We start from the raw sequence: 55807 nt of genomic DNA, 5'->3' as shown, positions 1-55807 counted from the left end.
TCGACTTGAAGTTCGTGAAGTCTTCGGACTTGACACGTCTCGTCGAACGCCCAGCGGTGCTTTTCGCACGCGATTCGGGGCAGCTCGAATCGATCCTCGAAGCGGCAGCCATCGAGTGGCCCAACGCGCCGCCCGAGTGGTTCGAGCAAAGAGCGTGGATCTGGCTGCACTACGGAGCGGCAAAGCTGGCGCGCGGCGAAGTGTTCGAGGCGCTGGGAATGCTGGCGTTTTTTCGGGATCAGGTGCTTGGACCGATGCTGCATCGTCGGGCAGGGCGCCCGCAACGTGGCGTTCGCAGGATCGAGATGCTCGGCGGGTCCGCCATGGGGCGGCTCGCAGGAACCATCGCAACCTTCGATGCAGAATCCGTGCGTGCTGCATTTCTCAAAGCAATCGACATGTACCTTGATCTGCGCGCGGATGAGCCACCGCCTCAGCCGGTTGCGACCATGCCTGCAGCCATTCGGAACTACCTAGCGAAAACGTGATCGTTTCTGCTACGAAAGGCTGGGCCACTTGAGGTGGCCCAGCTTCTTCGGTCTCACTTCTTAGCGGACATGTCGTGAGGTGGGCGCTATAGCGCGGGGTATTCGTGTGCTTCAGATCGAGGCGTAGGCACGCCGATCAACCGGCGAATCACCGCTGCTGGTCGATAGCGGACATTCATAGGCGGAGCGCCGACAGACCAGCGCAAGAATCCAGCCAGACGCCGCGGAGATCGCGCTATGCGTGTGCCTTGGCGCGGGGCTTCAGTCGGAAGCTGATCCCCAAGCGGTTGATCGCATTCATCGCCGCAACAGTCAGCGTCAGATCCACGAAGTCCTTTTCGGAGAACGCCGCTGCGGCCGCAGCGTACGCCGCGTCAGAGGCGTGCGTCTCGCTTACGCGCGTGACTTCTTCGGCCCACGCCAAGGCTGCCCGCTCCTGCTCCGAGAACAGGTACTCAGCCTCGTGCCAGACTGGAACAAGGACGACGGTGTCCACCGACATCCCTTCCTTGATGAGATCGCGAGTATGGATGTCGATGCAATGGGCACACCCGTTCAGCTGGGAGACCCGCAAGAACACCAAGTGAATCAATTTGGCCGGCAGGGCTGTGCCCGTCGTGACGAAGTGGTGGAGGGCCCCGATTGCCTTGGCACCCTCGGGGGAAACCGTAAACCAATTAGCGCGTTTCATTGTCGAAGTCCGTGTTGAGGAGGTGCTGAGCTGCCGTTTGACAGCCCATCAATCCTGTGGACGCCTAGACGTCGCAGTTCGTGACAGGCTGGCAGATCAGCGGTGCGCGAGCAGACTTCGGGTCTTGGTTGTCCGTGGAACTTCATGAATCGGCGGCGCCCAGAGTGCCTCCGCCGGGTCATCTGGCGGTGCCTCAGATGGGGCTAGTGGATATCCTTCAGAACGCTGTACGTCAGCTCTGCAAACCCGGTACCAACCTGCGTTGCCGAGATCAGGGCTAGGCCGGGGCTGAGGAGTCGTCGCGGGAACAACGGTTTCCCGGATCCGAGGGTCGCCGAGCCGATTTGTACGGTGATCTCGTCCAGCAATCCGGCGTCATGAAATTGCGCGGCGAGGCCACCGCCGCCCATAACCCACACATTCTTGCCGTTGGCAGCCGCGAGCATTTGAGTATGAACCACGCGCACGTCGCCATTGGCGAACGTCACGTTGGCACCTTCAATCGTGGGCAGGGTGCGGCTGGTGAAGACCCAGGTCGGTTGGGTGTATGGCCATGCCGATCCAGTCGCTTCGGAGACGCTGCCTGCATTGCGCAGGATCCATTCGTAAGTCGATGATCCCATCGCGATCGCACCGACGCCCTGGATGAAAGACGGATAGCTGGTCTCGTTGATGTCGCCTAGCGGAAACAACCATTCCAGTGAATCGTCTTCAGTGGCAAGAAAACCATCGAGGCTCGACGACGTGTAGTACTGCGTTTTCAAAGCAGCGTCCTCCTTGGGAAAGGATGTGGAACCTAGGAGCCTGTCGTCTCACGGCATGAGACCCAGGTCCGCCTCTGGCCATAGCGGACCAGCCCCTTGGACGTGCCCTTCAACGGCTATGTTTCCCGGCGAGCGACCCAGCCCCGAAAGGTGAACGCTGCGTAGAACAGTTCGGGCGGCGTGAAACCTGCACGCTCCAGCAGCGATTCCTCCTGCGCCGGTGAAAGCAGGGGTAGCCGCCTGCCGATCCCTTCCGCGGCGCGCCGCGCGTCGGCATACGCGACGCCGGAGGCTGCCGCGAACGAAGCATAGCGGCCCAGCCAGCGCGTTCTTTCCTCGGGCTCCTGCGCAATGCTGTGGTGCGCCACGACGAGTGGAGCACCTGGCTTGAGCCGCTCGCGAAGTTGCCGCAATGCATGAAGGCGTTCCTCGAGGGTGAGAAAGTGCAGGGTAAGCAGGCAGGTTGCGCCGTCGAAGGGGCCTGCAGGCGCGGCATCGATCTCCCCGTGTATGAATTCCACGCGTGACGCGAGTGGGCCAAGCGTGTTCTCCGCCAGTGCCAGCATCGGCGCGTATGGGTCCACGCCCACGAATCGCCATCCCGGCCGCGCGTTCGCAAAGGCCCTCAATTCGAGCCCGCCACCGGCGCCGAGCACCAGGATGCGGCCGTCGTCCGGAGCGTGTTCGGCAAGCAGCAGGTGGGCCATCCGATGCAGGGCATGCAAACCGGGAACCTGCCGCACCGGGCCCTGCGCGTAACGCGCGACGGCGGTGGCGTCGTGGAAGGAAGACATGAGCGGATCTCGCGAGTTGACCGTCCGCCCATTATGTAACACCATTTGTTACATGAAACGCGACAGCCGGCTATCAGCCGTTCTCCACGCATTGCTGCACATGAACGAACACGGCGCGCCGATGACCTCCGAAGCCCTGGCGCAATGCCTCGGGACGAACCCGGTTGTCGTCAGACGCACCATGGGCCTGCTGCGCGAGGCGGGCCTGGTCGCCGCCGAGCGCGGGCATTCCGGCGGCTGGCGCATCGTGGCCGACCTGTCTTCCGTCAGCCTGCGCCAGTTGCACGAAGCGCTGGGCGAGCCTGCCCTGTTCGCCATCGGCAATCGCAACGAGCATCCCCAATGCCGCGTCGAACAGGCGGTCAACGCCGCGCTCGACGATGCCTTCGAACAGGCCGAATCACTGCTGCTGCAGAAGTTCGAGTCCATCTCGCTTGCCGACCTGGCCGCCGGCTTCGCGCGCAGGCGCAAGTGCTGAGGAACGCTGTATGAAGTACGACGTCATCGTCATCGGCGGGAGTTACTCGGGCATGGCGGCGGCGCTGCAGTTGTTACGCGCCCGACGAAGCGTGCTGATCGTCGATGCAGGCAGGCGGCGCAACCGCGCGGCGGCGCATTCGCACGGATTCCTTGCGCAGGACGGTGCCGACCCGGCCGACATCGCCCGCGTGGCGAGGAAGCAGCTGGAGGCGTATGCGACGTTGAGCTGGCGCGACGGCGAGGCGGTGAGCGCGACGGGCGAGAAGGACGCTTTCGAAGTAGTGCTGGACGATCGCAGCCAGCATTACGCGCGACGGCTCCTATTGGCCACGGGCGTCTCGGACACGCTTCCCAACATCCCCGGGTTACAAGACCGGTGGGGACGCAGCGTGTTCCATTGCCCTTACTGCCACGGATACGAACTGCAACTCGGGCAGATCGGCGTCATCGCCACCGGACCGATGTCGATCCACCAGGCGCAGATGCTGCCGGAATGGGGCAGGGTGACCTTCTTCCTCAATGGCGCGCTGGAACTGGATGCGGCCGCCGCGAAGGACTTGGCTGGCCGCGGCGTTTGCGTCGAGGCCACCTCGATCGCGAGCATAGAAGGTCACGCCGATGTCGTGCTGGCGGACGGCCGACAACTTCCGTTTGCAGGCTTGTTCACTGCGCCGCGAAACGCGCCGTCCTCGCTGATTGCCCAAGTTGTCGGCTGTGATCTGATTGAAACGCCATTCGGAACGCAGATCGGCACGATCGACTCGAAGGAAACCAGCGTCCGTGGCGTATACGCGTGCGGCGATGCGGCGCGATCCCCGCACTCGGTATCGCTTGCCGTCGGCGACGGCGCATGGGCCGGCGCGCAGCTGCATCGATCGCTGATCCTGCCAGCGCTGTGAAGCGAGACGTTCCGCGACCTACCTAGTCGGGAAGCGGTCGATGCTAATGTCCGCTTTCGACCCAAAGCGGACATCTCCACAGTCATGGAGCGACACGTAGCACGAACTGTGGCCCTTCTGATTGCGTTGATGACGCCCTATCTCGTCAAGGCGGCGACGCGTTGCGATGTTCAGTCCGACGCACGGCAGCGGGAGGTTGTTGCTGATGCGCTGAAGAGGTCTTCTGACCTTTGCAGCGTCGGAGCGGACTGCGATACCAGCGCCCATCTCGGGGAGGACGGATGGACAGTCTGGGTGATCCCGGTCAAGGGGCGACTTGCCTATGTGGTGGGAGCAGGTCACTACGTCGTATACAACTGCTCCGGCGAGTTCGAACGGATTATTCCGGGTCTTTGACGCAGCACCCGAATGTCCGCTCCTGGCCGATAGCGGACACTCGTGAATTGGCCCTGCGGCACCTCTGTCCAATGTTCTGGACGACGCCGTCCAAACGCTCCGGTTTGGCTATCGGCGCCCGAACCGGTAGGTGCAACTCAGATGGGGCGTCAAATGCCGGGTCGCATCAAAGGGCACATGCCCCGCTCAAGCTTCGGATAGTCCTCGCGTTCGCCCAGTGCGGTCTCGACAAACAGCGCGATGGCGTTGCCCTCCCGCGCAGCCATCGCTTCGGCCGATTCGCCGTTCTGCCCATTTCGCCACACCGTCCACATCGCACCCAGATCGCCATCGATCCGCACGACCGCCGTATGAAACTCGTCTTCGTCGCCGCCAAAGACCAGCGCGGGACAGACGATGACGCCGCGCCCGGGAACGGAGGGCAACGCGGTGTGCTTGCGATCGCGGAGGCAGTTCCCGGGCCCGCGAGGATCATCGAGCCGCAGCCGGGCCAGATCGATCAGCTTGAAGCGACCGGGAGGCAGTGCGCGTCGAATGACGCCGAGCGAGTCGTCGCACACGGACCGTGCCCACTTGCGTGACAACCGGGGGCACAGCCGACCTCGGTGGCTATCGAAGTCGCTCGCGCCGTAGCTGTGCACCGTGACCGAGACCAGGTCGAGCGCGAGCGGGCGCCCATGGTCGCGAGTCTCTTGAAGTAGAGCAGTGCTTCGCTGGGCCGCGTGCCTCGCATCGGCTTTCCGATTGAGCGAGAAGGACATCCCTCCGGCCGCATGATCTAAAGCGACAAACGGCAGGACAAGCGTATGCCGCGCAACGGCAACATGGACGTCGGTCGCAAGCAGTTGCAGATCCGGTGACCGATCCTCGGGAGGGCCTCCGCAGCCCACCGCGAGCGCAGCGATGCAGAGCAGAAGCGTGGGCATAGGTCGCGGCGTTGCGAATGACATTGTGGCGATCTCTCGGGGCACATGACCAGAAGCGTGGGACGCGCGCGCGATGTCAGCGTGGCGGGACTGTGAAGTGGGCGTGTGGTGGCCGGTCCGACCGAGGGGCCTCCGCGCGCGGCCGCTGTTGGGGCGGGGGGGGCGAGCCATCGGTTGCTTCGGACCGCCAATGGAGATCGGGCTCGAAGCGTGCGGGCCAGCGGTGCTAATGTCCGCTTCCGACCCGCAGCGGACACTTGGCTCGCTTGCCAAATTGGGTCATGGGGACGGCACTCATGCGGATCAGGCCTTCGGTCTGGCGTGACTGGATGCCCGATCTGGTACGGATGATCACGAGATTGCCAAGGTGGCTATGTTGCTAGACGAAAGGACGTGGACATGAACTCTCGATTGCATTGCGGCCTGAGGTTTCCGGTCAAGTGCGTTGTCGCCGCCGTTGTACTGGCTGTCGTGCCGTCGTGCTCGGCCGAGCGCCGCGTCGTTAACTGCCAGTCACTCATATCAGACGTGAGCGAAGGGAATCGGGGCTTAGTTACCGGACGCCTTCGGCCGGACTTGGCGGACAAGGCGGAGGCGCTGCGAAGGGATTGCAAGGCAACGTTCGAGCGCAACATGCAGCTAGCCCTGTACTCGGCGAACTCCGGAGATCCGGATTCTGCCGTTTCGTTGCTGCGGGAGATCGCCAGCAACGACGCAGAGTCAGAACCGCGACGGCTCAATACGCTCTACTGGGTCCTCTACAGGACCTTTAGTCGTCACGAAGAGCGCGGCAAGGTGGCCGCTGACGCACGAGCCAGATTTCCAGACAGCCCCTATACGCGACTGATCGGCGGCGCCGAGGACTGCATCAACGGCAGAGGCAAGGCCGCGCTGACGGACCTCCAGTATGCCGACTCACAGCTCCACGAATTCCAAGGCCTTCCATTTCTGGCATTTGCATACGCAGCGAACGATGACTTCGCGAATGCGGCGAGCACCTTGGATCTCCTGCAGAGAGTGACTGGCGGCCGCATGATGGAGGACCGCACCGTGTACACCAGCGTGGTGACCTATGTGAACATGGGTCGCGATGCGGACGCGGTGGAAATCTACCAGCGCTTTCTTCAAGACTTCCCACAGGCGTTCGATAGCAACTTCATCCGCAAGTCGCGAGCCGTGCTGATGCAAAGTGGAAATCTGCCAGAACAGGGGTAGGGCTCGGGGGTACGCCGGCGCCGTCGCGTATGTCCGCTCCTGGCCGGTAGCGGACATCGGGCCGAGCGTGCCCCCAAGGGGCGCCGCGGACATGGCGGGCCCGGTGCCCGATACGGCCAACGACGAGCACTTTCAGCGCGGCTGATGCCCACGCTGGCGCAATCGCACCCGATCCGGCAAAGTCGACATTCCGGAACAGGGGCCGGCCCATGCAAATTCTTCTTAGCCAGATGGTTCCCACCTTCGTGTACGCCATCAGCGGCTTCGCGGTGGCAGCGCTCGTCACCTTCGCGGCGGGGGCCGTTGGGGATGGGTTGAGTGCCTTCCTGCTCCGCACTTGGCTCGACTAATTCGGCCGGCCAGCTGGCAGCTCCAGCCGTGGCACGCAGCCGCTGGTCGGCCGAACCTTCTTCGGTGCATCTCACTCGCGGGCTGCTAATGTCCGCTTTCGACCCAAAGCGGACATCAGGGGTCGCCAATCAGGTTAGTGGCGATCCTTCAGGACACTGTAGGTCAGCTCTGCAAACCCGGTGCCAACGCGTGTTGCGGAGATCAGGGCAAGCCCGGGGCTGAGAAGCCGTCGCGGGAACAACGGTTTTCCGGATCCGAGCGTCGCGGAGCCGATCTGTACGGTGATCTCGTCCAGCAAACCGGCGTCGTAAAACTGCGCTGCGAGGCCGCCGCCGCCCATGACCCACACATTCCTACCGCTGGCAGCCGCGAGCATTTGAGAGTGAGCCGCGCGTACGTCGCCGTTGGCGAACGTTACGTTGGCACCTTCAATCTTCGGCAACTCGCGGCTGGTGAAGACCCAAGTGGGTTGGGTGTATGGCCACGCTGTTCCAGTCTGTTCGGAGACGGTACCTGCATTGCGCAGGATCCACTCGTAGGTCGACGATCCCATTGCGATCGCGCCGACGCCCTCGATGAAGGACGGATAGCTGGTCTCGTTGATGTCGCCCAGCGGAAACAACCATTCCAGTGAATCGTCTTCGGTTGCAAGAAAGCCATCGAGGCTAGACGACGTGTAGTACTGAGTCTTCAAAGCAGCGCCCTCGGTGATAAAGGACGCGCGACGCTAGGGGCTCCCCGTCTCGCAGCGTGAGACTGCGTCCGCATTTGGCCGATAGCAATGGGATGGACTCCTCCTCACCAGCGCACTCATCGAGTGCCAGACTGAGTTTGCGAGCACAGTCGCGGCTTGGAGGAGTCCACCATGAACGAGCTTATTCGCATCGGCGTCGACTTGGCGAAAAACGTATTCCAGGTGCATGGCGTGGATCGCCGCGAACGCCCCGCCTGGTGCAAGCGGCTGCCGCGTGAGCGCTGGTTGCGGGCCGTGGCGGAAACAGCACCGCCTGGCTGCGAGATCGGCATGGAGAGTTGCGGCGGCGCTCATCACTGGGCGCGGCAACTGCAGGCACGCGGTTTCCGCGTGAAGCTGATCGCTCCGCAGTTCGTGAAGCCTTATGTGAAAAGCAACAAGAACGACGCCAACGACGCCGAAGCGATCTGTGAGGCGATGAGCCGACCTTGCATGCGCTTCGTATCGGTGAAGTCGGTGGAGCAACAGGATATCCAGTCTGCACATCGCATCCGCGCAGGGCTGGTCGAACAGCGCACGGCGAAGGCGAACCAGATCCGCGGCCTGGTGGCCGAGTACGGGTTGGTGGCGCCGAAGGAACTGTTGTCGCTGCGCCGGGCGATTCCGCGCTGGCTGGAGGATGCCGATAACGGGCTTAGCGATCGCTTCCGACATCTGCTCGACGGGCTGTGGCGAGATATTCGTGCTCTGGATGACCGGGTCGCCGAACTGGATGCGGACATCGGGGCCATCGCCCAAAGCGATCCGGATGCAGTGCGGCTGCAACAGTTGCGCGGCGTCGGTCCGATGATCGCAACGGCCTTGCTGGCCGCAGTGGGTGATGCCCGGCAGTTTGCCAATGGCAGGCAGCTTTCCGCGTCGCTGGGCCTGACACCCCGCCAGCATAGTTCGGGCGGGAAGGAGCGCCTGCTGGGCATCAGCAAACGCGGTGATGCCTACCTGCGCTCGTTGTTGGTCCATGGCGCGCGGGCCATGCTGCGAACGGCCAAGGGCAAAGAAGACCGACTTAGCCGATGGATCTGCCGACTGGCTGAGCGCTCGCATCCGAATGTGGCCTGTGTAGCCCTGGCCAACAAGACTGCACGCATGGCCTGGGCCATGCTGCGCAACGGCACCGACTATCAACCGGACCTGGCAGCCGCCTGATACCTGGGAGCCCCAACGACTGCGAACAACCTGCAGATGGCAAACCGGTCGGACCGGCGCCGGCAAACCCCTGAATGTCCTGGTGCGTAAGCACGTGATAGCGATTGGGAGCCGGCGCGCGAATAGCCCATCAAGGCCCAGCATCGAAGCGATGCAGCAGTCCGAGGCCGGATATACGTGCGCAGTCGACTCGGGCGCCGGATGCAGGATGCTTGCAGCAGAGGGGGAGTCCATATACGGACATTCGGCCTGGTTGGCGCCGCACAGACGCCGCCGCTGGCGGCTCGTTTCAAGCCAGGACCATCACAGGGTGGTGGCGTAAGGTGAGGCTCCCCAGCTAGGTGAAGCCCGATGACAGACGATCCCAGGAACCGCGGAGAGCCCGACCGCTCCCGCATCAACTTAAACGAAGAGCACGAGGTTCGTTACTGGACCAAGGCCCTGGACGCCACCGAGGCGGAGCTTCGCGCCGCTGTGGAGGCAGTGGGTCCTACGGCCGACAAGGTCCGCGAGTACTTCCAGCGGCGCGGGTGACTGGATCAAGGAACTGGGCGCCAGCGAGGAGCGCCTCCGCGAGGCTGTTCAAGAAGTAGGCATATCTGCCGATGAGGTTCGGGAATTCCTAGCCAGGCTGTGGCCGTCCTCCGCGGGAGGGGGCGACTTCTAGTACCCAGCGCCCGCGGGCGTCTTCGTGCCATCGGCCGGACGTAATGCTCTGTCCGACCGCATCTTCCATTTCGACGAAGCGCCCTGACCTGCCTGGACCTGCCGGCGGCCCATCCAGTACGAATCGCATGACTGGATGATCTGGTACCCTCGCCCAGACGAAGGCTTGCCACAGACGCTGCTTCTCCTCATAAGAAAGGGCGTGATAGCCCGTAGCGTCCAGGAAGGAAGCAAACGCTTCCCCAGCTCTCGGATCTTCTTGGTCTCTCATCGGCCAATCCCTGTTTGGCTGACGTCAAGCTAGCGCTCGGGCGAGCCGGGCGCTGGGAGCAACGCGCGATTTGTGCGTGAAGTCCAGCCCGGCTTCTACAAGCCAGGCGTTGCGAGCCCGTGGCGGTGCAGTATTTCGTCTACGGCGGTTCGAATCTCATCCGGATCTTCCGCTCGACTAATCATTGGCCCGACGTAACACGTGACCGCCGCCAGGACGTCGTCTTGCGGCACCGCCCGAATGATCACCGGCACCATCGCATCAAACGCTTCAAGATCATGTTCGTCGGCGTCCGACATAACCTTTCTCCCGTGCCTTGGGAACTGAAAATTGTCCGCGACGATCGTTAAACGAGGGTCAAAACATGGCGTCGCCCCACTCGCGTACGCTCACCAATACCTACACTTCAGCCCGGCTGCACGTGTGCATGACCGTTGAGGCTCTAGCGTACCGATCTCACGGGTGCAATTTTCAGGTGGCACAAGATCGCCACCTGAGGGAGGGGAATGCGAATTCTGTTTGTTGAGGACGAAGCTGACACCCGGCTACTTGTGGGCCAGGGGCTTCGAATCCACGGCTTCAGTGTGCGCTTTGCCGAGGATGGAGTGGCGGCGATGCGAGCTCTTCAGGAAGAGCAATACGACGCCGTGGTTACGGATGTGAGCATGCCGAATGGCGTTAGCGGCATCGAGGTTGCCCAAGAGGTTCTTCGGCTTGACCCGGTGGCGCCTGTCCTCATTGTGTCGGGAAACGCCCGCAGTCAACTTCCGTCGTTGCCGGAAGGCACACGGTACCTGGCGAAACCCTATCGGTTCGCCGAGCTCGTCTTAGTACTACGGGAAATGATCAGCGGGCGAATCTCGTAAATGAATCTACGAGGCGCGCCGGCCGGTGCCACCCGGACACCACGCGCCTGCTAGGCCCGCGATCTCCCCGGAGACGTATCAAATTGTAGGCTTTGATCAGTCCGGCTCCAGCTCTCGCGCGCATAGATCCTAACGTCGGACCAGCGCAGCTTGTCCGCATGGGCACTCGTCTTCCAGCCCAACATCAGGTGTGGCTCCACTTCGTCCCAGTCCAATGCGGGGAGTTGAGCTCGCGCTAACCGGCCCAGTTCCTCCGCGAATACCCGCTCGCCCTCCGATACGGTAGCCATGGCTTGATCCTCGGTGGGGACTAGACCATACACCCTGCGGATGCTCACCGTGTCGGAGCGTTGTTAGAGGTCCGTTCCTACTTGCTTCACTCGCGCGGAATGCGCGCTCGCAGGATGTCGAGCTCGAAGATCAACCTGCGTCTGTGAGCTGTGAGCTGCTCACGCTCGTCGTCAGTGAGCTGCATCTGTTCCCAGCTTTCGGCAAGCGCTACTAGCCGGGTACGAAGTTCATCGTAGAACTCCGCGTCGCCGCCCGTCTTGGCGAGGAATCTCAAATTCTCGATTGCCAATCGTTGTTCGCCGTACATACCCCCCCCAACCGCTGGGCTTCTACGGGTCGGAGTGTGAAGGGACTACAGTACGCCCTTACCCGCCCGCACGTCGTGAGTAGCGCGCCGCTGATCGCGCGAAACGGACCGCGGGCGTGCTGCGGTGGCAAAACCTCTCCACGACCGCAGGGCGAAACCCGACGCCGTCGTTCAGCTCGCGCCGCTGCCAGCACCGAAGAAGGAAGCGCCGAGGGAGACCGTCGAGCAGTAGATGGCCCGTACTGGGAACACACCGCAGGTGCTCCCATCGGCGCCGTCTCGAAGCCGCTCGGCTTCATCCCCTTCAACAACAGCGCGAAGAGGGCGGCATGAATCAGCACCTGTTCCCTCGCCCGCCGCGGCGAATGAAGCAAGCCGCGAGAAGACCAGCTGCGAGACCTACTCCGCGATGCCGCCGAAACGATCGAGAGGCAGGCGCGGGAAATCGAGCACCTTCGGCGCCCGTGGTGGCGCCGCTACTCTGGAGAGCCGCATGAACCAGATCGATCAGCACGCAACACTCCGCGCGGCGCACGCCGCTGGCGCCCGCATCCAGGTCTGGCGCCCGCATCCAGGTCTGGCGCCTGCGCGACTACACCGAGAGTTCCGCAGACGGCGAGTGGGGGACGCTGGCCGGCACGGCGCAGTTCACCTGCCCTGCCCACCTACATCGAGTACATCCGGATGATCAGCCGCGCGCTCAGATCTCTTCGGTCGACGTGTAAGTCGATCTGGATCCGCCAACCCATGAGCGTTGTGGTCAAAACGCGTCACGCCGACGGCAGCAACTTCCATCGCTGCGCCGAGCCCCTCATTCCAGTCTGCAAATACTCCGAGATCGATGTGACGATTGTCGTTGACAAACTGCAGGCTAAAGCGCCAAGCCGAGGGATCCCGGCGGTCGGCTTCAACCACGTAGTCCGCGAACCCGTGATGTCCAAGCAGACGGATCAGCCAGATGTCAGGGTACTCAGAGGGTTCCATGCTCAGTCCTCCTCCCTTGGAAGGAATCGAACGTCCGGCTCGGCGAGTAAGACGAATGTCTTCCCGCGCACAGGCATTCCTGCAGGATGGGCGCCCGACCGGATGCGGCGCGTGACGGAGGAACCGGAAGCCCCGCAGTTTGAAGGACGCGCCTCAGCATGAAGCTCCTGGCTGCGCACGCCTGGATCGAGAAGTACTTCGCGCCGGAGAGCCGGCCGGCGGAAATCACCCTTATGCGGGCTGCGCAACGGCAAGGTGCCGGGCCGGAAGGTCGGCGGCACGTGGTACGTCGACGAGCACGCTTGGCTTGCCGACGGTGACGAGCGGGTGCAGCGTGTTCTGGACGAGGCGAGCTGAAGATCATGATCGGACGCACGAGAACAGCGACGTCGCCGTCGCCCGCCGCCGCGCCCAGCACCGCGGGCCTGGATGAAGAGCGTGCGGTAGATCGTCTCGTGTGACACCTGGCCGTTCGCGTCGTCGGGATGGATGCGCTTGAGCCATCCGGCGATCTGCTGCGGAGACCAGCGCTGTTGCAGGCTGGCCGCGACCTGTCGCGCCACGGCTCGGTGCCGGGCCAGCTTACAAGTCTTCGGGTGTAGCAGATCCTTGTCCGGTACTTCATATGCAACACTCCTGCTGCCGAAGCAGCCTTCAGTGTGTTGCATCGACCGGTTGAAACCGCAGTCGAAAGCCGACATTAGCATCCGATGCGGCGTCCGCACTGCCCCAATGTCCGTATATGGACTCCTCCTATGACTGAAAGCATCCCGCATTCGGCGCCCTAGTCGCCTGCGCACGTATATCCGGCCTCGGACTGCTGCATCGCTCCGATGCTGAGCCTTGATGGGCTATTCGCGCGCCGGCTCCGAATCGCTAACACGTGCTTGCGCACCAGGGGTTTACCGACGCCGGTCCGACCGGTTTTTCCATCTGCAGGTTACTCGCAATCTGTGGGGTCTCTCCTAGGCGTCAGGCGGCAGCCAAGTCCGGTCGATAGTCGGTGCCGTTGCGCAGCATGGCCCAGGCCATGCGTGCAGTTTTGTTGGCCAAGGCTACGCAGGCGACGTTCGGGTGTGACCGTTCGGCCAGCTGGCATGCCCATCGGCTGAGTCGGTCCTCTTTGCCCCTTGCCGTTCGCAGCATCGCCCGCGCGCCATACACCAGCAGCGAGCGCAGATAAGCATCGCCGCGTTTGCTGATGCCCAGCAATCGCTCCTTGCCACCGGAACTGTGTTGACGCGGTGTCAGGCCGAGCGACGCTGACAGTTGGCGGCCATTGGCGAACTGCCGCGCCCACTGCAGCCACCAGCGCGGTGGCAATCATCGGCCAACACCTCGTAGCTGCTGAACCTGCGCGCGTCCGGATCGTTCTGCGCGATGGCCGCGATGTCCGTGTTGAGTTCGGCGACGCGTTCATCCAAGCCACGTACGTCATGCCCTTCGTGGGACGGTGAAGAGCCTCCTCGACGAACGAGCTATAAGCTGAGGCTACTTCGACCAGTTGCTCACACTGCCTGTGGGAGTGTCGAATGTCCCACTGGGGGCAGAGGCATGCAGATTCTACTCGTCGAGGATGACAAGGAAGTCGCGGAGAGCGTTGCGGACGCGCTCGCTGTCCTTGGACACTCTGTAAGCCATGCATCTTCGGTTGTTGAAGCTCTCAAGCTTATCGATGTGACCTGCCCCAATGCCGCGGTGCTAGATGTGGACCTTGGCGGCGGCACCAGCGCGGATGTGGCATCCGTTCTGAATGAGAGATCGATCCCGTTTGTCGTTGCCACTGGGCAAGCTAAAGCAGATACGCCGCTCGAGATGTTAGGTAAACCGCACCTGCGCAAGCCATATCTGATAGATGACCTTGAGCGGGCCCTGGATCTGGCTTGCCCAGGGGTCGGCAGCATTGGGCGCTGAGAGTTAAGTTTGGAGAGGAATTCGAACGGTGAAGGTGGTTTCCCCTCGTGCTGACTCGCCGACCACCTCGCCCCTATGCGCTTTCACGATCTCTCGGACAATGAAGAGTCCCAGGCCGAGGCTCGTACGTTCGCCGCTTTTCGCCGGCTGCAGGCCTCGTCGCAGGGGATTGAACAGTTCGTCCCGTGAGGCCGACGGGAGCGGGGCGCCGCGATTGCGTACCACGAGTTCAACGCCCTCGGCCGTTCGTGCTAGAGAAACCAGAATCGCTGACCCACTCTCGCCGTACTTGTAAGCATTGCTAACTAGGTTCGCTAATACTTCGCGTAGGCGTGAGGCGTCAAAGCTGCCGCGAACGGCTCCCGAGGTGTGGAACCTGATCGTCGCTTCGGGAAGTGCTGTCCGCAGCAGATCGATTTCTTCGCTAAGGACCTCACTGAGGCAGCATTCCGAGCGCACAATGCGCACTCCGACGCCAAGTTGGGTCCTGCTGTAGTCAAGAAGGTCGTCAAGCAGCTTGCTCATGCGCATCCCGCTGCGGACGATGCGTTGCGTCTGCTCGGAGTAGGGGCCATCGCGCGTCATCCGAGACAGCAGGTCCGACGTTGTCACGATGACACTCAAGGGCGCGCGGAGATCGTGTCCGAGAACGCCGAGGAACACCTGGCGCCAAGACTCTGCTTCCTTCGAAAAATAGGAGACGGACTCTGAAATGGCCTGATCAATAGCTTCGTTGAATCGGATCATGTCGTTGAACGACTGCTTTGAAGGCCCATGCGCATCAATCCATAGTCGAAGCACTGCAGCTCTTAGAGCTCTGTACTCCGCAACCATTTGATTGATGTCGAAGCCGCCCTTAGCCCTCAACATGCCGTGGGTGCTTGCAGGGGTCCGAGGTCCGTCCAGCACAGATGCCCGCCCTTCCGATTTAAGCAGCTGGGCCTCGGCGGATTGTTTCGTTCGCAGGTCTGCAACTACGGCCAACAGAATTTCCGGGATGTGATCCCTCAGCGCGGTTTCGTCTAGGTGCACTCCCTGAGGCGTCTGCGTTGCGGCGAAGGCCTGCGCCCCATCGGCAATTAGACAGACGTTTTGTTCGATGAAGTCGGCAAGACGCATTAGGGACTCTCTCTCCGGGACCGGCTACCCTGACACGAGCGCGCGACGATCAGGTCTGCACTGATGAGCTCGCTTATGGGGTGAGACGTGCTCGGCTGGGAAGTTTGACGTGGCTGACCCCGTTGGTCGTCGAGTCGCAATGATCGGCGCGTGATTGCCGCGACCTGCTTACTCAGCCGGGCGTCGCCACGACTCCTCAATCTTTTCTCGGAGCAACTGGCTTGCGCTAACCAGGCGGCTGGACTGGTCTGTTAGCTGGCGCGATTTCTGGCGGTGCCAGCTGAGGGCGTCGCGCTGTTCGGCGAGCTGAGCGAGCGCCTGCGCGAGCCGCGCCGCCGCGTCACGTTGGTTTTCTCGCTGCGAGTTCAGGGGCGCCGGCATCTGACCCTCCTGCGGGCAAGGTAGCCGGCCGAGCGTAAAAGCAGTGCAGAAGAATGATTGGCGTTCCGCAAGAGATGTTCGCTGATGGCCGGGCTCTGCCAGCCGCGGGAACGCAAGCCTGGCGGTCTGGCCGGCAACTGATCTTTTGTGCGGCAAACATCCAGGTGACGCGAGAGCCCAGCACTTAGCGCATCAGCATCCGCTAGCGCAGAAGGATGCGGTTTCGGCGAGGGTCATCGCAGGAACTCTAGGCCGTTGTAGCGCTCGCGCCAATCGCGCAGCGGCCTGGCGCGGAGACAACTATCCAAGGAGAACTGCTTCGCATTCCGAATGTCCGATGCCAAGAGTGCAACCAGGTTTGCACACTGCTGACGTAATTGTGTGTCGCTTTGCGTCACCTTGTTGACCGCGGCGAGGAGCTCTTCAAGGGTCAGCAAGTTCCCATCCGCGACTGGACTAAGCCCCTTTCGGAGCCTCATCGACACGCGGGCGAAGAGATGGCTCGCTTCATCGCGGTGCGACAAGAAAGGCAGTCCTTCGTTCTCGGCGCGCTGTAATGCCAAATCGTCCTCAGTGACCGGGCGTAGGAAACTTCGATCTCTCTTTTCATTCGTGAAGATTTGCATTTCAGTTCTCCGGAGCGTACTGCGGTTAGGCTTGGTTTGCGGCTTCACTGTCGCTGTTGCATGCCTCGTCGACCTTGGCCGAGACGACAATCTCCGTCTTCGAGTTCGCTACACGGACATGAACTTCATTCTTCTTGAGATACGGGATGGCGAACGCCTGGTCATAACTTGCCCAATAGACCTGATCATCTGCTGCCCACCGTGACCCCGACAGTGTCTGCATTAGGTCGCGCTTAGCAGCGATGCGGCTCTCCTCCGTGTCGGCACCGCGGTATCCAAGTACGGCAACCAATGTTTCCGGCGATTCATGCACTCTTACCGCCGGATCGTCCGGTAGCGGCGCCTCTCCAGCGGCCAAGTTGTTGGAGAGAAAGAATGCAACTCTCCAGCCGTGCCTCTCGCGCATGCGTAAAGCGCTGGGGAACATCGTGGACTCGTCGTCGCCCTGGTACGTCGGATAGGTCATCTCCATCTTCTCTAGGGCTTCGTTGTCACCGTAGATGTAATCCTCTAGCTTCTCGCGTGCGACACGCACTGCGGCGTCATGGCTTCCGTCCGCAGAGGTATGCACAAACAAGGCTGGCGCGTAGCGCCTGATCTCGACCGGTCCCACGACATCCTCCATACGGTAGGCAGGTCTGGCGTCGAGTCGGATGCCGAAGAACCTCGGTATTGACTTGAGTACGTCTGTGAACAACGGGACAGTTGCACCGTTCATGATGAGCTCCGTCCAGCCGTCGCCGTGGCATCGTAGGAAACGACCCCCGTGACTCGCCGGCGATGAGTTGTGATGAAAATAGCCCGCAGCGCCAACGAATAGCCAACCCCGACCGACATGGGGCGCTTAGCTCAGGGAAGGTAGGAGCGTGGCGTGCTGTGCTGCGGCCCGAATGGCCAGTACGACGTTGCGCCGTAGTGTCATTCGAGAGTGCGCCAACTGATGTTACTTACTCGTGACTTAGAGAAGCGGTCGCCCTTCTCTCCGGTCAGCGCAAGGCTGCCGGCGACGCGCCGTGTTACGGCGTAGGCCGATCAATATGCAGGAACCTTCGGAAGGACTTGCGACGCAATGACGAGGATCGAAGGTTTGCAGTCATTCGGCTCGAGTATGGTTGCGTGAATGCTAGCACTGGCCACCCGTCGCGCACGGGGTCTGGTAGCTGCGGTGGCCGATCCACCCTCAACGACCCAATAGCCTGCGTGACCTGTGATGCGAGCATTTCGATGAGCGTTCTCATGATTAGTGTCCTCAGCCCCGCGATTGGCTGTTCTGATTTGAGGTCACAGCCTTGGGGGCTAACACAACTGAGACGGAGCGATACATGCTCGCAACCTGCGACACTATGCGCTCATTTTGTTGAGTGAATGACGCGTCCAGGCATGACATTCATGCTGGGTACGCCACCAGCATGCGCGGTGATCCCTTCCTGCTGCTGAGTACAAGCCGCGGCGCGTGGCCAACGAGCACCGGTCCGCGACGAGGCTAGCTCACGCCCAACTCACGCTCAACGGCGCACGATCCTTGTGCATTGCGATGCAACGTCGCAACGGCCACTCAGCCGCGCTGCAATTCCACTCCTCCTCCGCACTGAGCCTCACTCGCCCCGCTTCGAGCGGGGTCTGGCTTCGGCCGCCCTGGATTCCGCAAAACAGCGGACCATATAAGAGGCAATCCCGTATGAACACCGTAACCAACATTCCCAACGGCAAGAATCTCGTCGACACCGCCGCCGCCAATGGGTCCTTCAGGACTTTTGGCAAGGCACTTGATGCCGCGGGCATGACCGAAACGCTGCGCGGCACGGGCCCTTTCACGGTGTTCGCACCGACGGATGCGGCATTTGAAAAGCTTCCGGCTGGCAAGCTGGAAAGTCTGTTCAAGCCCGAGAACAAGGAAGAACTCGTCTCGCTGCTGAACTACCATGTTGTCAGCGGCCGCAAGACCGCGGCCGACGTTGGCAAGTGGGACGCTGCCAGAACCGTCAACGGCCAGTCGGCCCCGATCATCCTGAAGGACGACCAGCTCAGCATTGATGGAGCGCTGATTACCTCTGCCGACATCGGGTCGAGCAATGGTCTGCTCCATGGGATCGATAAGGTCAACATTCCGACTAAGCAGTAACCGCCAGCGGGTGTCAACGGAACGGCGAGGGCTTCCCTCGCCGTTCTTCTGTACCCTCATCTTTCAGAGGTGAGCCGCGATTCAAGAGCGGCCAGAACGAGACTCGTACACTCCACTGACGGGAATGCAGCATGGCCGCTTCTGGTTCCACTGGATCTCGGCGCATGCGGCCTGGGTGAAGCCTCATACGGAAGAATGCTGTGACACCGAGGATTTTTCTACCACAGTTCACGCGGTGCAGAACGGGGCACACGACCCTTACGGAAGCCGATCGTTACGCATTGCTGATAGGTGCGATCAATGGCGCGCTTGCCACTTCAGACATTTCCGAAGACGTCAGGACGCTAGCCAATGATCGTCTCACGCGCTGCCGCCAGGGAGCTGGAGGTCCACGTGGTCAGGGGGGGCGGCTGCAGCATCGCGCGCCAGCTCGCCATTACAGACAGTCAGAGCCCTGAAACCCCGCAGGGCGACCGTACCACTCCATGCCCCCGTGGCCATGTAGCAAACGCCTGCTCCTCCGTGCGGTGGTGCAGGTATTTCGGTAGGCCGCAGAAGCGTGCCGAACGTGGACTGGGTTCGTAGTTTGCGGAATCTCGCGGTGACCTGCTCGGCTTTGGGCGGTGCTCGTAACGACATGGTCACGAGAGTCAGAGCACACTGCAGACATCAGCAACTGTCCTGACCGAACTACTTCAGGGCACGCGCATGAAGCGCTCTGGGCCATAGGAACGGCCAAGCCTCACGGTTCTAGTCGAACGGACCATCGGCGAAGCTGAATAGCTTCGCCGACGTTGCTTCGCCCCCACTGGCGTGCGATGGAGCTGCCACGAGAATTTCCATGAAGCCGGTAACTGCCAGCGCCTGCGTTCTGTTTGCGATCGCTATCGCAATTGAGACCGTCGTATGGATCACGTTTCTGAGGGGCTTGAAGTCGCGGCATCCTCAACAGTGGATGCACGCGGCTCAGCCCGCTCGCTGGCACGATCGAACCGTCCTGAGCGCGCGCAGCACGATGCTCTATCTGCTGACGCGAGAGTTTATGGGCAGCATAGACGAAGCTGGCGCCCGCTACTGCTCTCGCTATCGCGCGATCTTGCTCTTGGCGTACTGGTGCACGGTCGGGGCAGGCATCGCCGCTGTAGTGGCGCTCGCAGTCGAGAGTTGAGAGTCAGATGTCTATCCGCGCGACTGTAGGAGACGTGACTGCTGAGATGCTGCGGAGGTGCGGACGCATCTACGTTACTGACGAGAAGCGATTCGCTCTACTCTCCAAGGATAGGCTGCTGCCGCGATTCAGGACGTCCAGGGCGGAAGGCAGGATGAGTCCGCCGGAGCTTCAGGTGATCGTTCGCGATCTCACACGGGAGGAGTTCGAGCAGGTATCGGCACGACTGCAAGCACTGGATGCCGATCGAAGCTACGAGGACTTCGCAATTGCTCAGATACGCCATCGCTCAAGGCATTGAAGACGGCGACAATGGGGTGGACGGTGGAGCTTTGCACTTACTTATTGGCGCGGGTTTGAGTAGCTGCTCGTCACAGTAGACAGCGCGAGTGAGTGCAGACTTTGTCCCGCAAGGAATGACCCCATTGATCAAGCTAGGCGACAACTGGATAAATCCCCGCCACATCGTCCACATGTCTGCCGTAGAGCCAACGGCTGACGGCGGCGGCAAGTTCACGATCATCTTCGTTAATGGCCACGAGTTCGCCGTTCGAATGACCGAGCTTGCGCAGGCTGTCTACGAGCAGGGGCTTATAGTTAAGTCGCTGGGGGGCAAGCCGTAGTGTATGACCGCATTATTCGGCGCATGTCCGGTCGCGTCTCTGGTCCGCTTCATCTCGGGCCGAAGCGACCGGAGCGAAACGGAGGGCAACTCTATGAGGTGGGTAAACGCTGTTACTCTTCTGCGAGCGCCCAGGGTGACGCCTTGCGAAAATGCGCATGCGCGACATTGACCTCATCACCCATGTCCTTTGTTCCAGGTGGCCGGGTCGCACAGTTTCGCAAGTGGTGTTCGTCACCTGAGCCCTGATGATCACGGAGTTTGGTTTATCCGACACCTGCAAGCCCCTTCGAGGTTCGCCTGCAAGCTTCGGCCGGAGCTTTCCCGCTCGAGCTGGCATCGGACGTTGATTCGTCGCCAACTCTGATCACGATAACCGACAGTGCCATAGAGCTGGTGGCGGAGAAGCTAGGATTGACTGCGCAATCCGCGTCACCTTGTGACGAGAGGTTAGCAACGCCGGCCTTGGATGGCCCCATCTCACGTGCGATCGCGAAACCGCCGAACTCGGTTCATCTCGCGCACCGGTGAGTTGATCGAACGTAGCAAGCGACACAGAGAGCAGGCTCTGCCGAAACCACCGCGACGCATCTTTTCCGCTGAGTTGGCTGTGCACCGGCGCGTCACTGCATGCTGACGGCCAGGCGCGCAGTGTTGATGCTCGGCGCTTCGCCGACACACTTGGAAGAGCGAGATGGGTAGCGTCAATGAAGGCGATAAGCAGCGCATAGGTCTAGGCAACCAGCAACAGTCGCAGCGTCCGGAAGAGCCAGCAGGACCGGTAGCCGGACACAACGAAGACCGGCGCACTGGCGTCAGCGGGCAGCTGGATGAAGAGCACGATGGCGATGACGCCGAAAACGGTGAGCAGAAGTAGTCACTGGGCGCCCGCAAGCGCCTCGGGAAGACGTGCGTTACCGTCTCGTCTCGTCACGCGCTCGTTTATCTTCGTCAGGCCTACTGCGAGCATTCACAGAGGTGACCCAGTGGACTTCAACCGGTGGCATCGGAAGACGGAGCGAAAGGCGAGTGTTCGTGTATGGAGGGGCGCGGCTGTCGCCCTCGTGGCGCTCATGGTTTCGGGCGTGCTCGCAGCGATAGACCAGAGGGCGGGTAGCTTCCTGCGACCGATCATCGAGGTTCTCGCCTGGCTGCCGGTTGGTCTGTTCGTGATTGGGTTCGCCGTTGCCGCAGGCGGCGCATTGAGGCTTTGGCGACTCTACTCGACCCCTTACTCGGTCTATCAGGAGCGATAGCGCAATGGTGCTATCGACCTCAAGACGAGCGTCTTCGGGGCATGGAAAACCGATAGCGGACATCGTCAGGGACACAGGTGTGCGGCCGATGAGCGCAGACCGCGCGCATGGCGTGGTCGGGCATTGGGCGTAGGGTGTTGTGATGATGCATCGCTTTCTCATCGCGAACCGGGACGAACTGGCCGCCCGATGCAGGGTGAAGGTCCAGGCCAGATCCGCCTATGGCGTTCCGGGCGCTGAGCTGGAACACGGCATTTCCGTGTTCCTCGAACAGGTAATCAAGACACTTGAACTCGAGCAGACCGCCGATCCGCTGCAGAGCCGACGCGTCTCAGGGCGTGCCGGTGGCGGCAAGCCGGCGCTGTCCGAGATAGGCGATACGGCGGCCCGGCATGGCAAGGAACTGATGCAGCACGGGTTTACTGTCGAAGAAGTGGTCCACGACTACGGCGACCTCTGCCAGGCGATCACTGATCTCGCGTTCGAGCTCGATGCGCAGATCGAAGTGGAAGAGTTCCGGATCCTCAACCGCTGTCTCGATAACGCGATAGCCAATGCCGTCACCGAGTTCGGATATCAGCGCGACATCGTGGTCGCGGACCAGCACGTGCATGATCTGAACGCACGGCTGGGATTCCTTGCCCACGAGCTGCGCAATCAGCTGGCGACGGCGACGCTGGCACTTTCCGCCATCCGGAATGGAAGCGTGGGTGTCACCGGTGCCACCGGCGGCATCCTCGAGCGTTCGCTGGTAAACCTGGGCAACCTGATCGACCGGTCTCTCGCCGAGGTTCGGATGACCGCCGGTCTTCCACTCCAGAGCCGGTTGTTTTCCGTCCACGAGTTCCTCGCCGAGCTCAGGCTCTCCGCGTCGCTGGAAGCGGACATACGTGGGTTCACACTGAAGGTTTCCAACGTGGACCCATCGCTGGCCGTCGACGTGGATCGTGACCTGCTCCTGGCGGCCGCCGGGAATCTGCTCCAGAACGCCTTCAAGTTCTCGCACCCGCACACCGAGATCACCGTCAACGCGTACGCGGTGGCGGATCGCATCCTCATTGATGTGGAGGACCGTTGTGGCGGCCTTCCATCGGGTGACGCGGAGAAGATGTTCCTGCCGTTCACTCAGCAGGCCCAAGATAGAAGCGGCCTGGGCCTGGGGCTGTCCATCTCCCGCAGGAGCATCGAGGCCAACGCCGGGCTGCTGAGTGTGCGTAACGTTCCCGGCACTGGCTGCGTATTCAACATCGACCTTCCCCGGCATTCGCTGGGCGATGAGCCCACTGAATTCGCCGGACAGTAAGCCGGCCGGCATTCCGGCACAACGTTCCTTCGGACACGCCGAACCGCTTCAAGCGGTATACATAGCAATCCCACTGCGGACCGCGTCCGAAGTCGACGCTCCCGTTGAACGAGGGAGCAAAGCCAGTCGCACAAGACGCGCGCCACCCGTGTTGCTTGTCGAATCGCCGACGCACAGGCCGCGGCGTTCAACGTCATGAACGCCCCATCACCTCTTTGCGTGGCCGAGCGTGTACCTTCCTTGATGCATCGGACTCACCCTGGTCCTGTCACCCGAGCCTCCGTGCAGCTCCGCTGCGAGATGAGGCCCGGCATGCGAATCCTTCTGGTCGAAGACTGTGCTGCCACGGCGGAGCGGGTCAGCGAGGCCCTGACCTCTCTGGGTCACGAAGCCGATGTTGCCTGCTCGATAGAATCCACCGCTGAGTTGATCGCACGCGGCGCGTACGACGCCTTCATCCTGGATTTGAACGTCGGTGGCGTCTCCACGCTGGAGGCCGGTGAACAGCTGCGCCTTGCCGGCCACCTTGTTTGCTTCGCGTCTGGCGTTGACCCACAGTCGGCGCCGAGTGACGCCCTTTTCCTTTCCAAGCCCTACACGCTGGATGGCGTGGCCGACATGCTCGCGCGTCTGTCGCCCCTGGCGCGTAGAACACTCGCTTTCCACTAGGCAGACGAGGCGTCGGCTGCGACGCCGCATGGGGACACTGTGCGCATACTCTTGCTCGAAGACAGCCCGATGATGGCCGCAACCGTCGTGATGGCTCTGGATTCCGAAGGCCACGACACCGTCCATGTGCTGACGGTCGCCGAGGCCTTCAGAGCACTCGGGGACGACATCGCGTTCGACGTCGCATTGCTTGACGTAGAGCTTGGCGACGAGCTGTCCTTTGACATGGCACACCATCTTGGAAAGATCGGACTCAGATTCATGTTCACTAGTGCCCGCGAACCGCCTAAAGGTTATCCGCAGAACTAGCTCGTATCAGCGTCGGTACAACTGGTATCCGAATCCCAGAGATCTTCCTCGTGCGTACACGCGTCACGAGTTCCGGCCATTTTGCTCAATGCATGAGCGATTGCCGATCGCGCCGTTGGGTAACTGCATCCAGTAGCGATAACAAGATGAGCCTCGAGCTCCTTGCGGTGCGACCATACGCGTGAACCGCGCTTGTGGGCTAGACATTTTTCTAGCTCTGCACGACAGAGTCCACGCTTCCGGTTCGCGATAGCCACTGCCGCCCCACGCCGACGTGATTGGTATTTTTTAACCAGGGTCGGTACCTGTCGACGGATATAACTCTCGGAAACGCCCAGGTGTTTGGCAATCTCACGTAGTGGTGGAATCACTTCGCTCGCAGGCCGCAATAGTTGCTCCTTCAGTTTGAGCTCCATCTCTTCCCGAATTCGCTCGCCGTGATTCGGTCGGATCGAGACCGGGAGCTGATGGCGGTCATAAAATAGCTGGCCAGCGATCATCGCTGCACCTTCGGGGTCAGTTAAGAGATCGACTAGCCGTACTCCGGCAGTGAAGGCCTTCTTCAGGAGCGTAATCAGCGAAGGGCGGACGTTCCTTCTACTTGCTCGCGCGGATCCGCTGTTCTCGGAGATGCCGCGAACAGCTCCGGCAAGGGGAGACAGAACTGAGTGCAAGGTCTCCTCAAAGGCAAACAATGCATCGGATCTTGTGTTTGCGATTGCGCCCTCCGAAATGGACTTAACGAGCTCTACGCAATCAGCTTCACCAAACGCTGGGGTGATTTCTACAGTCCTCTCACCTAATGGCCCAACTAGTCCTCTCCCACACTTTACGCAAAGCTGCGGATTTCCCGTTCGATGGTGAAACCTTTGCTCGCTCCCGCAGACGGGGCACCGGTCTCGCAAGCGTAATCGGTGGAGGTGGCATCTATTTATCGGCGCCAATGTCCACAGGAATCTGTCGTAGGGCACTTCCATGCACTGAAGATCTTCCTCGAAACACGCTTCGCACCATGCTCGCAAACTTTTGACCGAGCCTACGCACTGCGGTGCCAGCGACGGCCTGATCGGAATGAGCGTAGTACGCTGGACAGCCTCTGACCCAACCGCGTCCTCGACCAGTCCTACATACGCATCGACCCGTTCGCGGTAGCCGAAAAGGCCCGTCCCCGTGGATGCGTAAACCGGTGTTTCCGAGATACGGAACTCGACTTTGCTCTGGACCGTACGCCAACTCGCCAGCAGCCGCGTCAGTTGACTTCGACTGATCGCATGCATGTACGCCAAGCGTCCGTAGTACGAGGCAAACGACTCAATTCGCGCCGTACCTGCGCCTTCAATCTTGAGAGGAAGTAGGAAGCTAGACATTAACCGACGGATAGGCGCGACGTGGATTGGTCGTGAAGGCCTTCCGAACTTTCTTGTTTTCCTTTGTCTTCTCAACGTGGGTGAGATCCGCAGAGCAGGCGCCGTTGTGAGATTCCTGCTTGTCCTCTGGTATAGGGCCGACGTCGACTAGCCTATCGAGCGTTTCTTCTCCAGCTAGAATGCTATCCCTTACCACCTGCCACTGCCGCGCAGTGGGACGGGTATCCCGGATGATCCGCTCCGTAATTAAGGAGCCGCACGCTCTTGCGCGGCACCGCGCCCGACCGAGTCGGTGCTGAAGTATCCCGGTCTGTCCATGGCACTCCTCAAGCAGTATCTCCGCAAGACGCAACAGGGTCAGGTCATCTTGGAAATGAAGGAACTCCGAGCCGCTGAATTCCTTCAGAATCCTGTACCACTCCTTCAGGTCATCGTCCGTCTTGCGATACCTTGCGAGGTGGATGATGGTTGGCCTCGAAGCCATATGCTCTCTGTACTCGAGGACTGCCTTGGCGACTTCGTAACCACCAACCAGAATCAACGATCGCCCATAGGACACGAGAGACTTTAATGATTCGATGAGTGAGCCTCGAAATTCCTCGCTCTTAGCCTTGATCATGAACTGCGCCTCATCGGCGAGTACATATTCTGTCTCTAGTATGCGAAGTGCGCGCGAGAGTGCCGCAAGCATGCTTGGCTCACTCAGTGCCATGACTGGACGGTAGTTCGCAGCCATAAGCTTCGTCTGGTCGAAGAGTGGGCTGCGAGCATCTCCCAGAAGCATCTCGTAAACGTACTTCGTGGCAGTGTGTCCTTGGCGAGCCAGGTTCGCACATGCACCGATCACCGGCAGCGTACTTTCGTCAGCGTCACGGTAAACCTTGTTCAACAGGTATCTGACGAAATACTGCAGGACCAATGATTTTCCTGCCTGCGACGGTCCCGTTAGTAGCACCAGCTCACTTCCATTGTTGAACTCGGCGAAAGCCTCTAGTTCGAGGCTACATCGAGAGAAGTTCCTGTGCGCGATTACGCCCGTAAAGTTCGGCTTGAGTTTGAGCAGCTCATCTATATATGGACTCGTTCTCACGAAGTGCCCCAACGTGGATCTTCCGGGTTAAAGGTCGGAAAGCTTTCAATAGCAGACCAGTCCGTGGGCGCCGCCGCGGTAACGGTCGGTCTCGCGCCTTTGGAATATGCATCATCGGGCTTGTTATAAGGTTGCTGCGGCGCGCTTTTACGGCGGCCCTCCGGGACGTATTTGGAGGGGGCCCCATGCATAGCATCTGTTCGAGCTTCGCGCTCCGCAGCCGTAAGACGCTCTTCGAGCAAGCGATCGTTCAGAATCTCTGAATCATGCCTGCCCCGCTTCTCGGTGGCGGCGCGCGTTTTCGCGATACGCCACTTTCCGTCCAGCTTGAAGTACATCACCGAGCTATCTTCTGGATCGATACGCGGGTATAGAGAAGATGTCGGCACGCATCTGCCAAGCAAGTCGGTAGAGTAAAAGCGCGTTTCAGCGAAACGAATGGCCCCCGAGGATTCCGTCGTGCCCGTGATTCTTTGCGGTACAGCAGTTGTGATAAGGAAGCGAAGATCGCGCCCCATCAGTAATCCTTGGGTACCGTACAACGCCTCGAACTCTAACCGCACCTGGCGCGGTGACGGAGAGCCGTCGGTACTCGGCAGGTTTGGCAAGACTTCAAACAGAATCCAATCCGTGTCAGCGATGAGGCTCTCCCAGGTGCGCCTCGGCCCTTTTTTTGGATGCTTGGCTCTGTCGATCGAACGAAGATTCAGGATGTCGGGGACGAATCCAACCTGACCCGCGCATACCGTGTTGGCAAAGGTGAGGAATGTCCGCTCCACAGGCTCGCCGGACTGGGAATACGCGGCCGAACGTTTGAACCAGTGTATTCCCAGCGCCGCCAAGCACGCGCGAAACATGGTGCTACGAAAGTCAGGACCGCCGTCACTCATTATTGTTTCAGGGAGGCGGCCATGACGCCGCTGACAATCCCGAAGCAAGAGCGCATCTGCTTCAAAGCTCGGGGCTTCAAAGCGGACAATTCGCGCCAATGTTTCTTTGGTGAGGTCGTCCACGAGCAAGCTCAGCCACGGTTGGCCTGTCCGACCCGCCTCAGCCCATTCAACAAAGGCAGGCGCATAGCAATGGTCGATGTGGGCGACCTGGAATGGTCTAGCAGCCGTAACGCATTGCCGATCAACATCTCCGTGCGGGGCCAAGGAGTTGGCTAGGCGCTTTCCGCCTCGTCCCACCGCATCCTCTCTTGAGTGCTTCCGAAGTTTCCAGAGGCGGCAGTAATGCGAGTACGAAATGGGACGCTCGTCCACCTCAGATGATTTCGTCGCAAGGATCTCCTTGTACCGGACACGGGACTGTGCGCGCGAGATGATGTCCGGACTAGCTCGATGCTCCCGAATGACCTCTTCGACGAGCTCCGCGTGCCAATCAGCTATGCGTGCCCCCTTTTTTCCGCAGTTGAAAAATTTTGGAATCAGCCCGTCGAAGCCGCTGGCGGCGTAGGCCCGCTTCCAGCGCTGGACTGTCCGCGGATGAGGCTGCTTCCGATCTATTCCCTCGGTAGATTGACCAAAAACGGTGGCAACACGGTAGACGAATTCCTCGATGTGTTTTGGATCACAAAGCTCCAGTAGATCTAGCGATTCGCTTGTCGCGGCCGTGGCTTGGACAGTCGATAATAAAGCCCCAATATTCTTTGCCCCGACGGCGGATGCGGACAAGAATTTTGAGTGCGCGTCAGCCAGACTTGCTCGATCCAGGTCTACGTGAACCTTCTCGTGAGCGATTGCGAGAAGGACGGGCACCGTGTTGTCGAGCGAAAGTGTTTCGACAACGTCAATCATCGAGCAGTACCCAGTTCGCTCAACGAACGACGCAATCTCCTCGAATAGTCCGCGTGTAAAATTTCCGGCGTGATTCGTGACGGTCAGCCTGAGCAGTAGCAGGTTCTGGACCCTGAGCCACGACAAGTCGTCGCGGACAACAACTTGAAAGTTCAGGCCAAGTGCTCGAAACGCGGCTTCCGCCTGAAGATAGTGGAACCGCTCGTTCCTACGGACCCAATTGTGCTGATGTGTCTCGCAGAGCCCCAAGAGATCATCCTTGGATTTCACCTCCTCAACCCACACTCCTTCCCGTGTTATTCGCAGGTAGTCTGGGGTGTACGTAATGCGCTTGGCTCTGCCGAGGCGGTCAGTGATTGTCAGGGGTATAGAGTCGGGGTGATCAAGCGCGAATAGAACTGAAGGGTCTGATTGCGAGATGACGCTGTATGCGAACTCGCCTGAGAGAGAGTCGAATGGAAGGCGACAATCCATTTCCTCATCGCCGACCGCTGCGGGTACCAGCGAAGCGAACTCTCCGGTTATGTTTTTTCGGGCATGGCTCTCAGACGGACTGGCATGTGCTTGGGCTGCAGAGGAAAGGACGTAGTTGGCGCCCTCAGGCGGTAAGCCAAGAAACGCGAGATGCCGACGCAGGTCGGCTTCCGCCAAGTGAGAGCGCCTCGTGAGGCCCTCTAGGAGCGTTTGCCGTGGCCCTGGGAGATTCACGCCCCACTCCGGATCTCGGAGCGATTGCGGCCGTTAATAGGCGACACCTCGCCTGGCGCGATTGAGTGACAGGCCTCGCGACTCGTAAATCGAAGAGAGATGGTCTGATTATGATGTCGCACCTGAAATGCGACGCAAGGCTAGCCCTCCGCTTGACAAGCGGCCTGATAAGCCTATTCTCCCAGTGTCAGCCACCAAGCAGACATCTGCGAGAGCAGAAAGGCCCGGCCGTAAGGTCCGGGCTTTTTGCATCTAGGTCAGGCTAGCGCGCGCCACCCTCCTTTCGCTTTGGGGTTCTGCCGGAGTACCGGTTACGGTTTCCCGCCGCCGCAGCTTCGAAGAGGCAAGTGGCGAGCTCCCCGGGATCGCACGAAATCGCCCGCACGCCTTGGCAGACAAGCTGCTTCGATCCCGAGGGTTTGATCCGCAGCTGCTTTCCGCGCGGCAACGGCGCTGGGGTACCCCAGAAACTGCTAGACGTCTGCGATTCGTACGTAGGAGCCAAAACAGGACACGATCTGCACAGCGAGCTACTCTGCGGACGACGCGTGGGAGACCAGAGAGTGCGTAATTCCGGCATATCCGGAAGGTACTCATTCGCTGTCCGGATGCAACTTCTGACCCGCGACAATGTTGTGCGAAATGTTCCCCGGGGAACATTTCGGCGTAACCAATTGATTTATCAAACTATTCCCCGGCCCAGCAGGGCGCCGTTCGGCGAAACTCCCAAGGTGTTTCAAGCAGTTTTTGAGCACACTCTGCCTTAATTGCGCGGACGCCTGCCTGTCAGCGGCCTGTACCCGCTTCGATGCGAACGCTACCGGAGCTGGGCGTGGAGAGCTTGATCCGGACCCGCTCCCGGCCGACGGCAAGCCCGATGCGTGATGACGTCTTTGTGGCGATTCGCCCCGCGGAGGGCAATTTCTATGAGAAGCCGGCGACATTTTTTTTGGGAATGCATATCGTGGCCCGGTCGCGACGCGGCGATCGGCACCGCGTTGTCACGCGGATCGAATGCAACGAAACGGCAGCCACGCGGTTGCCGTTTTTCGTTATTACCGATGCAGGCACGCGGTTGCGGGCGCCGATCCGCCGCCGATGAGGCCGCGCTCGCGCCGATGCGAACGACTTCACGCTTCCGGGCCGCCCAAGTCTGAACCTAGTGGAGCAGCCGGGCGGGCCGTATACTGGCGCGCGGCCGCTTGGGGCGGTCGATCGTCGATGGCTTCGCGTGACCCGCAAGGGCGCGCCATAGGTGGGTTTGTGCGCAATTACGACCTCGAATTCCTGAAGAAATTCTCGATGGTGATCGGCTTCCTGATGCTGGTCACGCTGGGCCTGATCGTCGCGGCCATGTTCGTGCACAGCCAGATTCCGGCCGAGATCAACCCGGACGTCGCCAAGCGCACCGAACAGCGCATCGCCCCGGTGGGCGCGGTGTACGCCGGCAGCACGGGCGCCGCCGCGCAGCAGGCCGCCACGGCCGCCGCCGCCGCGAAGGCCGCCTCGCAGGTCGCCTACGGCGGCACGACGGACGGCTCGGTGATCTTCAACAACCTGTGCACGGGCTGCCACACCTCCGGTGCCGGCGGCGCGCCGACGCTGGACAAGGCCCACTGGGCCGACCGCCTGCCCAAGGGCGCCGACACGCTGCACAAGCACGCCATCGAAGGCTTCACCGGCACCGCCGGCGTGATGCCGCCGAAGGGCGGCAACCCGGCCCTGACCGACGAGCAGGTCATCGCCACGGTCGACTGGATGCTGGCGAACCTGAAGTAATCGGGCCCCATCCGTTCCGCACGACGCCGCCTCCGGGCGGCGTTGTCGTTTTCGGATTCCGGAAAACGCGCCGCACCGTGGGCGTCCCGATTCACGCGATCCCGCCTCACCGCGGCAACCCGCCGACATCCGCCGGGCACGGGCGCTCGCGATAATGCGCGCCTCTTCCGCGGCGAGCGCGCCATGACCCGTTCCTTCTCCCCGCTCCGACCGGCCCTGCTGCTGGCGCCCTGCCTGCTGATCGGCTGCGCGTCGGTGGCCGACCACCGCCCGACCATTGCGATCGGCGCCGTCCAGGGACACGCCGAACGCAGCGCGCTCGCCGGTCAGGCGGTCACCGTTCGCGGCGTGGTCAGCGCGCTCGGCAACGGCGGCTGGTACGTGCAGGACGCCGGCGACGGCGACGGCGCCACGTCCGACGCGATCTTCGTGCAGTACGCCGCCGCGAGCGTGGCGCCCGGCGACATGGTGATCGTGCACGGCAACGTGGCCGAACTCGACGCGGGACGCGCCACGCGCACGGCGCTGGTGCAGCCGCGCATCGAGCGCGTCGGGCGCGGCGACGTCGCCCCGCTCGCGCTGACCACCGCGCCCAGCGACTGGGAGCGGCTGGAAGGCATGCGCGTCCGCCTCGACGGCCCGGTCTTCCTCGCAGACACCGGCGAGCTGGCCAGGCACGGCCGCGTGCAGGCAAGCCTCGACGCACGCCTGTGGCAGCCGACCGAGCGCCAGATTCCGGGGAGCGAGGGCTACCGCAACGAGGTCGCGGACAACGCGCGCCGCACGCTGTCGCTGGAGGCCCCGAACGGCGCATGGCCCGACGGCCTCGCGCAGGCGCGCACCGGGAGTCGCATCACCGGCGCGAGCGGCGTAATCGATCAGGTCGAACACGGCGTCGCGCTGCGCGTCGACGGCGCGCTGTCGCTGGAGGCTGTCGCGCGACCGCAGGCGCCCACCGTGCCCGGCACGCTGCGCCTGGCCGCGCTCAACCTGGAAAACCTGTTCAACGGCGACGGCCATGGCGGCGGTTTTCCCACGATGCGCGGCGCGCGCACGCCGGCCGAACTCGCCGCGCAGCTCGCCAAGCACGTCGCGATCATCGAGGGGCTCGATGCCGACGTCGTCGCGTTGATGGAGCTGGAGAACGACGGCTACGGCGAGGAGTCGAGCATCGCCGCGCTCGTCGACGCGCTCAACGCCGACGGCAGCCGCTGGCGCTTCGTCGATGCGAAGCAGGGCCCGGGCGACAACCCGATCCGCGTCGGCCTGATCTACCGCGCCGATCGCGTGCGCACGCTGGGCCCGCCGAAGACGCTGGAAGGCGGCCCGTTCGGCGAACACAGCCGCGTGCCCATGGCGCAGGCGTTCGCGCCGCTGAAGGGCGATGCAAAGCGGCAGTCGTTCGTCGTGGTCGCCAACCACTTCAAGTCGAAGGGGTGCAAGGACGCCGACGGCCTGGACCGCGACCAGCGCGACGGCGCCTCCTGCTACAACGCAACGCGCACCGAGTCGGCGCGACGCCTCGACGCGTGGCTCGCCACCGATCCCACCGGCCACGGCGCACGCACGCTGGTCGTCGGCGACTTCAACGCCTACGCGCAGGAGGAGCCCATGCGCACGCTGCGCGAGGCCGGCTGGCAGGACGCGTTCGTCGTCGCCGGCGTGGCGGCGCCCTACAGCTACGTCTACGACGGCCAGCTGGGCCGGCTCGATCACGCGCTGCTGAGCCCCGACTTCGCCAAACGCCTGCGCGGCGCGGCCGAATGGCACGTCAACGCGGACGAACCCGAATCGGCCGGCTACCGCGCCGGCGGCACGGGGCCGTGGCGCAGCTCCGACCACGACCCGGTGGTGCTGGGTTTCGACCTCTGAGCGCCGTGGCGACAGGGCCTGAATACCCCAGCCCGTATCATTGAGCGCATGAACCAGCCCGCTTTCCCGCACGAAGCCACCACCACGCTGACCCTGCAGGGCCCGGCCGGCGCACTGGAGACCATCGTCGAAGCGGCCGAAGCGCCGGTGCGCGACGCCGTCGCCATCGTCTGCCATCCGCTGCCCACCGATGGCGGCACCATGCACAACAAGGTCGTGACGATGGCCGCGCGCGCGCTGCGCGAGTCGGGCATCGCGACGGTGCGCTTCAACTTCCGCGGCACCGGTGCGTCCGAAGGCAGCTTCGACCAGGGCCGCGGCGAAGCCGACGATCTGCGTGCCGTCGCGGCGTGGGTGCGCGAGCAGCGCCCCGGCGCGCGCCTGTGGCTGGCAGGTTTCAGCTTCGGCTCGTACATCACGCTCAAGTGCGCCAACGAGCTGCACCCGGGCATGGTGATCTCGATCGCGCCGCCGGCGGCCGGCCGAAACTGGGATTTCAGCACCCTCACGCCGCCGCAGTGCCCGTGGCTGGTGATCCAGGGCGAAGAGGACGAGATCGTCGATCCGCAGGCGGTGTACGCGTGGATCGACAGCCTCAAGCTCGATCCGCCACCGGAGCTGGTGAAGATGCCCGAGACCAGCCACTTCTTCCATCGGCGCCTGATGGACCTGCGCGGCGCGATCAAGAACGGCATCAAGCCATATCTCCCGCCGGCGACCGAAGGCGCCACGTCGGCATGAACATGGCCGCTGGCAGCGTGGATGCGGATGCACCCACGTCGACTCCTTCGATGCTGTACGCCGCGGGCGTTTCGCGTGGCGACTGGAACGAGGACGCGGCGCAACGGCCCGCGCTGCGCGAACTCGACCGCATCCATGCGGCATTGCTCGATCCGCCCAGGCGCGGGCTGTTCGGCAACCTCTTCGGCAAGAAGCCCGAACCGCCGTGCGGCCTGTACCTGTGGGGCGGCGTCGGTCGCGGCAAGACGTTCCTGATCGACCTGTTCTACGACAGCCTGCCTTTCGAGCAGAAGCGTCGCACGCATTTCCACCGCTTCATGCGCGAGGTGCATGCGCAGCTGCGCACGCACGCCGGCCAGAGCGATCCGCTGGCGACGATCGCGCGCGAATGGGGCGGCGACCTGCGCGTGCTGGTGCTCGACGAGTTCTTCGTCAACGACATCGGCGACGCGATGCTGCTGGGCCGCCTGATGGAGCGCCTGTTCGCCGAAGGCGTCACGCTGGTCACCACGTCCAACACCGAGCCGAAGAACCTCTACAAGGACGGCCTGCAGCGCGCGAGTTTCCTGCCGGCGATCGCGCAGATCGAGAAGCACTGCAAGGTGCTGCTCCTGGACAGCGCGCAGGATTACCGCCTGCGCGCGCTGACGCGCTCGCCCGTGTACCGCGCGCCGCTGGACGACGCTTCCGACGCGTGGCTGGCCGAGCGATGGCGCGAACTCACCGCGACGTGCCCGCGCGAGGACGGCCCGCTGGTCATCGAAGGCCGCGAAATCCCCGTGCGTGCGCTCGCCGAAGGCCATGCCTGGTTCGACTTCGCCGCATTGTGCGAAGGCCCGCGCGCGGCGAGCGACTACATCGAGATCGCCACCGAATACCACACGGTGCTCGTCGGCGGCATTCCGCTGTTCGATGGCCGCAACGACGACCCGGCGCGCCGCTTCGTGCACCTGATCGACGAGCTGTACGACCGCCATGTCAACCTGGTCTGCACCGCGGCCGACGCGCCGCCTGCGCTGTACACGGGAAAGAAGCTGGCGCACGCGTTCGAACGCACGGCGTCGCGGTTGATCGAGATGCAGTCGGCGGAGTTCCTGTCGCTGGAGCATCGGGGATAGATCCGCGGTCGCTCGCGTGGCTTCGCCCGCGAGCATCGATCTGGCGCGCTATCCCAATCCGTTATCCCGGCGAAAGCCGGGACCCAGGCTGTCACGCCATCCGCGCTCTTCCGTCATTCCAGCGAAAGCTGGAACCCACTGCGCCTGCTTCGGAGTTCGTGATTGATGGTGGATGCTCAAGATCAACATGGGTTCCAGCTTTCGCTGGAATGACGGTGATATGGCGGACGCCTCGGAGTACCCGAACCATAACAGCCTGGGTCCCGGCCTTCGCCGGGATGACGGGGACAGAGGGGTGCGACAAACCGGACACTCCGCCCGGCGTCGCAGCGCAAACGCCACCCGTACACTCGCCATTCTTCCGCACGGATCGCACCGATGAACCTCGCCCTGTTCGACTTCGACGGCACGATCACCACGCGTGAACTGATGCCCGATTTCGTGCGCATGGCGACGACGAAGCGGCGGCGGGTGATCGGGCAGGTCGTGCTCGCGCCGGCCATCGTCGGTTACAAGGCCGGCATCGTCAGCGGCAATCGCGTTCGCGAGCGTATCGCGGACTTCGCGTTCCGCGGCCTGGCGTTGCGCGATGTTCGCGCGGCGGGCGAACGCTTCGCGCGCGACATCGTGCCCGCGACGCTGCGCCCCGAATCGATGGCGCGCCTGCAATGGCATCGCGAGAAGGGCGACACCATCGTCGTCGTGTCCGGCTCGTTCGACCTGTACCTGTCGCACTTCTGCGCGCAGCACGGGTTGGAGCTGCTGTGTTCGTCGCTGGAATCGCGCGACGGCGTGATGACGGGGCGTTACTCCGGCGCGCAATGCGTCGGCGTGGAGAAGGCGCGCCGCGTGCGCGAGCGCTACGACCTGTCGCGCTACCCCGTCGTGCACGCCTACGGCGATACGCACGAGGACCGGGATCTGCTGGCGTTGGCGCATCGCCGCTGGTATCGCGGGCGCCAGATCGCCTGAGTCAGCCGCTGCGGGCGCCCCGCCGCCAGACAAGGCAGCGGTTGTTCGCCGGCATCGCGACGTCGTCCTCGAGTTGCAAGCCAATGCGCTGTGCAAGCGCGTCGACCGCCTCGAAATCGCGGATCGCCGATTGCGGATCGCGCGCCTTCAGCCAGCCGTCGAAGTCGCGATTGCTGTCGCTGGTGTACGCGCCGCCGTAGTTGAAGGGCCCGTACACGACGAGCGTTGCGTCGGAAGCGAGCACGTCGTCCAGCCCGGCGAAGAATGCCTGCACCTGCGGCCAGCCCATGATGTGCAGCGTGTTCGCGCTGAAGACCGCATCGAAGCGGCCGTCGGATGCCGATGAGCGCGGCCACGGGCCGGATGCGACGTCGAGTTCCACCGCTTGCGGCGTGTTGGGCAACGACGCGTGTTCGAGCCACGCCGCGATGCCGGGAAGGTGTTCCGCGCGATCGCTGCACTGCCAGCGCAGCCACGGCATCGCACCGGCGAAATACACCGCGTGCTGGCCCGTGCCGCTGCCGATTTCGAGCACCTCGCGTCGATCGGCGAAGTGGCGCTGCAGCACCGCGAGGATCGGATCGCGATTGCGCTCGCAGGACGGCGCGTTCGGCAGCTCGCTCACGGGTGCACCTGCGGCGTCAGCGTCCCGGGCCGACGTCGATGAACTGCAGGAACTCCGCACGCGTGCGCGCGTCCTCGCGGAAGCTGCCGAGCATCTTGGAGGTGATCATGCTCACGCCGCGCTTGTGCACGCCGCGCGTGGTCATGCATTCGTGCGCGCCTTCGATCACCACGCCGACGCCGCGCGGCTGCAGCACGTCCTGGATCACCTGCGCGATCTGCGCGGTCATCTTCTCCTGCACCTGCAGGCGGCGCGCGTACGCCTCGACCACGCGCGCGAGCTTGCTGATGCCGACGACCTTGCCGTCGGGCAAATAGCCCACGTGCGCCTTGCCGATGATCGGCGCCATGTGGTGTTCGCAATGGCTTTCGAACTCGATGTCGCGCAGCACGATCATCTCGTCGTAGCCCTCGACTTCCTTGAAGGTGCGCATCAGGTAGTCGGCCGGATCCTCGGCGTAACCGCTGAACCAGTCCTGGTACGCCTTCGCCACGCGTTTGGGCGTGTCGAGCAGGCCTTCGCGCGCCGGATCGTCGCCGGCCCAGCGCAGCAGCGTGCGCACGGCGGCCTCGGCCTGGTCGCGGGTGGGCTTGTCGTCTTGCGCCATGGCACGGACTCGGTGTGTTCGGGGGGACGGGAATGCTACTCCACCCGGCGCGAGCGGAGAAAAAAGGCGCCGCCGGAGGGGATGGATCCCGGCGGCGCGAAGGGCAACGGCCATGTGGGGAAAACCGAACAACCGGCGACGCCACGTGAGGGAGGGGAGTCGTGGCGCCGCCGGTCGACGGCCAGGGGAACGGTGGAACTCAGCGCGCGGCGACGTCCTCGCGCACGGGCACGCGCGTCGGCCAGCCGCCAGCGAGCGCCTTGTACAGCGCGACCGCGGAACTGGCGCTGCGCGTACGCGCATCGGCGAAGGCTTCCTCGGCGGTCAGGCGCGTGCGTTCGGCGTCGAGCACTTCGAACAGATCCGCCGCACCGGCGTCGTAACGCACGCGCGCGAGCCGCGCCGCGGTAGCGCTGTCGGCGGCGGCCTGCTCCAGGTGCTGGTCTTCCACGCGCGTGCGCGCATAGCGGACCAGCGCGTTCTCGGTGTCTTCCAGCGCGAGCAGCACCGACTGCTGGTAGCGCGCGAGTTCGCCCGCGGCATCCGCATCCGCGGCGGCGATGCGTGCGCGCACGCGGCCGATGTCGAGGAACGACCAGTCGATGCCGAGGAACGCCAGCCGCGTCTCGCTGTCGCGTTCGAACAGCGAACTGGTGTCGACGGCCTGGCTGCCGATGAGACCGCCCAGCGTGAAGCGCGGGAACAGGTCGGCGGTGGCCACGCCGATACGCGCGGTAGCCGCGTGCAGGCGGTTTTCGGCGGCGATCACGTCGGGACGATGGCGCAGCAGGTCGCCCGGCGAACCCGGATCCAGTCGCGTCGGCAACGCCGGCAGCGGCTTGACCGGCGTGAGTTCGGCGATCAACGCATCCGGCGTCTGCCCGGTGAGCACGGCGAGGCGATGCATCGTCACCGCGACCTGCGCTTCCAGCGCGGGTACGCGGGACAACGTGGCTTCCAGCTGCGCACGTGCGCGCGAGGTGTCGAACTCGGTGCCGCGTCCGGCGTCGAAGCGCGCGTTCACCAGGCGCAGGGTTTCGCGCTGGTTTTCCGCGTTCTCTGTCGCGACGCGCAGGCGTTCCTGCAGGCCGCGCAATTCGACGTAGCTGCGTGCGACTTCGCCGACGATGGCGACCTGCAACGCATCAAGGTCCGACGCGGCCGCCCACGCTTCCGCGCGCGACGATTCCACGCTGCGACGCACGCGACCGTAGAGGTCGAGTTCCCAGCTGACGTCGGCCTGCACGTTGTAGCTTTCGCCGTCGCGATCGGCGCGCGACACGCCCGGCGCCTGGTCGGCGCTGGCGCGCGAATCGCTGCCGGTGGCGCTGGCGGTCACCGTCGGGAAACGGTCGAGCTTCGCATTGCGAAGCAGCGCGTTGGCGCGGTCGTAGCTGGCCAGCGCGATGCGCAGGTCGTGGTTCGCGGCGAGCGCGTCCTCGACCAGCCGCGTGAGCAGCGGGTCGTTGAAGCTGCGCCAGAACTCGGCATCGGCCTGCGGCGACGGCGCCGGTGCGGCGTTCTGCTCGACGCCGGTGACGATGTCGGCCGCGCGCGCGTCGCTGGCGGCTTCATCGCGCACGAACTTCGACGGCGTTTCGATGTTCGGTCGAACGTAGTTCGGACCGACGGCGCACGCGGCGAGCAATGCCGCCGCGACGCCGAGCGTGAGGGTGCGGCTGGCGAAAGCGATGTTCACCATGGCAGCGTTTCTCCGAGGTAGACGAAGCCGCCGGACGGGCCGTCGGCGTCGATGAGCGCCATCTGGACGCTGGTCTTCGCGCCGGTGGGCACGTCGATCTCGCCCTCGCCGGCGTTCATGTCGGTTTTCACGTAACCGGGGTGCACGGCGTTGACCTTGATCGGCGTGTCGCGCAGTTCGTAGGCCAGGTGCACCGAGTACGAGTTGATCGCGCTCTTGGACGCGTTGTAGGCCGGGATCGACTTGAAGTCGTAGATCGGCGAACCGGGCTGCGTGTGCAGCGCGAGCGAGCCGAGGATGCTCGACACGTTGACGATGCGCGCCGCCGGCGCCTTGTGCAGCAGCGGCAGGAAGGCCTGCGTGATTTCGACGACGGCGAAGACGTTGGTTTCGAACGTCTCGCGCCATGCGGCGACCGACTGCTGCGACGGCTTGGGCAACGTCTTGTCCTCGACGATGATGCCGGCGTTGTTCACCAGGATGTCGAGTCGGCCGAACTTGCGGTCGATCTCCTGCACGGCGGCGGCGATGCTCGCGGTGCTGGTGACGTCGAGCTCGATCGCCTCGACCGGCAGGCCTTCGCCCTGCAGCTTCAGCGCGGCGTCGACGGCGCGGCCGCGATCGCGACCCGCCAGCAGCGTGTGCACGCCGGCCTGCGCGAGCTGGCGGACGGTTTCGAAACCGATGCCGCGCGTGGCGCCCGTGACGAGGGCGATCTTCGAACCATTGGAAGCAGACATCTGGAACTCCTGTGGGGGTCGCGCGAAGTGCGCGGAATTCGAAAGGGATGCGCCGGCACGTCGGAGGCCGTGCCGGCGCGGGTCGTGGTCAGGCGTGCGTCGTCGCCGTCGTGTGCGAAGTGACTGTCGACGTGCCGTGGCTCACCAGCGGCGTGCCGGCCAGCTTGCGCAGCGCGACGTAGAACACCGGCGTCAGGAACAGGCCGAACAGCGTCACGCCGATCATTCCGGAGAACACGGTGATGCCCGTGGCCTGGCGGACTTCGGCGCCGGCGCCGTGCGAGAGCACCAGCGGCACGGTGCCGGCGATGAACGCGATCGACGTCATGACGATCGGGCGCAGGCGCAGGCGGCAGGCTTCCAGCGCGGCTTCGACGATGCCCTTACCCTGCATTTCCAGCTCGCGGGCGAACTCGACGATCAGGATCGCGTTCTTGCACGCCAGGCCCATCAGCACCACCAGGCCTACCTGCACGAAGACGTTGTTGTCGCCGGTCAGGTACACGCCGAGCAGCGCGGAGAGCATGCACATCGGCACGATCAGGATCACCGCCAGCGGCAGCGTCCAGCTTTCGTACAGCGCCGCGAGCACGAGGAAGGCGAGCAGCACGGCCAGCGGGAAGACGATCAGCGCCGCCTTGCCCTGCGTGGCCTGCTGGTAGCTCAGGTCCGTCCACTCGATGTCCATGCCGTTGGGCAGCACGTTCTTCGCCAGTTCTTCCAGCTTCACCATCGCCTGCGCGGAGGACAGCTGGTTCACGTCGGCTTCGCCCAGGATGTCCGCCGCCGGATAGCCGTTGTAGCGGATCACCGGATCGGGGCCGAAGGTTTCGGTGACCTTCACCATCGAACCGATCGGCACCATCTCGCCGCGATCGTTGCGCGTGCGCAGGTTCGCGATGTCCTCGACGCTGTCGCGGAACGGGCCGTCGGCCTGCGCCACCACCTGCCACGTGCGGCCGAACATGTTGAAGTCGTTGACGTACGCCGAGCCCAGGTAGGTCTGCAGCGTGTCGAACAGCTCCGTCAGCGGCACGCCCTGGGCCTTGGCCTTCACGCGGTCGACCTCGGCGTCGAGCTGCGGCACGTTGGCCTGGTAGCTCGAGTTCGGGAAGCCCAGCCCCGGCGTCTGCGAACCGGCGCCCTGGAAGGCCTGCACGGCGCTCTGCAGCGCGCCGTAGCCCAGGTTGCCGCGGTCCTCGATGTAGAGCGAGTAACCCGAACCGTTGCCCAGGCCCTGGATCGGCGGCGGCTGCAGCGAGAAGGCGAAACCTTCCTGGATCGCGGAGATCTTCTGGCTGAGTTCGGCGTTGATTTCCTCGGCGCTGCGCGTGCGCTGGCCGAAGGGCTTGAGGTTGATGAAGGTGACGCCGTAGTTGGGCGTGTTGCTGAACTGCAGCGGGTTCAGGCCCGGGAACGCGACGTCGTTCTGCACGCCGTCGATGGCCATCGCGATCTCGCCGATCTTCTTCAGCGCCGCGTCCGTGCGCTCGATCGAGGAGCCTTCCGGCATCTTGATGCCGGCGATGAGGTAGCTCTTGTCCTGCACCGGCACGAAGCCGCGCGGCACGAGCTGGAACATCAGGCCCGTGGCGAGCAGCAGGCCCGCGTACACGGCGAACACCGCGCCGCGACGGCCCAGCACCTTGCCGACGCTGTTCTGGTAACGCTCCGCGGCCGTGCCGAAGAAGCGGTTGAACGGACGGAAGATCCAGCCGAAGCCGCGTTCGATGCCACGGCTGAGCCAATCCTTCGGCGCGCCGTGCGGCTTGAGCAGTCGCGCGGCCAGCGCCGGCGACAGGGTCAGCGAGTTGATCGCCGAGATCACCGTCGAGATGGCGATGGTCACCGCGAACTGCTTGTAGAACTGGCCCGTCACGCCCGACAGGAACGCCATCGGCACGAACACCGCGCACAGCACCAGCGCGATCGCGATGATCGGGCCGGACACTTCGCGCATCGCCATGTGCGCCGCTTCCAGCGGCGAATGGCCGTCCTCGATGTGGCGCTCGACGTTTTCGACCACGACGATCGCGTCGTCCACCACGATGCCGATGGCGAGCACCAGCCCGAACAACGTCAGCGTGTTGATCGAGAACCCGAGCAGGTACAGCGCGGCGAACGTGCCCACCACCGACACCGGCACCGCGATCAGCGGGATGATCGACGCGCGCCAGGTCTGCAGGAACAGGATCACCACCAGCACCACCAGCAGCGTGGCTTCCAGCAGCGTGGTCACCACGGACTTGATCGAGTCGCGCACGAAGATCGTGGTGTCGTAGATCGACTTGTACTCGATGCCCGGCGGGAAGCGCTTGGACGCCTCGTCCATGCGGCGGATGACCTCGTCGCGGATCTGCAACGCGTTCGCGCCCGGCGCCTGGAAGATGCCGATGGCCGCGGCGTTCTGGCCGTCCAGGCGCGCACGCATGGTGTAGTCGCCGGCGGCGAGCTCGATGCGCGCGACGTCCGACAGGCGCACCACTTCGCCGCCCTCACCGCCCTTGAGCACGATGTTGCCGAACTCTTCCGGCGTTTCCAGGCGGCCACGCGCGTTGATCGGCGTGAGGAACTGCGAGCCGTTGGGCATCGGTTCGGCGCCGAGCTGGCCGGCGGAGACCTGGATGTTCTGCTCGCGCACGGCGCGCAGGACGTCGCTGGCGGTCATGCCGCGCGAGGCGACCTTGTCCGGATCCAGCCACAGGCGCATCGCGTAGTCGCCGCCACCGAAGGGCTGCGCTTCGCCGACGCCGGGGATGCTGGCCAGCTGGTCCTTGATGTGCAGTCGCAGGTAGTTGCGCAGGTACAGCGTGTCGTACTTGCCGCTGGGCGAGGTCAGGTGCACGACCATCAGGAAGACCGGCGACTGCTTCTGCGTCGTCACGCCCTGGCGGCGCACGTCCTCGGGCAGTCGCGCCAGCGCCTGGCTGACGCGGTTCTGCACGCGCACGGTGGCCTCGTCGGCGTTCACTTCCGGACGGAAGGTCACGGTGATCTGCAGCACGCCGTCGGAGCTGGCGACCGACTTGACGTACATCAGGCCTTCCACGCCGCGGATGGATTCCTCCAGCGGCGTGGCGACGGTTTCGGCGATGACCTTCGGGTTGGCGCCCGGGTACACGGTGCGCACCACCACCGAAGGCGGCACGACTTCGGGGTATTCGCCGATCGGCAGCAGCGGGATCGAGATCAGGCCGGCGGCGAAGATCACGATCGACAGCACCGCGGCGAAGATCGGCCGGTCGATGAAGAACTTTGAAAAGTCCATGGAAAGGTTCCTTGTGCGGCGCGAGGCCGCAACGGTCCTGGGCGATGCGGTTACGCGCATCGCCTGAGTCGGTGTTTCTGCTTCGGACTCCTCCCCTTTCGCGGGGAGGAGCTTTCTTGCGTCAGCTCACGCCGTTACTTCATCGCCACCTGCGGCTGCGGCGCCGGGGCGCCCATCGCGATGACCTTCGGCTGCACCGGCATCCCGGGGAAGAACACCTTCTGCACGCCGTGGACGATCACCTTGTCCGTCGGCGCCAGGCCCGACTGCACGACACGCAGCCCGTCGATCACCGGCCCGAGCTTCACGTCCTTGCGCGTGGCGGCGTTCTTCTCGCCCAGCACGTAGACGTACTTGCGGTCCTGGTCGGTGAGCACGGCCTTGTCGTCGATGAGCATCGCCTTGAACTGGCCGCTGCCCTGCAACTGCACGCGTGCGTACAGGCCCGGGGTGAAGATGCGGTCCGGGTTGCGCAGCACGGCGCGCGCGCGGATGGTGCCGGTGCTCGGATCGACCTGGTTGTCGACGAAGTCCACCGTGCCCTCGTGCGGGTAGCCCTGCTCGCTGGCCAGGCCGACGCGCACCGGGTTCTTCGTCTCGGCGCGCTCGCCCTTGCGGGCCAGCTCCTGGTAACGCAGGAAGCTCTGCTCGTCGGATTCGAAGTACACGTAGATCGGATCCTGCGAGACGACGGTGGTCAGCAGCGTCGAGTCGGCGGTGGCGAGGTTGCCCTCGGTCACCAGCGCGCGACCGGCGCGGCCGTTGATCGGCGAGCGCACGGAAGTGAACTGCAGGTCGAGGCGGGCGTTGTCGAGCGCGGCCTCGGCGGCGCGCACGGCGGCATTGCCCTGCGTGCTCGCGGCGCGACGCGTCTCGAACTCCTCGCGCGAGATCGCCTTGGCTTCGACCAGCGTCTGCGCGCGCTTGTCCTGCATCTGCGCGAGGCGGGCTTCGGCGCGGGCGCGTTCGAGGTCGGCTTCGGCCTGGGCCAGGCGCGCCTTGTACGGGCGCGGGTCGACGACGAAGAGCAGGTCGCCCTTCTTCACTTCCTGGCCTTCCTGGTAGGCGACCTGCTGCACGTAGCCGGACACGCGTGGGCGCAGTTCGACCGTTTCGATGGCGGTGACGCGGCCGGTGAATTCGTCCCAGCGGCTGACGTCCTTGTTGAGCACCTGCGCGACGCTGACTTCCGGCGGCGGCGGCATGCCCGCGCCCGGCTCGGCCTGGCTGCTGCACGCCGTGGCGATGGCGGCGACGAGCAGGCTGGTCGCCAGTGCGAGGGTGGGTATCCCGGTTCCGGACCGGGCGAGTGCTTTGCGTGGGGTCATGGCGAGTCTTCCTGGTTGTTGTTGTTATGTGTTGCGTTGTGATGCGGAGCGATCAGGTTCCGGAGCAGCGTGCGCGCGTCCTGTAGACAACGTGATGGCAGTAGTCCGACCCCAGGCGCGTCCTGCATCGCCTGCGCCTTCGCCGGGCCGCATGCCGGCGCGTCGTCGTGGCCTCGGTCCTGTTGAATCGTCGAAGCAGGGGACGGCCAATCGACATCGGCCGTGACATCGCGCGCGAAATCGTCGGCTGGCGCCGGCCAGAAGCTCACTTTGGAATACGGCACGACCGCGTCGGCCGGCTGCGTGCCGTCGCCGGTCTCGCTCAGCGCGTTGATCAGCGCCAGCGCACGCTGCCCGACGGCGAGCGCGCTGGGCCACTGTTCGCACGCGTGCGCGCGGTTGAGATCGGTGCACACCGGGCTGTCGATCGCCAGCAACTGCACGCGGACGCCGAGCGTGCGGGCTTCCTCGTGCAGCACGCGCGCGAGCATGCGCAGCGCGGCGGTGGCGATCGAACGGTGGCCGTAGCCGGCCCATGGGCGATCCGCGCCCGGACCGCCGATCAGCACGTAGGTGCCGGTGCGGCCGGCCTGCGACAGCAGCGGCAGCAGGTGGCGCGCCGCGGCCAGGTGGGGAAGCAGGTCGTCGTCCAGCGTCTGGCGCAGGAACGCGGCGGGATGGTCGAGCAGGCGACCGCGCGAGGCGCTGCCGCAGACCGCGGCCACGACGCCATCGATCGGCCGGCCGAGCTTGCGCAGCGTGCGCGCCAGGCGCTCGCCGTCGCCGTCGCTGCTGACCGAGCCGGGCACGATGCTCAGGTCGGCCTCGGGGAACTGCCCGCGCAGGCACTGCAGGCCGGACTTGTCGCGGGCGACCGCGATCACCGGCCGGCCGCTGGCCAGCGCGGCCTCCACGACGCCGCGGCCGACCCCGCCGGTGGCGCCCAGCACCACCACGGCGGCGCGGGCGATCCGGCGGTTTTGCCCGGCGTTCTGGGCCGAAGGACGGGACGCGGTGGCGTTCACCGGCGACCCCACTGTCCCGGATTCGGGATTTTTCCTCCCGCCAGCGGGACGGTCTCGTGCCGGGTAGCCGCACGAAGCACCGCACCGACCACCGGAAGGAGCAGCATCGCGCCGGGCAGGGCCAGCACGAAGGCGAGCACCCAGGCGAGCATCCAGAACTCGTCCGGACCGGCCGCGAGGCCTTGCTGGAGCACGACCAGCGCGACGCCGATCAGGACCACCATCGCCACCAGCATGGCCGGCAGGAAGGCGTATCGGGCTTGGCGGGGCGTCAGCATGGCGGCGGGACCGGGGGAAGTTGCCGCAAAGGTTAGGCGCCCAATTGGCACTTGATTAGTCCGATTTGGAGGGAATAATTGTCCCGTCATCGGTCCAAAAGCAGCCGGACGGTTTGCCCGGCTTGTCTCTCCCCTTCCCCGCCGCGCGCAAGGAACCCCCACATGGCCCGCGATCTCAACGACACCCTGATCTTCGTCAAGGTGGTCGAGCACGGAAGTTTCATCTCCGCCGCCCGCGCCCTGCAGCTGCCCAAGACCACGGTCAGCCGCAAGGTGCAGGAACTGGAAACCCGCCTCGGTGCGCAGCTGTTGCACCGCACGACCCGCAAGCTCGGCCTGACCGAGGCGGGCAACATCTACTTCGAACATTGCCAGCGCATCTCGCGCGAACTCGACGAAGCCGAAAGCGCCGTCGGCCAGCTGCAGGGCGGCCCGCGCGGCTGGCTGCGCTTCACCGCGCCGTACTCGGTCGGCATCACGTGGATCGCGCCGCTGCTGGGCGAGTTCCACGCGCGCCATCCCGAAGTGCGCGTGGAAATGGTGCTGACCAACGAGCAGGTCGACATCATCGACAAGGAACTCGACGTCGCCCTGCGCGTGGGCAGCCTGCCCGATTCCAACCTCATCGCGCGCAAGCTCGCGACGTTCCGCACGCAGGTCTACGCGAGCCCGGGCTACATCGCGCGGCACGGCGAACCGCTGCATCCGGACGACCTGGTGCACCACCGCACCGTCGCGCCGTCCAAGGCGCGACGTAACGGCCAGTTCTTCTGGCCGCTGAGCGACGGGACGCGCACGGTCGATTACCGCGTCGATCCGGTGCTGGTGGCGAACGATCCCGGCCCGCTGTGCGGCGCGCTGCTGTGCGGCGAAGGCCTGATGCTCGCCGCCGACGTCACCGTGAAGGCGTATGCCGAACAGGGCTACGTGCAGCGTGTGCTCGCCGGCTGGACCGGCCCGGATTACGAGTTCAACGCCGTGTTCCCGCGCGGCCGCGTGCAGTCGCCGAAGGTGCGCGCGTTCGTCGATTTCCTGGTCGAACGCCTGAACTTCGATGCCGACTACATGCAGGTGCTCTGCCCGAACGTGCGCGCGCGCTACAAGGCGGCCGAACAGGCCGCGGCGGACGCGATCAGCGCCGAGCTGGCGAAGGTCGCCAAGCAGCCGGAGGCGAAGGCCAAGCGCAAGGCGAAGGTCGAGGAGCCCGTCGCTGCAAGCGCGCACGAAGGCGACGACCCGGCGATGTAATCGCGCCAGGGCGGTGCGCATGTCGCGCCGTTTATGGGGAACGATGGGAAGGAAACGGCACGCGCAGGCGTGCCGTTTTCGCCTTCGCGCCGCACGTTCAGCGACTTCACCACGACTTCATAGCGGCAGCGCTTTGCTGCGTGGGCCACGGAGATGGCGTCGCCGACGCGCGGAACGCGTCCGCCATCGAAGAGCCGCCATGAAACGCATCCTCGCCGGACTGGCCGCCACCGCCGCACTCGCCTTCGCGATCGCCGGCGGCGCGGCCTGGAACAAATACCTGCGCATGCCCGCCGCGCAACCGCAACCGATGCCGACGCACCTGATCGCGCTGGATTCGGCCGCGGGCCAGAAGCTGCTCGCGCGTGCCGAAGCCACCGCGGATTTCGATTCGCTGATGACGCATTTCGTGCCGCAGACGCGCCGCGCGTTCTGCGGCGTGGCAAGCGCGCTGACCACGCTCAACGCCGCGCGCACGACGCCCACGCCGATGGATCAATCGCGACTGTTCGACAGTCCCGGCGTGCGCATGCACCCGTTGAAGGTGAGCGTGATCGGCATGTCGCTGGACGACTTCGCCGCCCTGCTGCGCGCGCACGGCGCGCGGGTGAGCGTCACGTATGCATCGGCCTCCAGCGTCGACGAATTCCGCGATGCGGTGCGCGCCAACCTCGCCAACGAAGGCGACTACCTGCTGGTGAACTACCAGCGCAGCGAACTCGGGCAGGCGCCGATGGGGCACATCTCGCCGATCGCCGCCTACGACGAAACCAGCGACCGCGTGCTGGTGCTCGACGTCGCCGCGCACAAATACCCGCCGACGTGGGTCGAGACCGAGGCGATGTGGAAGGCGATGCGCGCGCCGCTCAACCCGGATACGACGATCACGCGCGGCTACCTGGTCATGCACGGCGACGGCACGGGGCCGGATGCGTTGACCGCGGGCGCGACGTTGGCGAGCGCCGATTGAGTGGGCGCACGCAGGTGATGCCGTAATAACGCGCCCCCCGAGTGCGCTGCGCTTACCCGGGCTACAAACGAACTAGGCCCGCAAGCGCGCCGCCAGCCCGGACACGCGCTGCGCGTGCCGCGCCAGCGCCGCCTGCAACACGCCCTCGCTCGCGCACACATGCAACTCGCGGCGCGCGCGCGTGACGCCGGTATAGAGCAGCTCACGCGACAACGTCCGCGCATCCTGCTTCGGCAGCAGCAGCCAGACGGTGTCGAACTCCGAACCCTGCGCCTTGTGTACCGTCATCGCGAACGCACCGCTGTGCGCCGGTAGCGACGCCGGATGGAAGCCGCGCACGCCATCGGCACCGGCGAACCACGCGACCGGCACGCCTGCCGCGTCGCGCTGCACCACGCCGATGTCGCCGTTGAACAGGCCGTGGCGATAGCTGTTTTCGGTGACCAGCAACAGCCGGCCGTGGAAGTACGGATCGCGCTGCACGCCGGCGAGCGCGTCCTCGATGCGCTGGTTCAACGCCGCCGCACCCTGCGCGCCTTCACGCAACGCGGTGAGCAGTCGCAACGCCTGCGCCTGCTGCAACGCCTGCGCGGGATCGGTCAGCGACATCAGGGCACGCCACGGCGCGAGCAACGTCTCGCGCGACGAACCCGACAACGGATCGGACACGTCCTCGTGGAACCTCACGCCCGCAAGCCCCTCGCGCAGCAGTTGCGTTGCGCGCTCCGCATCGCCGGTGCGCATGGCATCGGCGAGCGGCGCCAGCTCCAGCGATTGCGCCTGCCGGTAGCCACGCTGCAACTGCACGCGGTGGCCCGCGAGCACGCCCTCGTCGTCGCGTTCGGGCAACGCGCCCAGCAGCGGCGACAGCATGCGCGCGAGTTCCGCCGGCAACGCGTCGCCCTCGCCCGCGGCGTCGGTGATGGCGGCGAGCACGTCGCCGGCCTCGACCGACGGCAACTGGTCGCGGTCGCCGAGCAGGATCAGCCGCGCGCCATCGGGCACGGCTTCGACGAGCTTGCACATCAGCGGCAGGTCGACCATCGACGCCTCGTCCACGACGACCGCGTCGAACGGCAGCGGATGATCGGCGTCGTGCCGGAAACGCGGGCTGTCGGGAATCGTGCCGAGCAGGCGGTGCAGCGTGCTCGCGGACGATGGCAGTGCATCGCACCACGCCGCCTCGATGCCCTCGATGTCGCGCAGGCGCGCGATCGCCGCGCGCAGGCTTTCGGCCATGCGCTCGGCGGCGCGGCCGGTCGGCGCGGCGAGCGCGATGCGCGGCGGCGGCCGGCCATCGAGCGCGGCCTGCGCGATAAGCAACAGCAGCACGCGCGTGATCGTGGTCGTCTTGCCGGTTCCCGGGCCGCCGGTGACCAGCAGCAGCGAACGCACCAGCGCGAGCGCGGCGGCGCGTGCCTGCCGGTCCGTGTCGCGCGCCCCGGGGAACAGCGCGGCGAACAGCGGTGCCAGCGACGCCAGATCGCCCTTGGCCGGCGACGCCGACGCGATCCGCCGCAGGTTCATCGCGAGGCGGCGTTCGTACTCGCGGTATCGACGCAGGTAAAGCAGGTTGTCTTCCAGCACCAGCGGCGCCTGCGTGGCGGCGGCGTCGCGCGAAGGCAGCGCGACCCAGCGCGAGGCCTGCAGCGCGTCGCGCCATTGCGCCGCGTCGGGCCATTCGACATTCGCATCGCACACCAGTTCCGGACGCGATAGATCCAGGCCCGCATGCCCATGCGCGATCGCCGACGACGCTAACGCCGCGGCGACGAGCACCCGATCGTCCGCATCGCCGTCCTCGCGCCCGAGGCGGCGCAGGCTCTGAGCGAGCGCGTGATCGACCGGTCGCAACGCACCCTGGCGCAGCAAGGCATCGAGCAGGCTCATGCCATCGCCTCCTCGCGGTGCGTCGCGTGGCGGAACAGCGCGTCGAGGCCGTCGATCAACGCGCGCGCAGGCCGCCACGCATGCACGCCCGGCGAGTCGTCGCGCGCGGCATCGAGGCCGCGACAGAACAGGTAGCGGATGCCGCCGAAGTGCGTGTCGTAGTCGTACGCATCGCCAAGACGGAAGCGCAGCCAGCGATGCAATGCGAGCGAATACAGCAGCGCCTGCAGCGTGTACTCGCTGTCGTCCATCGCCGCGGCGAGCGACGCGCGGTCGTACGCGGGCAGGCGATTGGATTTGTAGTCGAGCACGAAGTAGCGCTCGTCGTGCGCGTACACGAGGTCGATCTTGCCGGTCATCAGGCCTTCCAGGCGCTGGCGATTGCCGAACGCGTGGCGCTGCGTGAGCACGTCGTGTTCGTGCAGCAGCGCGAGCAGGCGCGGGACGGGCGTGGATTCCAGCGCGAAGTGGAACTCCATTTCCGACAGGCGCGCGTCGACGGGTACGTCGCACAGACGCGCGCCTTCGGGCAGCGGAACGGTCAGCGTGTGGCCCACCAGCGGCGCGAGCACGTCGACGCCGTCGTCGATGTCTTCGTCCGCATAGCCTTCGCCGTGCAGCGCATCGACGAGATGCCGGCGCTCGCCTTCGGGCATGCCCGCGTCGAGCCAATGCGACCACGCGCCGAAATCCACGCGCTCCAGCACCGAATGCAGCACGTTGCCGAAGCGGCTGCCGCCGAACCGCGGATCGCCGTCGAACACGACCACGGCCGGTTCGTCCTGCGCGCCGCCCTCCTCCGCCACCGCACGCGGCGCGGCTTCGATCGTGCCCGGCGATTCGTTGGCCAGCTGCGTGAAGCTGTACACCCACCAGTCGCGCGACACGGCGCGCCGCGTCTCGCGCGCGACGGGCACCGCGTCGCGACGCTCGGGCGTCAATGCATCGGGCAGACGCAACGGCAACGAAGGCCGATGCACTGCGATCGCATTCCCGAGCACTTCGGCGAGCGCGTGGACGTCGCGCAGCATCGGCTCCAGCGGGCTCAGCTCGGTATTCGCGAAGGGGCCTGTGGCCAGCCACAGCGCATGCCGCGCGCGCGTGAGCCCGACGTACAGCAGGCGCGCGTCCTCGCCGCGCTCTTCGTTTTCATGCCGGATGCGCGCATCGTTCCAGGCCGATGCGTTCTCCGGGGTCGCTTCGCTGCGCAGCTGCAGCACGCGGCCCTCGCCGTCGTGGAACTCGCACAGGTTGCCGTTGCGCGCATCGCGCCCGATCGCGGCGAACGGCAGGAAGACGAACGGGTATTCCAGCCCCTTGCTCTTGTGCAGCGTGAGGATCTGCACGCAGCGCGCGTCGGATTCCAGGCGCAGCTGCTGCGTCTCGTCGCTGTCGTCGGCCTCGGCGATGCGCGTGCGCAGCCAGTCGACCAGCCCGTGCTCGCCGATCGCCTCGATGTCGGCTTCCTGCAACACTTCGGCCAGCTGCAGCGTGTTGGTGAGCCGCCGCTCGCCATCGGATTGCGCGAGCAGGCGCGGCGCGTGTTCGGCCGCGACATCGCCGAGCATCGCGAGCGGCCCATGCCGCTGCCAGCGGTCGCGCCACGCGAGCGCGCGCAGCTGCCAGTGGCGATGCAGTTGCGCGTCCTCGTCGAACCGCGCAAGCGTGTCCGCGTCGAGGCCGACCAGCATCGTCGCGAGCGCGCCGCGCAGGCGCGCGTCGTCGTCGGGACGCAGCAGTGCTTCGAGCAACGCGAGCACGTCACGCGCCTGTTCGGTCGAGAACAGGCTCCGGCGTCCGGCGGCCACGGCGGGAATTCCGGCGCGCGAGAGTGCTTCGCGCATCAGCGTCGCCTCGCCGTGGTTGCGCACGAGCACCGCGATGTCGCCCGATTGCGGCGTACGTTCGGCGCCGCGTTCGCGCAGGACGGCGCGGCCTTCGCGTGCGTCCGACAGCAGGCCATGGATCGCGGTCACGCACGCAAGCGCCGCAAGCTGGCGCGCTTCGCCGACATACCACTTCGAATTACGGCGTCCGTCGTCGGGCGGCGGCAGCACGCAGAGGTCCAGCGCGGGCGCGGTGTTTCCGTCGCGGCGGAAGTCGCCGTCCTGCACCGCACCGCCGGGCTCGACATCGCGGAAGCGGATGCGTTCGTCGACGAATGCGGCCTCGCCCGCGCGTTCGTACAGCGCCGCGATGGCCTGCAGGACCGACGGCCGGGAACGGAAATTGCGATCCAGCGCCGGCGCGCGCTGCGCGCGTTCGGCCGCGGCCAGATAGGTGTGCACGTCGCCGCCGCGGAAGCGGTAGATCGCCTGCTTCGGGTCGCCGATCAGGAACAGCGCAGGTTCGTCGCCGCTGCCGAAGATGCGCTCGAAGATCGACCACTGGCGCGGGTCGGTGTCCTGGAATTCGTCCACCAGCGCGAACGCGTACTGCGCGCGCAGCCGTTCGATGAGGCGCGCGCCGTACGGGCCGTCGAGCGCATCGGCGAGGTTGGCGATGAGGTCGTCGAAAGTCTGCTCGCGGCGCAGGCGTTTGATCGCTGCCAGCCGTTTGGCGGCGGCGTCGCGAACGCGATGCACGAGCGCGATGCGACGCGATGCGAGCCAGGTTTCGCGAGCGTTCGCTGCGTCCAGGTACCGCGCCACCGCGTCGAACAACGGCGAGACCGGCGCCTGCAATGGCGCGCCCTTCTTCGGCTTGTTGGTCTTGTCGGCCAGCATGCGTGGCGTGAGGCGGTCGAGCTTTTCGTGCACCGGCGCCGACGCATCGCCGTTACCGCACCACTGCGACAACGCATTGCGCAGGTCGTCGATCAGCGCGGACTTGTAGCTGGTGCCGTTGAGCACCTTGTTCTCGATGGCCGCATGCAGCGCGGCGCAGGCGTCCTCGCCGTGCGCGGCGAACGCGTCGCGCAACGCGGCGGCGGCGTCGAGCAGTTGCCGCAGCGGATCCGGCGACGCCGGCGGCGGCGCGGGCTGCAGGCGCGGCACGTAGAGCAGCTTGTAGAGATCGCCGGCGAGCCCGTCGGGCGTGCGCCATTGCTGCTGCAGCAGCTCCGCATCGGCCGCGTCGCTGCCGAGCGACCGCCACAGGTCCGTGGCGACGGCGTCGATCAGCTCGCGCTCGCTGCCGGTGAGTTCCGGCGCGAGCAGCGGCTGGCCGGCTTCGACCGCGTGTTCGGCCAGTGCGCGCGCACAGAAGCCGTGAATGGTGAACACCGCGGCGAGGTCCATCTCGCGCGCGGCCTGCCGCAGGCGGCGCGCGAGGGCGAGCGGATCCTCGCGGCGCGCTTGGCGTTCGATCAGCGTGCGCGTCACCGCCGCTTCGCTGTCGTCGTCCAGCGTGGTGGGCATCAGCGCGACTTCATTGGCGAGCCGGGCCGCGAGTTCGAGCCGAAGGCGCAGGCGCTCGCGCAGCTCCTGCGTGGCCGCTTCGGTGTAGGTGACGGCGAGGATCTGGCCGACGCGCAGCCCGCGTTCGATGACCAGTCGCGTGACCAGCGTAGCGAGCGTGAAGGTCTTGCCCGTGCCCGCGCTGGCCTCGATCAAGCGGACGCCGTCGAGCGGCAGGTCCAGGAAGGCGTCGTGCACGGCGCTCATGCGGCCGCTCCAGTGCGCGCGTCGATGTCGTGGCCGTGCACAACCGCGTCGAACAGGCGCGTGGCGAGCTCGCGGAAGCGCACGCCGTCGGGGTCGTCGAACTCGCCCGCGAACGGGTCGTGCCCGCGCAGCGCCAGTTGCACGGCGGCGTTGTTCGCATCGCCCCAGGTGTTGTTGCTGCCGGCCCATTGTTCGCGCGCGAGCTTCCATGCCGACAGCTCGGCGGCCTCGTCGGCACGCGGCGCGGCATACCAGCGATATGCGGATCGCGCCTGGATCGGCAGCGGTTCGCGCAGGCCCTCGCGGTACAGCGCGAGCAGTTCGCGCAAGGCGGCGCGCGCCTGCACGACGGACAGCGCGGGCCGTTCGCGCACGCCGGGGCCGTCGTCCCATAGCGCGAGCTGCGCAAGCGGGCGCGTGTCGCCCAGGGCGGAGAGGATGAGCCAGTCGAGGCCGTGCGCGATCTGCGCCGGGCCGTGCAGCGCATCCAGCCGCATGCGCAGCGCGCCGCGCGGATAGAGGCGGTCGAGGTGGCCGTAGAGCCGCGTGCCGTCCACGTCGAGTTCGAACGCACGCGTGTCCGCATCGCCCTCGCGCCACTCGCGCAGCGCGGTGGCGAACGGCTGCACCTGGGCTTTCAGACCCACGAGCTGGCGCTCGCCGAGCGGGCCGGAGGGCAACAACGCGCGGGCGCGCAGGCGTGCGGCCAGCTCGTCCGTGTCGCCTTCCACGCACGCTTCGAAAACGACGTTCTGCAGCTTCCAGCGATCGAGCCCACGCGCGGGCGCGGTGAGCGGATCGAGGTCGTCGTAGGCGTCGATTTCGTCCGGCAGGCGCAGGCCCATGCGCTGTCGCAGGAACTGCCCCGCCGGGTCGACCAGGAAACGGCGCAGCGCGACCAGCGGCAGTTCGGCCGGCATGCCGACGGCGGGGAGCGCGTCGGCGAACCACGGCGCGGCGTCGATGCGTGGCCCGCGCACGGCGTCGGCCGCCGGATGCCACGGCGCCAGATAGCTGAAATGACGCGGCTCGTCGCGCTGCCCGAACGCGCGCGGCGAGAACGGCTGCAACGGGTGATGCAGGACGAGCGCGTCGCGCGCGTCTTCGTCGAAGTGGTAATGCGCGGCGGCATCGAGCAGTTCGGACACGAGCACCGACGGTTCGCGCGCGCTGCCGTCGCGCGGATCGGCGCCGAGCCAGCTGACGTAGAACACCTCGCCCGCCGACGCGAACAGCTGCAGGAACAGGAAGCGGTCGTCCTCGCGCAGCGAGCGGTCGCCGTGGCGACGCGCGGGCGTGGTCAGCTCCTGCGCCATCTTGTTGAGGCCGCCGGCGGGATCGCGACGCGGGTAGTCGCCGTCGTTCATGCCGAGCAGGCAGATCGCGCGGAACGGGATCAGGCGCATCGGCACCATGCGCGCGAAGCTGACGCCGCCGGTGAGCAGCGGCGCGCGCGTGTCGGATTCCGACAACGCGGTGCGGAAGTAGGCGCGGGCGACGTCCGGCGGTACGGCCTCGTCGAAGCCGGCGTCGTGCGCGCTCTTCGCGAAGGCGTCGACGTGGCGGCGCAGGCGTTCGATCGCGCGCTGGTCGGCGACCGCGCGCGGGTGCTCCGGCAGCAGCGCGTCGAGCAACGCGAACAGCGCGTCGCGCCACTGCGCCGGCGTCATCGAACGGCCGAGCACGCGCTCGTTGCGCGCGAGCACGCGCAGCACGCGGATCAGCACGTCGAGCGCGTCGAGCGCGCTGCCTTCCAGTTCGGTCCACGGCGCGACGCCCGCGAGATCGGCGTCGTCGTTGGTCGCATGCCCGAGCAGCAGGCGGTCGAGCGCGAACCGCCACGTGTACGCATCGTCGGCCGGTGCGTCGTGGCGCGCGCGATGGTCGGGGTCCAGGCCCCAGCGCGCGCCGGCTTCGTGCAGCCACAGGCGCAGGCGCTCCAGGCCGGCGGCGTCGAGGCCGGCGGCGTCCATCAGCGCGGGCGTGGCGATCAGGTCCAGCACCTCGCTCAGGCCGAAGCGCGCGTCCGGCAGCGCCAGCAGGCGCAGGAAAACATCGGCCAGCGGTTCGCCGGCGAGCGGGCTCAGGTCGGCGAGTGCGTACGGGATGTAGTCGCGCGTGCCGGCCAGTCCGCCGAAGACGGCTTCGATGTGCGGTCGATACGGATCGATGTCGGGCGCGAGCACGGCGATCTCGCGCGCCTGCAACGGCGGGTCGAAGCGTGGGTCGTCGAGCAGCGCGCGCAGGCGGTCGTGCAGCACCTGCACTTCGCGCAGGCGCGTGTGGCAGGCGTGGACCTGGAGGCTGGGATCGTCGCGATCGACCTGTTTTCGCCACGGTCGCGGTGCGCGACGGTGCAACAGGTCGCGTTGCAGGCGGCCGAGCAGGCTGTCGCGATCGGGCGCGTCGTCGGGCAGCGCTTCGGGATCGGCGTAGCGCTCCTCCTCCACCGACGGGTGCACGACCTCGTAGCCGCCGAGCACCGCCATGAAATCGCGTCCGGCCGCGCCCCAGTTCGACAGCAGCGGGTTTTCGTCCTCGTGCTCGGCGGGATCGCGCTGCAGGCGTTCGGCGTAGGTCGGCAGGTCGCCCCAGTAGCGGCGCGACGGCGTGGGCACGTGGAAATGCAGCGTCCCCACCCTCGCCTGCGTGGCGATCACGCGCAGCACGTCGGGCGAGATGTTGAGCGTGGCGAAGGCGAACAGCCGCGCGGGCATGCCGGACGGCAGCGGGGCGTCGGGCGCGGCGAAGCGCGAGAGGTAGTCGTCGATGCGGCGCGCGCGATGGCGACGCCCGCCCGCGACACGGCGCCACAGTTCGGCCTGCGCGTCGTTCGGCGCGTCGCCGGCTTCCCAGGCCAGCAGCCAGTCGCGCCGCCACGCCTGGTATTTCTCGAAGATCGATGCGAGTTCGCCCGCCAGCGCCCACGGCTTGAGCGCGTCGTCGCCCGACAGGTACGCGCGCAGCGGCGCGAAGGCGCGGCCCGCGAGGGCGGCAGGATCGGTCAGCTGCGCGTACAGACGCCACTGCAGCGCGGCGGCGTCGAGGTCCTCGCTGGCGCCCGGCACGTTGGCATCGAGCGTCTCGCGGACGAACTCGCCGGGCGTCAGGAACCGCAGGTTCGCGGCTATCCCGTGGCGCTGCGCGAGCGTGGACTGCAGCCAGCGGCGCATCGCCACCTGCGGGATCAGCAGCACGTCGGGCGTCAGCAGCGGCCGGCCGGGCACGGGTTCGCGCAGCTGCGTGGCGAGCAGTTCGCCCAGCACGTCCAGCGCGTTGGAATGGTAGAGGCGGAAG

52 protein-coding genes and 2 pseudogenes (1 of these 54 running past the window's edge) are annotated in these 55807 nt (G+C 65.1%); 26 read left to right on the top strand and 28 right to left on the bottom strand.

The genetic code is table 11. From position 1 onward, the window contains the following. Positions 1–5: 5 nt before the first annotated feature. A complete protein-coding gene (locus LA521A_RS00525) occupies positions 6–488 on the top strand; it encodes a hypothetical protein (protein ID WP_147298615.1) in 483 nt (160 codons plus the stop codon). Positions 489–723: 235 nt separating this feature from the next. On the opposite strand, the gene LA521A_RS00520 is transcribed toward LA521A_RS00525, so the two are convergent. The 3 genes from LA521A_RS00520 to LA521A_RS00510 form a co-directional block, all read right to left on the bottom strand. Further along, positions 724–1179: a carboxymuconolactone decarboxylase family protein gene (locus LA521A_RS00520; protein ID WP_115842271.1), complete on the bottom strand. Its 456-nt coding sequence runs from the start codon at positions 1177–1179 to the stop codon at positions 724–726. Positions 1180–1382: 203 nt separating this feature from the next. Further along, positions 1383–1943, bottom strand: a complete 561-nt coding sequence (locus LA521A_RS00515) for a dihydrofolate reductase family protein (protein WP_115842272.1) — start codon at positions 1941–1943, stop codon at positions 1383–1385. A gap of 116 nt (positions 1944–2059) precedes the next feature. Continuing rightward, complete coding sequence (locus LA521A_RS00510) at positions 2060–2737, bottom strand: class I SAM-dependent methyltransferase (RefSeq protein WP_115842273.1); 678 nt, start codon at positions 2735–2737, stop codon at positions 2060–2062. Between the two features lie 52 nt (positions 2738–2789). On the opposite strand from LA521A_RS00510, the gene LA521A_RS00505 reads away from it, so the two are divergent. The 3 genes from LA521A_RS00505 (at position 2790) to LA521A_RS00495 (ending at position 4512) form a co-directional block, all read left to right on the top strand. Beyond that, positions 2790–3215 carry an Rrf2 family transcriptional regulator gene (locus LA521A_RS00505; RefSeq protein ID WP_115842274.1) on the top strand — a complete coding sequence of 142 codons (426 nt, stop codon included), beginning with the start codon at positions 2790–2792 and terminating at the stop codon, positions 3213–3215. Positions 3216–3225: 10 nt separating this feature from the next. Continuing rightward, positions 3226–4116, top strand: coding sequence for an NAD(P)/FAD-dependent oxidoreductase (locus LA521A_RS00500; RefSeq protein ID WP_115842275.1), 891 nt, complete (start codon positions 3226–3228; stop codon positions 4114–4116). A 129-nt stretch (positions 4117–4245) separates the two neighbouring features. Beyond that, a complete protein-coding gene (locus tag LA521A_RS00495) occupies positions 4246–4512 on the top strand; it encodes a hypothetical protein (RefSeq protein ID WP_281780455.1) in 267 nt (88 codons plus the stop codon). A gap of 149 nt (positions 4513–4661) precedes the next feature. Here LA521A_RS00495 and LA521A_RS00490 read toward each other — a convergent pair whose 3' ends face one another. After that, the gene (locus LA521A_RS00490) at positions 4662–5438 is read right to left on the bottom strand and encodes a hypothetical protein (protein WP_253335841.1); all 777 of its coding nucleotides are present in this window, start codon (positions 5436–5438) and stop codon (positions 4662–4664) included. Positions 5439–5837: 399 nt separating this feature from the next. On the opposite strand from LA521A_RS00490, the gene LA521A_RS00485 reads away from it, so the two are divergent. Both LA521A_RS00485 and LA521A_RS00480 read left to right on the top strand, forming a co-directional pair. After that, a complete protein-coding gene (locus tag LA521A_RS00485; RefSeq protein WP_281780454.1) occupies positions 5838–6653 on the top strand; it encodes a tetratricopeptide repeat protein in 816 nt (271 codons plus the stop codon). Positions 6654–6862: 209 nt separating this feature from the next. Further along, positions 6863–7003 (top strand): hypothetical protein, encoded by a 141-nt coding sequence (locus tag LA521A_RS00480; protein ID WP_281780453.1) that lies wholly within the window; start codon positions 6863–6865, stop codon positions 7001–7003. Between the two features lie 134 nt (positions 7004–7137). Here the strand turns inward: LA521A_RS00480 and LA521A_RS00475 are convergent, their stop codons facing one another. Beyond that, positions 7138–7698 carry a dihydrofolate reductase family protein gene (locus LA521A_RS00475; RefSeq protein WP_281780452.1) on the bottom strand — a complete coding sequence of 187 codons (561 nt, stop codon included), beginning with the start codon at positions 7696–7698 and terminating at the stop codon, positions 7138–7140. 171 nt (positions 7699–7869) lie between these two features. On the opposite strand from LA521A_RS00475, the gene LA521A_RS00470 reads away from it, so the two are divergent. The 3 genes from LA521A_RS00470 to LA521A_RS18960 all read left to right on the top strand — a co-directional run bounded on the left by LA521A_RS00470 (position 7870) and on the right by LA521A_RS18960 (position 9571). Continuing rightward, entirely contained in the window at positions 7870–8904 is a 1035-nt protein-coding gene (locus LA521A_RS00470) for an IS110 family RNA-guided transposase (RefSeq protein ID WP_281780451.1), read from the top strand. Between the two features lie 351 nt (positions 8905–9255). After that, entirely contained in the window at positions 9256–9438 is a 183-nt protein-coding gene (locus tag LA521A_RS00465; protein ID WP_253335829.1) for a DUF3606 domain-containing protein, read from the top strand. Beyond that, entirely contained in the window at positions 9377–9571 is a 195-nt protein-coding gene (locus LA521A_RS18960) for a DUF3606 domain-containing protein (RefSeq protein WP_425494615.1), read from the top strand. Before LA521A_RS00465 ends, LA521A_RS18960 begins: the two co-directional genes overlap by 62 nt. Positions 9572–9936: 365 nt before the next feature. Here the strand turns inward: LA521A_RS18960 and LA521A_RS00460 are convergent, their stop codons facing one another. Then, a complete protein-coding gene (locus LA521A_RS00460) occupies positions 9937–10140 on the bottom strand; it encodes a hypothetical protein (protein ID WP_253335830.1) in 204 nt (67 codons plus the stop codon). 207 nt (positions 10141–10347) lie between these two features. Between LA521A_RS00460 and LA521A_RS00455 the strand changes: the two genes are divergently transcribed. Further along, positions 10348–10707: a response regulator gene (locus tag LA521A_RS00455; protein WP_281780450.1), complete on the top strand. Its 360-nt coding sequence runs from the start codon at positions 10348–10350 to the stop codon at positions 10705–10707. A gap of 376 nt (positions 10708–11083) precedes the next feature. Here the strand turns inward: LA521A_RS00455 and LA521A_RS00450 are convergent, their stop codons facing one another. The 4 genes and pseudogenes from LA521A_RS00450 to LA521A_RS00435 all read right to left on the bottom strand — a co-directional run. After that, on the bottom strand, positions 11084–11305 hold the full coding sequence (locus LA521A_RS00450; protein ID WP_157029206.1) for a hypothetical protein: 222 nt from the start codon (positions 11303–11305) through the stop codon (positions 11084–11086). A gap of 648 nt (positions 11306–11953) precedes the next feature. Further along, positions 11954–12289, bottom strand: coding sequence for a hypothetical protein (locus LA521A_RS00445; protein ID WP_281780449.1), 336 nt, complete (start codon positions 12287–12289; stop codon positions 11954–11956). Positions 12290–12702: 413 nt separating this feature from the next. After that, positions 12703–12885: pseudogene (locus LA521A_RS00440) on the bottom strand (IS30 family transposase); the annotation flags it as partial. 376 nt (positions 12886–13261) lie between these two features. After that, positions 13262–13619 (bottom strand): annotated as a pseudogene (locus tag LA521A_RS00435) (transposase); the annotation flags it as partial. 224 nt (positions 13620–13843) lie between these two features. Here LA521A_RS00435 and LA521A_RS00430 point away from each other — a divergent pair. Continuing rightward, positions 13844–14203, top strand: coding sequence for a response regulator (locus LA521A_RS00430; RefSeq protein WP_181902886.1), 360 nt, complete (start codon positions 13844–13846; stop codon positions 14201–14203). A gap of 3 nt (positions 14204–14206) precedes the next feature. On the opposite strand, the gene LA521A_RS00425 is transcribed toward LA521A_RS00430, so the two are convergent. The 4 genes from LA521A_RS00425 to LA521A_RS00410 all read right to left on the bottom strand — a co-directional run bounded on the left by LA521A_RS00425 (position 14207) and on the right by LA521A_RS00410 (position 17047). Beyond that, a complete protein-coding gene (locus tag LA521A_RS00425) occupies positions 14207–15322 on the bottom strand; it encodes a sensor histidine kinase (protein WP_281780448.1) in 1116 nt (371 codons plus the stop codon). Between the two features lie 168 nt (positions 15323–15490). Next, the gene (locus LA521A_RS00420; protein ID WP_281780447.1) at positions 15491–15703 is read right to left on the bottom strand and encodes a hypothetical protein; all 213 of its coding nucleotides are present in this window, start codon (positions 15701–15703) and stop codon (positions 15491–15493) included. A 233-nt stretch (positions 15704–15936) separates the two neighbouring features. Then, the gene (locus LA521A_RS00415) at positions 15937–16329 is read right to left on the bottom strand and encodes a hypothetical protein (RefSeq protein ID WP_281780446.1); all 393 of its coding nucleotides are present in this window, start codon (positions 16327–16329) and stop codon (positions 15937–15939) included. A gap of 25 nt (positions 16330–16354) precedes the next feature. Then, positions 16355–17047, bottom strand: a complete 693-nt coding sequence (locus LA521A_RS00410) for an SOUL family heme-binding protein (protein WP_281780445.1) — start codon at positions 17045–17047, stop codon at positions 16355–16357. 960 nt (positions 17048–18007) lie between these two features. Between LA521A_RS00410 and LA521A_RS00405 the strand changes: the two genes are divergently transcribed. The 7 genes from LA521A_RS00405 (at position 18008) to LA521A_RS00375 (ending at position 23778) form a co-directional block, all read left to right on the top strand. Continuing rightward, complete coding sequence (locus tag LA521A_RS00405; protein ID WP_115844691.1) at positions 18008–18451, top strand: fasciclin domain-containing protein; 444 nt, start codon at positions 18008–18010, stop codon at positions 18449–18451. Positions 18452–19292: 841 nt separating this feature from the next. Next, positions 19293–19619, top strand: a complete 327-nt coding sequence (locus LA521A_RS00400; RefSeq protein WP_281780444.1) for a hypothetical protein — start codon at positions 19293–19295, stop codon at positions 19617–19619. Between the two features lie 389 nt (positions 19620–20008). Next, positions 20009–20242 (top strand): hypothetical protein, encoded by a 234-nt coding sequence (locus LA521A_RS00395; protein ID WP_281780443.1) that lies wholly within the window; start codon positions 20009–20011, stop codon positions 20240–20242. 693 nt (positions 20243–20935) lie between these two features. After that, positions 20936–21118 carry a hypothetical protein gene (locus LA521A_RS00390; protein ID WP_147298670.1) on the top strand — a complete coding sequence of 61 codons (183 nt, stop codon included), beginning with the start codon at positions 20936–20938 and terminating at the stop codon, positions 21116–21118. Between the two features lie 521 nt (positions 21119–21639). Then, entirely contained in the window at positions 21640–22800 is a 1161-nt protein-coding gene (locus LA521A_RS00385; RefSeq protein WP_281780442.1) for a sensor histidine kinase, read from the top strand. 312 nt (positions 22801–23112) lie between these two features. After that, the gene (locus LA521A_RS00380) at positions 23113–23469 is read left to right on the top strand and encodes a response regulator transcription factor (protein WP_281780441.1); all 357 of its coding nucleotides are present in this window, start codon (positions 23113–23115) and stop codon (positions 23467–23469) included. 69 nt (positions 23470–23538) lie between these two features. Further along, the gene (locus LA521A_RS00375) at positions 23539–23778 is read left to right on the top strand and encodes a hypothetical protein (protein ID WP_281780440.1); all 240 of its coding nucleotides are present in this window, start codon (positions 23539–23541) and stop codon (positions 23776–23778) included. On the opposite strand, the gene LA521A_RS18955 is transcribed toward LA521A_RS00375, so the two are convergent. The 3 genes from LA521A_RS18955 to LA521A_RS00365 all read right to left on the bottom strand — a co-directional run bounded on the left by LA521A_RS18955 (position 23775) and on the right by LA521A_RS00365 (position 28304). After that, a complete protein-coding gene (locus tag LA521A_RS18955) occupies positions 23775–25055 on the bottom strand; it encodes a hypothetical protein (RefSeq protein ID WP_425494543.1) in 1281 nt (426 codons plus the stop codon). The genes LA521A_RS00375 and LA521A_RS18955 overlap by 4 nt on opposite strands. A gap of 82 nt (positions 25056–25137) precedes the next feature. Continuing rightward, a complete protein-coding gene (locus tag LA521A_RS00370; RefSeq protein ID WP_281780439.1) occupies positions 25138–26247 on the bottom strand; it encodes an AAA family ATPase in 1110 nt (369 codons plus the stop codon). Beyond that, positions 26232–28304: a DDE-type integrase/transposase/recombinase gene (locus LA521A_RS00365; protein WP_281780438.1), complete on the bottom strand. Its 2073-nt coding sequence runs from the start codon at positions 28302–28304 to the stop codon at positions 26232–26234. Before LA521A_RS00365 ends, LA521A_RS00370 begins: the two co-directional genes overlap by 16 nt. Before the next feature lie 1270 nt (positions 28305–29574). On the opposite strand from LA521A_RS00365, the gene LA521A_RS00360 reads away from it, so the two are divergent. The 6 genes from LA521A_RS00360 (at position 29575) to LA521A_RS00335 (ending at position 35224) form a co-directional block, all read left to right on the top strand. After that, the gene (locus LA521A_RS00360; RefSeq protein WP_281780437.1) at positions 29575–29844 is read left to right on the top strand and encodes a hypothetical protein; all 270 of its coding nucleotides are present in this window, start codon (positions 29575–29577) and stop codon (positions 29842–29844) included. 161 nt (positions 29845–30005) lie between these two features. Then, positions 30006–30521: a c-type cytochrome gene (locus tag LA521A_RS00355; RefSeq protein ID WP_281780436.1), complete on the top strand. Its 516-nt coding sequence runs from the start codon at positions 30006–30008 to the stop codon at positions 30519–30521. Between the two features lie 183 nt (positions 30522–30704). Further along, entirely contained in the window at positions 30705–32393 is a 1689-nt protein-coding gene (locus LA521A_RS00350; RefSeq protein ID WP_281780435.1) for an ExeM/NucH family extracellular endonuclease, read from the top strand. A 48-nt stretch (positions 32394–32441) separates the two neighbouring features. Continuing rightward, positions 32442–33134 (top strand): alpha/beta hydrolase, encoded by a 693-nt coding sequence (locus LA521A_RS00345; protein WP_281780434.1) that lies wholly within the window; start codon positions 32442–32444, stop codon positions 33132–33134. A gap of 2 nt (positions 33135–33136) precedes the next feature. Beyond that, positions 33137–34252, top strand: coding sequence for a cell division protein ZapE (gene zapE, locus LA521A_RS00340; protein ID WP_281782145.1), 1116 nt, complete (start codon positions 33137–33139; stop codon positions 34250–34252). A 378-nt stretch (positions 34253–34630) separates the two neighbouring features. Beyond that, a complete protein-coding gene (locus LA521A_RS00335) occupies positions 34631–35224 on the top strand; it encodes an HAD family hydrolase (RefSeq protein ID WP_281780433.1) in 594 nt (197 codons plus the stop codon). 1 nt (position 35225) lies between these two features. Here the strand turns inward: LA521A_RS00335 and LA521A_RS00330 are convergent, their stop codons facing one another. The 8 genes from LA521A_RS00330 to LA521A_RS00295 form a co-directional block, all read right to left on the bottom strand. Continuing rightward, complete coding sequence (locus LA521A_RS00330; protein ID WP_281780432.1) at positions 35226–35849, bottom strand: DUF938 domain-containing protein; 624 nt, start codon at positions 35847–35849, stop codon at positions 35226–35228. 16 nt (positions 35850–35865) lie between these two features. After that, positions 35866–36456 (bottom strand): GTP cyclohydrolase I FolE, encoded by a 591-nt coding sequence (gene folE, locus LA521A_RS00325; RefSeq protein WP_281780431.1) that lies wholly within the window; start codon positions 36454–36456, stop codon positions 35866–35868. A gap of 199 nt (positions 36457–36655) precedes the next feature. Further along, positions 36656–38158 carry an efflux transporter outer membrane subunit gene (locus tag LA521A_RS00320; RefSeq protein WP_281780430.1) on the bottom strand — a complete coding sequence of 501 codons (1503 nt, stop codon included), beginning with the start codon at positions 38156–38158 and terminating at the stop codon, positions 36656–36658. Further along, positions 38152–38898, bottom strand: a complete 747-nt coding sequence (locus LA521A_RS00315; RefSeq protein ID WP_281780429.1) for an SDR family oxidoreductase — start codon at positions 38896–38898, stop codon at positions 38152–38154. Before LA521A_RS00315 ends, LA521A_RS00320 begins: the two co-directional genes overlap by 7 nt. Positions 38899–38986: 88 nt before the next feature. Continuing rightward, positions 38987–42166, bottom strand: coding sequence for an efflux RND transporter permease subunit (locus tag LA521A_RS00310; RefSeq protein WP_281780428.1), 3180 nt, complete (start codon positions 42164–42166; stop codon positions 38987–38989). Between the two features lie 134 nt (positions 42167–42300). Continuing rightward, positions 42301–43494, bottom strand: coding sequence for an efflux RND transporter periplasmic adaptor subunit (locus tag LA521A_RS00305; RefSeq protein ID WP_281780427.1), 1194 nt, complete (start codon positions 43492–43494; stop codon positions 42301–42303). After that, positions 43491–44519, bottom strand: a complete 1029-nt coding sequence (locus LA521A_RS00300; protein ID WP_281780426.1) for an SDR family NAD(P)-dependent oxidoreductase — start codon at positions 44517–44519, stop codon at positions 43491–43493. The genes LA521A_RS00305 and LA521A_RS00300 overlap by 4 nt, the downstream gene beginning before the upstream one ends. Next, positions 44516–44797, bottom strand: a complete 282-nt coding sequence (locus tag LA521A_RS00295) for a DUF2798 domain-containing protein (RefSeq protein ID WP_281780425.1) — start codon at positions 44795–44797, stop codon at positions 44516–44518. Before LA521A_RS00295 ends, LA521A_RS00300 begins: the two co-directional genes overlap by 4 nt. A gap of 162 nt (positions 44798–44959) precedes the next feature. On the opposite strand from LA521A_RS00295, the gene LA521A_RS00290 reads away from it, so the two are divergent. Together LA521A_RS00290 and LA521A_RS00285 are read left to right on the top strand one after the other, a co-directional pair. Further along, positions 44960–46045, top strand: coding sequence for a LysR family transcriptional regulator (locus tag LA521A_RS00290; RefSeq protein ID WP_281780424.1), 1086 nt, complete (start codon positions 44960–44962; stop codon positions 46043–46045). Positions 46046–46244: 199 nt separating this feature from the next. Beyond that, positions 46245–47015: a phytochelatin synthase family protein gene (locus LA521A_RS00285; protein WP_281780423.1), complete on the top strand. Its 771-nt coding sequence runs from the start codon at positions 46245–46247 to the stop codon at positions 47013–47015. Between the two features lie 72 nt (positions 47016–47087). Here the strand turns inward: LA521A_RS00285 and recD are convergent, their stop codons facing one another. The 3 genes in view from recD to recC are tightly spaced (each overlapping or abutting the next) and all read right to left on the bottom strand, a layout consistent with a single transcriptional unit that may run on beyond the window. Beyond that, positions 47088–48905, bottom strand: coding sequence for an exodeoxyribonuclease V subunit alpha (gene recD, locus LA521A_RS00280; RefSeq protein WP_281780422.1), 1818 nt, complete (start codon positions 48903–48905; stop codon positions 47088–47090). Then, the gene (recB, locus tag LA521A_RS00275) at positions 48902–52510 is read right to left on the bottom strand and encodes an exodeoxyribonuclease V subunit beta (protein ID WP_281780421.1); all 3609 of its coding nucleotides are present in this window, start codon (positions 52508–52510) and stop codon (positions 48902–48904) included. The genes recD and recB overlap by 4 nt, the downstream gene beginning before the upstream one ends. Continuing rightward, on the bottom strand, positions 52507–55807 hold the 3' portion of the coding sequence (gene recC, locus LA521A_RS00270) for an exodeoxyribonuclease V subunit gamma (protein WP_281780420.1). 17 nt of this gene lie beyond the right edge of the window; the window shows 3301 of its 3318 coding nt (coding positions 18–3318); the start codon falls outside the window, past its right edge; its stop codon occupies positions 52507–52509. The genes recB and recC overlap by 4 nt, the downstream gene beginning before the upstream one ends.

It is taken from the genome of Lysobacter auxotrophicus (assembly GCF_027924565.1).
Lineage (GTDB): Bacteria > Pseudomonadota > Gammaproteobacteria > Xanthomonadales > Xanthomonadaceae > Lysobacter_J > Lysobacter_J auxotrophicus.
The sequence above is the reverse complement of the archived record's forward strand: the minus strand, read 5'-3'. Positions and strand labels throughout refer to the sequence as shown.

What these genes read in the sequence shown, in the direction of transcription:
- LA521A_RS00400 (WP_281780444.1), top strand. Translation starts at nt 19,293, where the DNA reads ATGAAGCCGGTAACTGCCAGCGCCTGCGTTCTGTTTGCGATCGCTATC.
- LA521A_RS00415 (WP_281780446.1), bottom strand. Translation starts at nt 16,329, where the DNA reads ATGCAAATCTTCACGAATGAAAAGAGAGATCGAAGTTTCCTACGCCCG.
- LA521A_RS00350 (WP_281780435.1), top strand. Translation starts at nt 30,705, where the DNA reads ATGACCCGTTCCTTCTCCCCGCTCCGACCGGCCCTGCTGCTGGCGCCC.
- LA521A_RS00315 (WP_281780429.1), bottom strand. Translation starts at nt 38,898, where the DNA reads ATGTCTGCTTCCAATGGTTCGAAGATCGCCCTCGTCACGGGCGCCACG.
- recD (WP_281780422.1), bottom strand. Translation starts at nt 48,905, where the DNA reads ATGAGCCTGCTCGATGCCTTGCTGCGCCAGGGTGCGTTGCGACCGGTC.
- LA521A_RS00425 (WP_281780448.1), bottom strand. Translation starts at nt 15,322, where the DNA reads ATGCGTCTTGCCGACTTCATCGAACAAAACGTCTGTCTAATTGCCGAT.
- LA521A_RS00500 (WP_115842275.1), top strand. Translation starts at nt 3,226, where the DNA reads ATGAAGTACGACGTCATCGTCATCGGCGGGAGTTACTCGGGCATGGCG.
- LA521A_RS00290 (WP_281780424.1), top strand. Translation starts at nt 44,960, where the DNA reads ATGGCCCGCGATCTCAACGACACCCTGATCTTCGTCAAGGTGGTCGAG.
- LA521A_RS00295 (WP_281780425.1), bottom strand. Translation starts at nt 44,797, where the DNA reads ATGCTGACGCCCCGCCAAGCCCGATACGCCTTCCTGCCGGCCATGCTG.
- LA521A_RS00460 (WP_253335830.1), bottom strand. Translation starts at nt 10,140, where the DNA reads ATGTCGGACGCCGACGAACATGATCTTGAAGCGTTTGATGCGATGGTG.
- LA521A_RS00390 (WP_147298670.1), top strand. Translation starts at nt 20,936, where the DNA reads ATGGGTAGCGTCAATGAAGGCGATAAGCAGCGCATAGGTCTAGGCAAC.
- LA521A_RS00320 (WP_281780430.1), bottom strand. Translation starts at nt 38,158, where the DNA reads ATGGTGAACATCGCTTTCGCCAGCCGCACCCTCACGCTCGGCGTCGCG.
- LA521A_RS00385 (WP_281780442.1), top strand. Translation starts at nt 21,640, where the DNA reads ATGATGCATCGCTTTCTCATCGCGAACCGGGACGAACTGGCCGCCCGA.
- LA521A_RS00490 (WP_253335841.1), bottom strand. Translation starts at nt 5,438, where the DNA reads ATGCCCACGCTTCTGCTCTGCATCGCTGCGCTCGCGGTGGGCTGCGGA.
- LA521A_RS00480 (WP_281780453.1), top strand. Translation starts at nt 6,863, where the DNA reads ATGCAAATTCTTCTTAGCCAGATGGTTCCCACCTTCGTGTACGCCATC.
- folE (WP_281780431.1), bottom strand. Translation starts at nt 36,456, where the DNA reads ATGGCGCAAGACGACAAGCCCACCCGCGACCAGGCCGAGGCCGCCGTG.
- LA521A_RS00335 (WP_281780433.1), top strand. Translation starts at nt 34,631, where the DNA reads ATGAACCTCGCCCTGTTCGACTTCGACGGCACGATCACCACGCGTGAA.
- zapE (WP_281782145.1), top strand. Translation starts at nt 33,137, where the DNA reads ATGGCCGCTGGCAGCGTGGATGCGGATGCACCCACGTCGACTCCTTCG.
- LA521A_RS00465 (WP_253335829.1), top strand. Translation starts at nt 9,256, where the DNA reads ATGACAGACGATCCCAGGAACCGCGGAGAGCCCGACCGCTCCCGCATC.
- LA521A_RS00310 (WP_281780428.1), bottom strand. Translation starts at nt 42,166, where the DNA reads ATGGACTTTTCAAAGTTCTTCATCGACCGGCCGATCTTCGCCGCGGTG.
- LA521A_RS00510 (WP_115842273.1), bottom strand. Translation starts at nt 2,737, where the DNA reads ATGTCTTCCTTCCACGACGCCACCGCCGTCGCGCGTTACGCGCAGGGC.
- LA521A_RS00455 (WP_281780450.1), top strand. Translation starts at nt 10,348, where the DNA reads ATGCGAATTCTGTTTGTTGAGGACGAAGCTGACACCCGGCTACTTGTG.
- LA521A_RS00285 (WP_281780423.1), top strand. Translation starts at nt 46,245, where the DNA reads ATGAAACGCATCCTCGCCGGACTGGCCGCCACCGCCGCACTCGCCTTC.
- LA521A_RS00450 (WP_157029206.1), bottom strand. Translation starts at nt 11,305, where the DNA reads ATGTACGGCGAACAACGATTGGCAATCGAGAATTTGAGATTCCTCGCC.
- LA521A_RS00430 (WP_181902886.1), top strand. Translation starts at nt 13,844, where the DNA reads ATGCAGATTCTACTCGTCGAGGATGACAAGGAAGTCGCGGAGAGCGTT.
- recB (WP_281780421.1), bottom strand. Translation starts at nt 52,510, where the DNA reads ATGAGCGCCGTGCACGACGCCTTCCTGGACCTGCCGCTCGACGGCGTC.
- LA521A_RS00505 (WP_115842274.1), top strand. Translation starts at nt 2,790, where the DNA reads ATGAAACGCGACAGCCGGCTATCAGCCGTTCTCCACGCATTGCTGCAC.
- LA521A_RS00345 (WP_281780434.1), top strand. Translation starts at nt 32,442, where the DNA reads ATGAACCAGCCCGCTTTCCCGCACGAAGCCACCACCACGCTGACCCTG.
- LA521A_RS00410 (WP_281780445.1), bottom strand. Translation starts at nt 17,047, where the DNA reads ATGAACGGTGCAACTGTCCCGTTGTTCACAGACGTACTCAAGTCAATA.
- LA521A_RS00305 (WP_281780427.1), bottom strand. Translation starts at nt 43,494, where the DNA reads ATGACCCCACGCAAAGCACTCGCCCGGTCCGGAACCGGGATACCCACC.
- LA521A_RS00485 (WP_281780454.1), top strand. Translation starts at nt 5,838, where the DNA reads ATGAACTCTCGATTGCATTGCGGCCTGAGGTTTCCGGTCAAGTGCGTT.
- LA521A_RS18955 (WP_425494543.1), bottom strand. Translation starts at nt 25,055, where the DNA reads ATGCATGCGATCAGTCGAAGTCAACTGACGCGGCTGCTGGCGAGTTGG.
- LA521A_RS00495 (WP_281780455.1), top strand. Translation starts at nt 4,246, where the DNA reads ATGACGCCCTATCTCGTCAAGGCGGCGACGCGTTGCGATGTTCAGTCC.
- LA521A_RS00380 (WP_281780441.1), top strand. Translation starts at nt 23,113, where the DNA reads ATGCGAATCCTTCTGGTCGAAGACTGTGCTGCCACGGCGGAGCGGGTC.
- LA521A_RS00375 (WP_281780440.1), top strand. Translation starts at nt 23,539, where the DNA reads ATGATGGCCGCAACCGTCGTGATGGCTCTGGATTCCGAAGGCCACGAC.
- LA521A_RS00405 (WP_115844691.1), top strand. Translation starts at nt 18,008, where the DNA reads ATGAACACCGTAACCAACATTCCCAACGGCAAGAATCTCGTCGACACC.
- LA521A_RS00420 (WP_281780447.1), bottom strand. Translation starts at nt 15,703, where the DNA reads ATGCCGGCGCCCCTGAACTCGCAGCGAGAAAACCAACGTGACGCGGCG.
- LA521A_RS00470 (WP_281780451.1), top strand. Translation starts at nt 7,870, where the DNA reads ATGAACGAGCTTATTCGCATCGGCGTCGACTTGGCGAAAAACGTATTC.
- LA521A_RS00520 (WP_115842271.1), bottom strand. Translation starts at nt 1,179, where the DNA reads ATGAAACGCGCTAATTGGTTTACGGTTTCCCCCGAGGGTGCCAAGGCA.
- LA521A_RS00445 (WP_281780449.1), bottom strand. Translation starts at nt 12,289, where the DNA reads ATGGAACCCTCTGAGTACCCTGACATCTGGCTGATCCGTCTGCTTGGA.